Below are 54,971 nucleotides of genomic sequence, written 5' to 3'. Positions count from 1 at the left end.
AGGGAACATTGGCCGTGCCAGGGTCTGTCGCCAGTCATCGGAGCACGCTGTGATCGAGCACGGTTTAACTCTTTAGCAACACTCACGGATGGAGCAGTTGCCGTTTGGCAGGCTTATGGTCATGAGCTTGGTCGATTTTCCTTCTCGCGACACTGTTCCGGTGCTCACCCGCAGGCTTGATGCTGTTGGGGTTGAGGCTTGTATGGAATTGCCTCTCACTGCTGAAGAACGCACCCGTTTGCGGGGGCTGCGATGCACGGCTTGTGGTCAGTCCGTCTTATTGCAATTGCCGCGGCAGGGCCCATTGCAGCCTGGAGAAAGTCTGGCTGCGGCGGAAGGCCCTGTTTTGGTGAGGGTGGTCGCTGCTCCTGAGAAACTGTTGGTGGTTAGGGCTCCTTCAGAACTGGCTCTGCTTGAGGCGGCTTATCACTTGGGTAATCGTCACGTGGCACTAGAGCTACGCACGAAGCAGTTGCGGTTGCTAGATGATCCTGTCTTAGCCGATCTGCTGCGGGTGCGTGGCTTGGCTCTGGAGTCTCTGATGGAGTCATTTTATCCGGAGCCTGGGGCCTATCAAGGCGTCCATAGCCATGATCAACAGCCCATTGATGGGCAGCAACAACGTCATCACTGATGAGCAGTCTCGCTTTGCTTCAGCTTGTTAGCCCGGCTTTGCCGGTGGGTGCGTTCAGTTATTCGGAGGGTTTGGAACTGCTGGTGCAGCGTGAGCAGCTTCAGGATCGAGCAACTTTGGCAAGTTGGTTGGAGGCGGAGCTCAGTCGCGGGCAGGTCATGATCGAAGCTGCTGCTTTGCGTCCGCTGCGTCATTCCCTCAGCCAATGGAAGGTGAGTGCTGAGCAGGACAAAGTTGACCATGGCACTGCTGTGCGGGATTGGGCTCAATGGTTGATTGCACTGCGAGATGCGGCTGAAGTAAGAGCGCAGCAGCAGCAGATGGGTCGCTCTCTTTTGCAGTTATTAGCTGACCTGGGTCATCCTCTCCCTGATGGAGGAGTGGATTTTGGTTGGCCAGTGGCTTGGGCTTGGGCTGGTTTGTCTTGGGAGATAACGCCTTTGGAGGTTGTTCAGGGTTACCTGTTTGGCTGGGTGGCTAATCAGCTCAGTGCGGCCGTGCGTCTTGTTCCGCTGGGGCCAACTGAGGCACAACGGTTGCAACGTCAGCTTCAGCCGCTGATTGAAATGCAGGCGATTAGCTTGCTTGATGTGGATCCACAGCAGCTGTGGTGCGGAGGAGTGGGTTCTGCTATTGCGCAGCTCTCCCATGCTGAGCTGTATTCCCGATTATTCCGGAGCTGATGAGTAGCAAACTGCGCTTAGGTGTGGCTGGCCCGGTGGGTTCGGGTAAGACAGCACTAGTGGAGGCAATGTGTCGCCGTCTACGAGATCAGTTGCAATTGGCAGTTGTCACCAATGACATCTATACCCAGGAAGATGCAGAGTTCTTGACGCGTGTTGGAGCTCTCGAGCCAGAGCGTATTCGCGGAGTGGAAACAGGCGGTTGTCCTCATACTGCTATTCGTGAGGATTGTTCGATTAATCGCGCGGCCGTAGAAGATCTGGAGCGAAATTTTCCAGATCTTGATGTTGTGCTTGTTGAGAGTGGTGGCGATAATCTTGCCGCCAGCTTCAGTCCAGAATTGGTGGACCTTTGCATCTATGTGATTGATGTGGCGGCTGGCGACAAGATCCCTCGCAAGGGTGGCCCTGGGATTACACGCTCGGATTTATTGGTGATCAACAAGATTGATCTCGCTGTCCATGTCGGGGCCGATTTGGAAGTGATGAAGCGCGATACGACGCGGATGCGGGGAGAGCGCCCTTGGTGCTTCACCAACTTGCGGAGCGGCGATGGCTTGGAGAGCGTGCTGCAATTTTTGTTGCAACAGCTACCAAATCGCCCTTAGCAATGATCAGCGCAAAGGGCTTTGTATCATTCACTACAGAATCATGCCTGGCTGATCTTTACGTTCCCCAGGCCGCCCGAATAGGCGTGCTCCATATTCTGCCTATCTACGGTTTCAATGAACGTTTCATTCTCAAAGCGCCTTGTGGCTGGCTTCGCCGCAACCGCCGTTGGTGTCAGCATTACGGCTTGCGGTGGTGGTAGTGATAAAACCGCTAATACCGATTTCGACGACACGGTCACGGTTGGTATCCTCCATTCCTTAAGTGGCACCATGGCCATCTCGGAGTCCACCCTTGTGGACACCGAGAAAATGGCGATTGAAGAGATCAACGCTGCCGGTGGTGTTGAAGTTGATGGCAAGAAATACAAGATCGACTACATCGTTGAAGATGGCGCTTCTGATTGGCCAACCTTCGCTGAGAAGTCCAAGAAGTTGATCGATCAAGATAGTGTTCCTGTTGTCTTTGGTGGTTGGACTTCCGCAAGCCGTAAGGCGATGCTGCCGGTTTACGAATCGAAGAATGCATTCCTCTATTACCCGATTCAGTACGAGGGCCAGGAGTGTTCCAATAACATCTTCTACACAGGTGCGACTCCGAATCAGCAGTCGGAGCCTGCAACCAAGTTCATGTTCGAGAAGTCGCCCGCTGCTGGCAAGCCCTTCTTCCTTGTAGGTTCTGATTACGTTTTCCCTCGCACCTCCAATACCATCACTAAGGAGCAGGTCAAAGCTCTTGGTGGGAAAGTGGTTGGAGAGGATTATTTGCCCCTCGGCAACACTGAAGTGGCGCCGATCATTGCCAAGATCAAGAAGGCATTGCCTGATGGTGGTGTGATCATCAACACCCTCAATGGTGACCAGAACGTCGCTTTCTTTAAGCAGATTCAGGATGCCGGACTTACTCCTGAAAATGGCTACTACGTGATGAGCTATTCCATCGCGGAAGAAGAGATCAGCACGATCGGGCCTGAGTTCCTTGAGGGACACTATGGGGCTTGGAATTACATGATGTCGATTGATACGCCTGCTTCGAAGAAGTTTGCATCTGACTTCAAGGCCAAATATGGCAATGATCGTCAGGTTGCTGACCCTCAGGAGTCGGCTTACAACATGGTGTATCTGTGGAAAGCTGCGGTCGAGAAGGCCAATAGCTTTGATGACGACAAGGTACGTGAAGCTTTGATCGGAATTGAGTTTGATGCGCCTCAGGGTCCTGTGAAAGTGATGCCAAACCATCACCTGTCCCAGACCGTACGTATCGGCAAGATCACCAAAGATGGTCAGTTCGAGATTCTCGAAGAGACCGATGGCCCTGTGGCTCCACAGGCTTGGAACCAGTTCGAGCCCAGTTCTAAGGGCTATGCTTGCGACTGGACTGATGCCAACAAAGGCGAGAAGTACAAGCTTTGATTGCCTCGCCAAGGCGTTTTTCCGCTTTGGCATTGTTTGGGAGGAGTCCGGAAACGGGCTCCTCCTTTCGTCGTTTTTCCGGTCTCTGATCTTCGCCCGTGCAACTGCTTCTTGAAAGTCTTTTCAATGGTGTGGCCATCGGCTCGGTGCTGCTGGTTGCTGCCCTCGGACTGGCGATAGTCTTCGGCCTGATGGGTGTCATTAACCTCGCCCATGGCGAGTTGATCATGCTCGGGGCCTACACCACTTATGTGGTACAGCTGATCTTCAAGCTGCCTGCTCTGCAGCCTTTCTACAACGCTTATGTGTTGGTGGCGATTCCTCTGGCCTTCATCGTTAGTGGTGTGGTTGGTATCTTGCTAGAACGCACCGTGATTCGTCGTCTCTACGGCAACCCGTTGGAGACATTGTTGGCGACATGGGGCGTTAGCCTGATTCTGCAGCAGTTTGTGCGCAGTTTTCCATTGGCTTATGCGGCTGGCTTGGTGCTGGCGTTAGTGTTTGGCTTCAGTCTGCCGATCATTCTTCCTGACAAGCTTTTGCAGGGGCCGCGGGCCCGCCTGGTGCGTGCTGGAAGCTGGCTTGTGTCGGCTCTGGCTGGGGTGTTACTGGCGGGTGGTTTGGCCTCTCAGATCAGTCGTATCTCTCGTGCGACCTCTCGCAATGTCGATGTCACGGCACCTAAGTGGATGCGTGGGGGGATTGAACTGTCGGGCATGACCTTCCCTGTACCACGTTTGGTGATCATTGTGATCACGATCCTCGCTGTACTCGGTATCACCTGGTTCTTGAATCGCAGTGTGTGGGGGATGCGCATCAGGGCAGTGACTCAGAATCGTTCCATGAGTGATTGCCTTGGCATCTCAACCGATACTGTGGATGTGCTTACCTTTGGCATCGGCTCCGGTTTGGCTGGCATCGCGGGGGTAGCGGTGTCTTTGTTGGGATCCGTGGGACCCAACGTCGGCACGTCTTATATCGTTGGTTGCTTCATGGTGGTAGTGCTTGGAGGTGTGGGAAATCTGTTCGGCACCGTGTTGGCCTCCTTTGCTATTGGGGTGCTAACAGACCTGATCGGTGCTGGCCGTTTGCTCAGTATCTGGCCTTCGATGCCTGCTCCTTTGGCGAGCGTGGTTGATTTTTTTGCTACCACGAGCATGGCCCAGGTGATGGTGTTTGCGCTGATTGTGGTGTTCCTTCAATTCCGTCCTGCTGGTCTGTTTCCCCAGAGGGGACGCATGGTGGAGGCTTAAATCGATGTTGCAAGCGTTTCAACAACGCCGTTGGCCCCTGGTGATTGTCTGGGTCTTGATCATTGCTGCGATTGTGGCGGCGCCTGCAGTGGTGTCGGTATTTGGGCTCAACCTGCTCGGTCGTTTTCTCTCTCTCTCGATCGTGGCCCTCGGCATCGATTTGATTTGGGGTTTTACAGGCTTATTGAGCCTGGGTCAGGGCATCTTCTTTGCGCTCGGTGGTTACGCAGCCGCAATGTACCTTCAGCTCAATAGCTCGAGCGAACAACCCAACGGGATTCCAGAGTTCTTCGGCCTTTATGGGGTGGATCAACTTCCTGGATTTTGGCAGCCGTTTCATTCGCCTTGGTTCACGCTGATTGCCATCTGGTTGATCCCTGCACTGCTTGCCGCGCTGTTAGGCAACTTGGTGTTCCGCAACCGGATCAAGGGAGTTTATTTTTCGATTCTTACCCAGGCCGCCTTGCTGGTTTTCTTTAATTTCTTCAACGGACAGCAGAAACTGATCAATGGCACCAACGGTCTTAAGACCGATGTCACAGAGCTTTTTGGACAGCAGGTGGGCTCTGCATTCATGCAGCGAGGCTTCTTCTGGTTAACGGCCGTGATGGTGATCCTGGCCTGGTTGGCTGTGCGCTGGGTGGTGCGTGGCCGTTTTGGTGAAGTGTTGATCGCCATTCGCGATGATGAGCCGCGTTTGCGTTTTGCTGGTTACAACCCCACCTTGTTTAAAACCATCGTGTTTGCGATGGCTGGTGGCTTGGCTGGCATCGGCGGTGCTCTTTACACCGTGCAGTCCGGCATCGTCTCGCCTCAATACATGACTGTTCCCTTCTCAATCGACATGGTGATTTGGGTGGCAGTGGGCGGACGCGGAACTTTGATTGGTGCCATTCTTGGCGCTCTAGTCATTAATTTGGCGAGGAGCCAAATCAGCACGGTTTGGCCAGAAGGCTGGCTATTTATCCTGGGAGGCTTGTTTATTCTCGTCGTTACGGCACTACCAGAAGGTGTTGTGGGCTGGTGGCAGGCGGGTGGGCCACGAAACCTGCTTACTCGCTTGGGTGTCGCGCGCAGGATCGGCACCTATCCACGCTTGGAAATGGATGGCAAGGAGGAGGTGAAGTCATGACAACTGCTTTGCTTGAGCTGCGTCAAATCAGTGTCAGCTTTGATGGCTTTATGGCACTGCGTGATCTCAATCTCAGCCTGCAGCCAGGAGAATTGCGTGCCGTGATTGGTCCCAACGGTGCAGGCAAGACCACCTTCCTGGATGTGATTACTGGCAAGCTTCGACCAACGGCAGGTGATGTTTTGTTTAAGGGCCAATCTCTTTTAAACAAGCCGGAACACAGGATTGCGCGGCTTGGGATTGGTAGGAAGTTTCAGAGCCCGAGAGTCTTCGAAAACCTCACTGTTGAGGAAAACCTCGCCTTGGCGGTCAGTCATCCAAAGCGCCCTTGGCCACTTTTAAGCGCAGGTCTTAATGCTGTTGAGCGCGATCGCATTGCCCATTTGATGGGTATCGTTTCGCTGCAGACACGTGCGCATCAAGTTGCTGGATCGTTGTCTCATGGGCAGAAGCAGTGGTTGGAGATCGCCATGCTTGTGGGTCAGTCACCTGACCTGTTATTGGTTGATGAGCCAGTTGCTGGTTTGACGGATGAGGAAACAGATCTCACTGCGGATCTGCTCAAGTCTCTCGTTGGTGATCACACTGTTTTGGTGATTGACCATGACATGGAGTTCATCCGGCGCCTGGAGAGTCAGGTTTCTGTTCTTCACCAGGGGCATGTTTTGTGCGAGGGCTCGATGGATCAGATTCAGTGTGATCCACGCGTGATCGAGGTGTATCTAGGTCGTAATGAGGAGGTTGCCTGATGCAGCGCTTTCTACCTATGCAGTTCATGATTCTCTGCAGCCGATGACCATTCTTGAGATCCGTGGTCTAAACACCTACTACGGTGAGAGCCATATCCTTAGGGATGTCGACCTCACTGTGAAAGCAGGTGAGATGGTCTGCTTGATTGGCCGCAACGGTGTGGGCAAGACCACCTTGTTGAAATCATTGATCGGTCTGTTGCGTCCTCGTAGTGGAGAGATTCTGTTTAGCGGCGAAGGCTTGGATCGCCATCCTCCGCATCAGCGGGCCCGTGCGGGTATTGGTTATGTGCCTCAGGGGCGAGAAATTATTCCCCATCTGACGGTGGAGGAGAACCTGATGTTAGGGATGGAGGCATTGCCCGGCGGCTTGGCGCGAAACCACAGCATTGACTCGCTTGTTTATGAGTTGTTCCCGATCTTGCAGGAGTTTTTGCCGCGTAAAGGCGGAGACCTCAGCGGTGGGCAACAGCAGCAGCTAGCGATTGCTCGGGCTTTGCTTGGTAAGCCGAAATTGCTCCTGCTAGATGAACCGACGGAGGGTATTCAGCCCAATATCGTTCAAGACATTGAAAGGGCTGTTCGACGCATCATTGCCGAGACAGGGATTGGCGTTCTTTTGGTAGAGCAGCATCTGCACTTTGTTCGTCAAGCTGATCGCTACTACGCCATGCAACGAGGTGGCATTGTGGCCAGTGGTCCGACCAGCGACCTTAGTCAGGCAGTGGTGGATCAATTCCTAAGTGTATGAGTGCGTATGGAGATGTTTAGGGCTGGGGCATTAATCTGTATGTCTGGGAGCAGTGTCAGTGTTGTTGGCTTTTAAGAGGGAGTTCCAAAGGCCTTCAGGATTCGACCATGCTCTGAGCAGATGATCATCGAGCTTCACGATGGGTTGGCAGCTGAGGCTATTAATCAGTAGCCATTGATCATCTTTTTCTGGTGTGGCTTCTAGTTGAGTTTCTTGCAGCCATCCTTGTTCGAGGCCCTGTTGTCGCATGACACCTGGTAGACAGCCACTAGCAATCCGAGGTGTGAGCCAATGATTGTTTCGTCGCACGATGAGGTTGGCGGTACTGCCACAACAAAGTTCACCGCTTGTGCTGAGCAGGATGGCCTCATCGCAATTCGCTTTCTGTGCTTCGTGGCGGGCCTGTATCGCTTGACCGTAGGCGAAGGTTTTGCAACGACTCAAGCGACTATTGGCGTTGCGACGCTCATGGCAACTGATGATCGTCGTAAGTGGAGTAAAGCAGGGCTCCACTGCATTCAGCTCTAGCCAGAAGCGATGGGTTGTTGAACTCGGGTTGCTCTGGGGCAGACTGATGCCTCGGCTTGACCTATCGCCACGGCTCCAGTTTAGGCGCAGGGCCCCATTGCCATTGTCCAAGTTGCATTGTTTCAGGCCCTCTTTGATCAGAGGTGTCAACCATTTCGCTGTAGGCGGGGGGGCCATCTCTAGCAGGCATGCGCTGGTCTGCCAGCGGCTGAGATGAGCATTGAGGAGTTGTGGATGTCCATCAAGGATCAGAATTGTCTCAAAGATGCCATCGGCAAGCTGCAGGCCTCGATCTCCTAGCGGAAGAGCGAGCTCCGCAGTGCTACCCCAGCTGCCATCGATCCAGGCAATCTGGTTTTTCATTGCAGTGCCTCCAGTAGTGGCAGCAGTTTCCAGTTCAGCTCATCAGCTTCGCAATAGGGGTCGGAACCGGTCACGATGCCGCAGCCGGCATGGGCTCGTAAGGTGTTGCCCTCGAGCAACATCGAGCGAATCAGAATGCTGCTGTCGAGCTGCCCATCCCAGTTGAGATGCAACAACGAGCCGCAATAGGGCCCGCGTGCTGTTGGTTCCAGTTCGTTCAGCCGCTGACAGGCGCGCAGCTTGGGGGCACCGCTGATGGAGCCTCCCGGCCAACAGGCTTGTAGTAGGTCTACCCAAGATTGGTCTGATCGAAGCCGTCCTTGCACTACTGAGGTGAGGTGATGCACATGGGGATAGCTCTCAAGGCTTACCAATTTAGGCACTGTGATGGAGCCGGATTGACAGACTCGCCCTAGATCGTTGCGCAATAGATCGACGATCATCACGTTTTCAGCTCGGTCTTTGCTGCTGCAAACAAGATCAGCTGCCAGATCAGCGTCTTGGCTTTGATTGGGGTGGCGTGGTCGGGTCCCTTTGATTGGTCGCGTTTCAACTTCTCCTGTGGGGAATGCTTTTAGGAAACGCTCTGGAGAGGCGGAGATCACGGCTTCACCTTTTGCAAGGCCTGCAGCTATCACTAGGCCGGCAAAGGGAGCTGGGTTGTGGTGGCGAAGTTTTAGGAAAAGGTCTACGGCGAAGCTTTCTGAAGGGATCGTGGTGGTACAGCAAGCGCTGAGATTGGCCTGGAAAATATCGCCGCTGGCAATCCAATGTCTGATCTGCTGCACATCACGTGCATAGTCAGCTCTAGTGGTGAGCCATTGCCATGCATTGACGGGAATGTTGAGGTCTGTTGTTGCAAGTAACGACTCATCTTTGCTGCTTTTAGGTGCATCTTCAGGTGGGTTGGCTTCTAGCCAGTTAGCTAGTTCTTGCAGTCGTTTGGGATCACACCCTTCGATCCATAGCTGATGCTTTTGAAGGTCGAATCGCAGTACAGGATCATGTTGCGCCATCCACAGAGTCGCCATGGAATCTGCTTTCCAGGGATTTTTGGGTTCTATCCAGGCTGCTGCTTCGTAGCTGAGCCAGCCTGTCCAGTGTCCTGGTTCTAGATCACGTAGGGCTTCGAATGGGTTGCTGGCGTCTTTTTCGCCAGGGATGCCTCGGCAACAAATCTGATGAATGGGATCGACTGCCAGAGTCGCCCAACGACCTAGACCACTGCCGTCTCCATCCAGCCAGACAAGCCCAGCTTCTCCCCAAGTTTTGGCGAGTTGTTTTGCCAACTTCGCTGGTTCTTGCCAGCGGCAAAGTCGCCGCTCCAGAGAAGTCATGGTGTTGGCTTGCTGCAGAGATCTGATCTGCCAGCCTCGCTCAAAGCTGCATCGCGGATGCGGCAGCTGTCGCATATGCCGCAGGCATGATCACCTCCGCTATAGCAACTCCAGGTTTTATCGATTGGTACCCCTAGCCTCAGCGCCTCTTGCACAATTCGTTTCTTGTGCAAATGCATGAGTGGAGCCCAGAGTTTGATCCCATGTCCTTCACGGCCAGCTTTATTGGCCAGATCAGCCAAGCTCTGATAGGCCTTGAGATAGTCAGGTCTGCAGTCTGGGTAGCCGGAGTAGTCCATTGCATTGACCCCTAATACCAGCTGATTGGCATTGCGGGCTTCGGCAAGACTGAGGCCAATGGCAATGAAGACCGTGTTGCGCCCAGGTACGTAAGTGTTGGGGATCACTCCGTCCACGACTCCTTCACTGGGTACTGTTTGCGTTAGATCGGTGAGGGAGGAGCCTCCCCAACTGCCAAGGTTGACACTGATTACATGGTGTTCGGTTAGACCCATGTGGGCCGCTAGCGCGTCAGCGGCTTGCAGTTCTTTGCGATGTCGTTGCCCGTAATCGAACGAAAGTCCGATGACCTTTTGACCTGCTTCCACTGCCAAGGCAGCGGCAGTGGCGGAATCAAGACCTCCTGATAGCAGGGCAATGGTTGTTGAGTGGATCATGCTGGCCATTCTCTAGCGCTTGTTGGTATGCAGGCATCAATTCAGAACAGAATCTTTTTCGGGCTGGTTGTTTTGTGGTCGACGACAGTGTTGGAACCCCTGCGGGCAATACCTCGAATGGATTTGAATGATTACCCGCAGCCGATTGCTGGACAGCAACGCTGGGTGATTCAGCTCCCAGGGTTGCTAGCAAAAGTTCTGATCCTGGCCTGTCCACTAATGCTGTGGATTGGCGGGTCCAGTTGATTGTGGGTCGAACGATCCAATTGGACTGCAATCAGTATCACTTGGCTGGTCAAGGGCTGAGGATGGAGCGGCTTCAAGGAGCTGAGCAGCGGATGCTCTATAGCGTTGCAGGTGCAGTCAAGGTGATGTCCACCCGCATGGTTTGTCCTCCTGATGAGCCGATGCGTGAGAGCTTTCTGGTTTTTGGCAGTAAGCCCTATTTGGTTCCCTATAACGCCTCCTTCCCGATCGTCGTTGATGTACCTGGTGGCTTAGAGGTGCGTTGGCGGTTGTGGAAGGCTGAGATCACTCAGCGGGAGGCAACCAAGCTTTGAGGTTCAACGTATACCAAGCCACTTGTGGGTTTGCATGCTGAGTCTCCAGGTGGGATGACTTCGTACGTGCTCGAAAGCTAGTTGTTGACCTGTTGTTGTCTCCCAGCCAGGTTGAAGGAAAAGGAGTGGTTCCTTTGATGTGTTGCTGAGGTGTGATTGTGAGGTGTTGTCGTTCTTTCTCGCTTCTAAGGCAGCTTTGGCCATGTCTTCGGCGAAGTTCAGATCGTCTGTTTCATGAACTACAACTTTAAGCTCATGACACGCTGCTAATAAGTCTGTGCGAGGTGGCGCATGGCGTTTTGGCGAGAGAGTGATCCATGTGGGAACACCGCTGAGCTGATTCACTCCGCTGGTTTCTAGATGGATTGGCAATGGCCCGCCGTGGTTTGGTGCTGTGGCAATGCGTAGTGCCTCACATAGGGGCGCGATGTTGTGTTGCAATGGCTCACCCCCGGTCAACACCACAAAGGCCGCGCCATCTTTTGCTGCTGTTGCTGTTTCCTCTGCTAGTTGTTCAAGCGTGATTTGCGGATGGTTTCTCGAGTTCCAAGAGTGCTTGGTGTCGCACCATGAACAGCCGACATCACAGCCGGCGAGCCTGATGAAGAAGGCGCTGCGACCGACATGGGCTCCTTCTCCTTGTAGGGAATGGAAGGTTTCTACTACCGGCAGATTGCCGGTCATCCAATCCGGCTGGGTTGCTCCTGAGCGGAGATGTTGGTCTGGCTTTGTCGGCGTAGGGCTTCGTCAGGTGAGGCTGGTAGCCGTAGTTGAGCTGCCTCAATCAATCCCCGGAAGAGGGGATGGGGTTTTCCGGGTCGGGAGAGAAATTCAGGGTGGTATTGGCAGGCTGTGAAGAAGGGATGACCTTTCAGCTCGATCAGTTCTACGAGGCGTCCATCGGGTGAGCTACCGCTGATGGTGTAGCCGGATTCAATAAATAGGTTGCGGTAGGAGTTGTTGAATTCATAGCGATGGCGGTGGCGCTCGTAGACAACCTGTTCGCCATAAAGCTTCTGTGCCAACGTGTCTGGTGCGATGCGGCATGGATAGACTCCAAGCCTCATTGTGCCGCCTAGATCGACTACGTCTTGTTGCTCTGGCAGGAGGTGGATAACAGGATGGCTGGTGTTGGGCTCCAGCTCGGAACTGCTGGCTCCAGTGAGTCCTGCCTGGTTGCGTGCCCACTCGATCACAGCGCATTGCATGCCTAGACAAAGCCCTAGGAATGGCACTCGTTGTTCTCTCGCCCAGCGAATGGCAGCAACTTTGCCATCGACGCCGCGGTTACCGAAGCCTCCAGGAACTACAACAGCATCCATTCCTTTGAGTAGGCTTTCAGGACCATGCGTTTCGATCTGCTCGGCGCAGACCCAAGACAGCTCGAGGGAGGCATCTTGGGTGAGGCAGGCATGGCGCAGGGCTTCTACTACTGAAAGGTAGGCGTCGTTGAGTTGCACATATTTTCCGACTAGGGCCACCTTCACAGCGGGACCTGGGTTGCGCAGCTTATGAACCAGCTGAACCCAGCTTTTCATGTCGCTGTCATGGTCAGTCAGGTTGAGTACATCCAGCATTTCTAGACAGAGGCCCTCTTCCTCTAGTGAGATGGGTACGGCATAAATGCTGTCGGCATCAAGGGCAGTGATGACAGCCCGGTTTGGTACCCCGCAGAAGCCTCCAATTTTGCTCTTTAGGTCTTCATTGATTGGGCGGTCGCTGCGGCAAACCAGTACATCTGGTTGTATGCCGATTGCGCGCAGTTCTTTGACGGAGTGCTGTGTGGGCTTGGTTTTGAGTTCACCGGATGTGCCGATGAACGGGAGTAGGGTTACATGGATGTAGGCAAGGTCGTTGCGTCCTACGTCACCACGGAATTCACGGATTGCTTCGAGGAAGGGCAGAGATTCGATGTCTCCGACAGTGCCGCCGATTTCTGTGATCACGACATCTGCGCCACTATTGGCTGCTACTCGGTGGATGCGTTCGCGAATCTCACCAGTGATGTGGGGGATCACTTGCACAGTGCCGCCGTTGTAGTCGCCGCGCCGTTCCTTATTGATGACTGCTTGATATATCGAGCCAGTGGTTACGCTATTGAGGCGTGACATTGCTGTGTCAGTAAAGCGCTCGTAGTGGCCAAGATCCAAGTCGGTTTCGGCGCCGTCTTCGGTGACGAACACTTCACCATGTTGAAATGGACTCATGGTGCCTGGGTCCACATTGAGGTAGGGATCCAGCTTCAGGATCGAGACGCTGTAGCCACGCGACTTGAGTAGGCGACCAAGGCTCGCGGCCACAATTCCCTTGCCGATGCTTGATACGACTCCACCGGTAACAAAGACGAACTTGGCCATGAATTTCAGGCTGATTCTTTAAGTTAGCTCGGCTTTCTCATGCTTCCAGCAGGCTGCGCAGCATCCAGGCGGTTTTTTCGTGAATCTCAAGCCGCTGGGTTAAGAGATCGGCGCTGGGCTGGTCATTGGCGGCTTCAGCCAGTTTGAAAATTTCCCGAGCGGTGCGTGCCACTTCTTCATGACCATCGACCAGCTCGCGCACCATCTCGAGGGTGGCGGGATGGTGCTCCGCTTCCTTGATCGAAGCGAGTTGTCCGAGGGTATTGCCGCCGAAGGGTGCCAGAAAACCAAGGGCACGAATGCGTTCGGCGATCACATCGAGGGCATTCCAGAGCTCGGTGTATTGCTCCATAAACATCAGGTGGAGCGTGTTGAACATCGGGCTGGTTACGTTGCAGTGGAATCCGTGGGTTTTGCCGTAGAGCATATAGGTATCGGCGAGAACCCTTCCAAGGCCGTCAGAGATTGCCTGTCGTTTGTCTGCTGGGATGCCGATTTCAAGGAAGGAGGTCTGAGGTATTGAAATTCAGTGCGTTTGTGAAGTGTTAATCAGGAATCGAGATTTTGAATGTAGTCCCGTACCTTGCAGCGACGTTGCGGTTGACGCAATTTCAAGAGGGCATGGGTTTCAATCTGACGCACTCGTTCTCGCGATAGATGCATTGCCTCGCCAATTTGCGTCAGGGTTTGCGGAGTGTCGTCTTCAAGTCCAAAACGTCGTCTGATGACTGTCGCTTCGCGGTTGCTTAGTTCATCCAGCAAGATTTCAAGGTCGTTGTGCAATTGATCGCGGGTGAGTTTCTCCTCTGGGGTCGCGTTGCTGTCTTCCAGCAGATCGCCGAGTTGGCTGTCTTGTTCTTGGCCTATTCGAGTGTCCAGGGAGATAGAACGTGGAACCCTCATTAGGGTTAGGCGCACTGTTTCTTCACTAAGGCCAAGAGCCTTGGCGAGCTCGGCAATCGAAGCTAATCGTCCTTGGTTGCTAGCAATCTCCTGTTGAACCCGTTTGATGCGGTTGAGTTTTTCGGTGATGTGCATCGGCAGTCGGATCGTCCGACTTTGCGTCGCAATGGCCCTGGTGATGCCCTGACGGATCCACCAGTAGGCGTAGGTGCTGAAGCGGAAACCTCTAGTGGGGTCGAACTTCTCTACTGCGCGTTCCAAGCCCAGGGTGCCTTCTTGCACCAGATCCAGCAGCTCTATGCCCCGTTGTTGATATTTCTTGGCTACAGCCACCACAAGTCGAAGATTGGCCTGGATCATCTGATCCTTGGCACGCCGACCAGCTCGCAAACTTCGCTTGAGTTCCAAGGGATCAAGACCAGTCAGGGCTCCCCAGGTTTTGTAACCAGTCTCGATTTTCTCTTGCAGCTCGGCCAGGCTGAGCCCAGCAGCCATCGCCCATTCCTGTTTGGTGGGCCAGTGGCATGAATGGTTCGCTTCTCGTTGCTGCAGCTCCTCCAGTCTTTGTAATTCTTTGATCGCTTCTTGGTTGGAGGCCAGTTTCCTTTCCTGTTTGAGTAGGGCTTCCCTGCGCTGCACAAGTCTCGCCAGGGTCACTTCCTCTTCATTGGTTAGTAGCTCTACGCGTCCAATGTCCTGCAAGTAGAGACGCACAGGATCTGTGCTGCCGCTTCTGCGGACTCGGGAAGTCTTGGTTTGCTGGGGGCTGCTCTTCAAGTGTTGCCCGCGAAGATATGCCTTCAGGGTTAATGAAGACGCCCCTTGTTGTCTGGAATGCGCTGAATCTATTCGGGATCGACCCAGGTGCTTTCTACATGCAGTTCCTCTAATTGATGGTTGGAGACACCTGCGGGGGCTTGGGTCATCAGGCAGCGAGCTTGTTGGGTTTTTGGGAAGGCAATCGTGTCGCGGATCGAGTCTTCTCCTGTGAGCAGCATGACGATCCGATCCATCCCGAATGCCAAGCCGCCATGAGGTGGGGCTCCCATCTCAAGGGCATCGATGAGGAAGCCGAATTGTTGATTTGCTTCTTCTAGGGGCAGACCGATGGTTTGCAGCACTTGTCGTTGCAGTTCGGCATTGTGGATGCGCATTGATCCGCCGCCAAGCTCCAGCCCATTCAAGACAAGGTCATAGGCCTGAGCACGGGCTTGAGGTAGGCGCTCCATCCAGGCGTCGGGATCGTCGCCTAGATCGTCTTTATTTGGTGCACAGAAGGGGTGATGGAGAGCCTCAAGGCGGTTTTCTTCTGCGTTCAACTCGAACATCGGGAAGTCCACGACCCAGAGGAACTGCCATAGCTTGTTGTCTTGGTCTGTGGGGATCAGGCCCAGCTCGCGGCCCAGGAATTGCCGCACCCGGTCAAGGGCGCTGTTGACGGTGGCGGTCTTGCCCGCTCCGAACAAAATCAGGTCACCCGCTTTGGCTCCAGTCTGTTTCAGCAGGGCTGCCTTTTGTTTGCTGTTGAGGTTGTCTTTGATCGCACCGATGCTGTCGATCTCATCGGAATCGCGTACACGGATGAAAGCCAGGCCACCGGCCCCAGCTTTTTGGGCTTCGTTGAAAATGTCTCCGCCGGGTTTGATGCGCACGTTGCTGATCAGGTCGTTCCCGTTTGGCACAGTGATGCACTTCACGGAGCCTCCAGCGGCTATGGCCCCGGAGAAGACTTTGAAGCCCATGTCTTTGAGGATGTCGCTGACATCATTGAGCTCCATTCCATAGCGGGTATCGGGCCGGTCGGTGCCGTATCGGTCCATGGCCTCATGCCAGGTCAATCTTGGGAAGGGAAGTGGTAGGTCGATGCCTTTCACTGCTTTCCAGATGGTGGCGATCAGTCGTTCATTGAGCTTGAGGATCTGTTCTTGATCCATGAAACTCATTTCGATGTCCAGCTGGGTGAATTCCGGCTGCCTGTCGGCGCGTAGGTCTTCATCGCGGAAGCAGCGAGCGACTTGGTAGTAGCGCTCCAAGCCGCCCACCATGAGTAATTGTTTGAACAGCTGGGGGGATTGAGGCAGAGCAAACCATTCACCGCTGCATACCCTTGAAGGCACTAGGTAGTCGCGGGCTCCTTCGGGCGTGGAGCGTGTGAGAACAGGAGTTTCCACTTCGATGAATCCCTCGTCTTCTAAAAAACGACGAGCCGTTTTAATGGTTGTGTGGCGTAGCTGGAGATTGCGGCTCATTCGCTCCCGGCGCAGATCCAGGTGGCGGTGACGCAGACGTAGCTCTTCTTTGACGGGTTCTTCGTCGTGAATCGAGACCGTAAAGGGCAGGTTGCCTGTGACGGGGTTGAGTACCTCGAGACCATTGGCTAGTACCTCAATCTCGCCGGTGCTGAGTTTGCTGTTGATTGCATCGGCCGGCCTGGGTCTGACCAGACCCGTGATCTGCAGGACGGTTTCATTACGCAGGCTCTCTGCGCTTGCGAAGAGCTCAGCACCTTGATCGGGATCCACGGTGATTTGTATGGTTCCACTGCGGTCTCGCAGATCGATGAAGATCACTCCGCCATGGTCTCGACAGCGGTCAACCCAGCCACACAGTTTCACGTTGGAGGCGATGTGCTTACTGCGCAGTTCGCCGCAACCGTTGCTGCGCATGGGGAAGGCTTCAGGATGAAAAGCGAGTTTCCCACAGGGGCTTGTTGCCGCTTATTAGAACGACCCGTTTTGGCGATGGCCTTCAGCTAAGGGAAGGACGGCGATAAAAGGGGCGCTTCACCACCGTTGCCCGGTGGTGCTTGCCGCGGATCTCTACCTCCACTTCGTTACCGATGCGGGCTAGAGCTGTGGGTAGATAGCCCAGGGCTATCGCTTCTCCCAGACTGGGCGACCAGGTGCCGCTTGTGATTTCTCCCACTTTGTTGTTGTTGTGAAGCAGTGGGTATCCATGACGGGCTATGGCTCGTCCAGACAGCTTTAGACCGACCAAGCGGCGAATGGGGCCTTGCTCTGCTTGTTGCTCTAAGGCAGTTCGACCCATGAATGGAGCAGGCATTTCCAGGTGTACCAACCAGCTGAGACCAGCCTCGAAGGGTGTTGTATTGATGTCCATGTCCTGTCCATAGAGGTGCATTGCTGCCTCTAGACGCAGGGTGTCACGGGAACCGAGTCCGCATGGGATGACTCCTTCGGCGAGCAATTTGAGCCAGAGGGCTCGGCCGGCTTCTGCCTCCAGGAGCAGTTCAAAGCCGTCTTCGCCGGTGTAGCCAGTTCGTGCAACGAAGACTGAAGAGGGATCTTCCGCTCCCAGGCCGTAAAACTGGACTTGGCGATGGCCGAAGCGGGGAAGGCTCGCTAGTGATTCGCCACTTAAGCGTTCCAACACCTTGGTCGCTTGGGGTCCTTGTAGTGCCAGTAAGACGCCATTGTTCTTGGCATCCGAGAGTGCGATGCCTGCGTGCTGCAAATGTTGCTTTAACCAGATGGTGTCGGTTTCGCTGCAGGCTGCATTAATCACAATCAGCAGGCTTTGGCTGTCTTGCTTATTGGTGCCAAGGTCGTAAACGACTAGGTCATCGAGAATTCCGCCTGTTTCGTTGAGCAGCACCGTGTAGCAAGCCTCACCTGGACCGATGCGATTGAGGTCGGTTGGCACTAGTGCCTGCAAGGTGTCTTTGGGGTTGGTTCCTTCGAGACGCAGCACTCCCATATGAGAGATATCGAACATTCCCACCTTCTGACGCACTGCCTGATGTTCTTGGAGCAGGCCAGAGAACTGCACTGGCATGTCCCAGCCGGCAAAGGGCACCATCCGGCCTCCTGCATCTCGGCAGAGGTCATGGAGGGGGGTGTGTTGCAGATTCACGGGCTGGACGTTGCAGTGCCGAAATCCTATGGAGGGTGCTATCTGGTTTGCAGAAGCGGAAGGAAAGTCGCAGATTTGACGATTTCAGTAGTCCAATCCGTCAACAGTCCTTACCCTGAGCGTCATTCGGGGATTGAAAAATGTCCACGAGAGCCAGCTGCAAAACCTGTGAACACTGTGGTACCAGTCAGTTGGCGGCTGCAGGTTGGTGTCGTCTTAGACAAATCAGCGTGCATCCTGAGTTGGCGCACGTTGCTCTGTGTCATCACTGGACAGAACAAGCCCCATCACTGCCATTGTTGAAGGAGAAAGTGACTGAAACTCAGATGGACCGGCAGCTTGAGCTTGGTCGTACTTTGGTTGGTTGTCTTAGTGAGGATCTTTGATCAGGGGATTCAGGAGCTGTTCTTACTCTTGTTGGATGTTTTCCGAGCTGCTTTGAGTGTTCGAAGATTCTGCTCGAAATTCTGCTGAAGCAATGCAGTCAGGGTGCTCGCTTTTGCTCAGTTGCTGCAGACAGGCTGAGCAGCATGAGCAGGCTGCGGGTCACCTTGGCGCCAAGCACACTACTCATCCCTGAAGGATCGAGTTGGGGGGCGAGTTCCACCACGTCGGCGCCGACAAGCTGATGTTGTCGTAGTACATCCACGACGGCGGCAAAATCGCGCCATAGAAAGCCGCCTGGTTCAGGTGTGCCCGTCCCTGGCAGGACGGATGGGTCGAACCAATCCAAATCCACGGTGAGATAGATGGGTTTGCCTTGATGGGGTGCAAGGGCATTAGCGAGCTCAGTGGCCGCTTGGCCGGGGTTGTGGTTCACCAGCCGTTGTTGGTCGTGTAGCTCTTGAAATTCTGCGCGAGTGCCACTGCGGATTGCTAACTGCAGCAGCTGAGTGCTGGGCAGTACCTCGAGGCAACGGCGCATGGCACAGGCATGGCTGTGTTGCGCCCCTAGATACTCTTGGCGGAGATCTGCATGGGCATCGAGTTGCAACAGCACGAGATCTGAATGCAATTCAGTGATTGCAGCCACTGCGCCGGAGCTGATCGAGTGCTCGCCGCCTAGCATCAGCGGCCTGAGACCCATCTTCAGCACGTTTTGGGTGGCTTTTTTGACTGCTTCTACAACGGGCTTAGGGTCGCCACAGGGAATGTCAAGGGCGCCAAGATCGGTGAAGGCAATCTCTTCTAGATCCAGATCAAGCTGTGGGCAGTAGGTCTCTAGGCCATTGCTGACGTCGCGGATGGCTACCGGACCGAAGCGGCTGCCTGGGCGGAATGAAGAGGTGCCGTCGTAAGGCACGCCAAACAGTCCGACGTTGCATCCGACAGGGTCGCGACTGGCAGCCATGAAGATCGCACCTTCGCTGTCGAATCTTGCTGCAGTGGTTGTTGTGTTTTGGGGCATCAAGTCAGCTCCCGTTCAATGAAAGCTGGGATGGCTTGAAAGGCACCCTGTTGCCAGCGGGGGCTCCAGATTTCACAGCCTGCGGAGATGGCGGCTGCTCTTGCTGGGAGTGGGTTGCGATAACGAGGTCCATCGATGGCGGCGAAGGTCCAGCTCCACCAGCCGCTTGGATACATCGGCACCCAGCCGTAAAGGGGGTCGGCATGGCCGAAAATTTGACGGATCAGACGCACAGTGTCGATGTGAACCTGACGGAATGCTTCTGGTGATTCGCTTTGAGTAGCAAAAACTCCTCCGGGCCGCAGGATGCGTCGGCAATGCTCAAAGAAGGTTTGATTGAAGAGACCTTCTGCGGGTCCAGTCGGGTCTGAGCTGTCCACGAGAATCACGTTGTAAGAGGCCTCTGCTGCATTGGCCGTCCAGGCAATGCCGTCTTCCAGGTTGAGCTGTAAGCGGGGATCGCTCCAAGCATGGCCTCCAAGGCTGGGCAGATGCTTTTGGCTCAGTTCCACGACTCGGCCATCAATTTCCACCATATCGAGGTGTTTGACGTCTTGGTAGCGCAGGCACTCCCTTGCTGTGCCGCCATCGCCTCCCCCAATCACCAACACCTTTTCAAGTTGGGCAGCGCTACACAGAGCTGGGTGAACTAAGGATTCGTGATAGTGGCGTTCCTGGTGTTCAGCGGTCATCCAGCAGCCGTCGAGCAACAGCCCTTTCCCGTAGCGGCTGCTGTCGATCACCGTGATGCGCTGGTATGGGCTTTTTTCATCAACCAATACACGGCCTTGAAGGCCATAGCGAACACCCCGGTGGTGTTCATCGATCCAGCCACTTGCTGTTATCGAAGGGCTGTCCATGGCAAGGAGGCCTAAAACTCTCTTCCAGCTAAGTCCCCCGTAGGGCTTGGATGCCAGCGTGGGTCCATGGTGCAAGACCTTCTGATCACGAATCGCTTGTTGATTCCCACTGCTGAACTGCAGTGGTGTTTTCAAGGGCTTCTGGGCCTGGAGGGCAGGCGAGCAAAGGAATTGACTTAATTCAATGTTTTGAGTCCTTTTTGGTTGTTCTGTCCGAAGGACATTGTTTTGTACTTAGAAGTGCATCTTTGCATAAATAATTAACGCAATTCATGCTGGCTGAATGCTAATTAGGCATCGAGTGAAGGTTTGGATTGTCGGGTACGTTTTAATTCGCCGCGCAGTTTTTTGGCTTGAAGACGACGTTTCTTTGCTGCTTGACTGGGTTTGGTTGGTTTGCGTGTCTTGGGAACTGCTTCTAAGCCCATTCGTAAAAAATAAGCCAGTCTCGAAAGGGCTAACTGACGGTTTTGATATTGCGAACGTTCTTCCGCTGCAACCACACGTATACAACCAGCCACCAAGCGATGTTGAAGTTGATTTAATAAGCGTTTTTTTCGAAAAGGTCCTAGTGCAGAGGTTGCGTTGAGATCAAAGATCAGTTCAACTCGACTATTGGTCTTATTGACGTTTTGCCCACCAGGACCTGAAGCTTTGGAGAATCGCCATTGTAATTCAGCTGATGGGATGACTAATTGTGAATTAACTCTTAGATCGTCCATTGACTTTAGTAGCAGATCTTGGAAGTATTTTTTAGGAGTGTGACTCTATTGAATTGGGCTTAGTGGCATGGCGCATGTTAATGATTAAAACACATGATTGTTGCAGGTCAAGATTTGGCTAGGCCAGATTTAACTGGCCATGGCATTGGTGCTAACCCTTCTTTTTTGAAGGTTGAGATTGTTCATACTTCTGCTTATGGAAACTTCGTAAGACAAACTTAGAATCTTCTCTTAAGCTAATGACTGGGTTTTGAGGTCGCATCGCTTTTTGGATGCTTTCAAAGCCAAATACTCCCAATGATCCATTCAATGAATAATTGACGTCCAAGGGCTAAATTAATAAGCAGGTGATCATTCTTCTTTTTTTTGATTATTACGATTTCGGAATGCCCTCTCGCCTGTCCAAAATGCGATTGCAATTAATACGGCTGTAATCGTTAGGGGAAAATCGGTAATTGATACAGCGAACATTGGATAAATCATCTCTGGCTTTACCTGAAGTAAATGGCTTGAGTTTGAGGTTGTAAATTTAGGCTATAGAACTTGTTCTCATAAGCCTTCAATGTGTGTTAATTCGATATCTTTTTGTCGTCAGCCTCTTCTCGAATTGCTGCTTTGGCTTCTTGCCAAAGTTGTTCTAGTGCCGTCAGTGCTTGGCCGCTTAGCTGGCCCTCGAGTGCTGCTTCAACGCGAGAAAAGCGATCAAGAAAGCGTTGGTTTGTACCTGCAAGGCCTTCTTCTGGGTTTAGGCCGCACCAGCGAGCAACATTCACAAGAGTGAACAGCACATCACCAAGTTCTGTTTGTGCATGGGCTTGGTCTTCATGCTCTACCGCCTCTTTGAGTTCCTCGAACTCTTCTTGCACTTTTCCCCATACTCCATCGATGGTGTTCCATTCGAAGCCAACGTTCGCGACCTTTTTTGAGATGGCCATCGCTCCAGCCAGAGCTGGCTGACCTCTGACCTTGCTACGTAGACGATCGCTTAGCGGACTTTTAGAGGCTGAGCTGGGTTGCTCGCTCGCTTTAATCGATTCCCAACTTTGCCGAACTGCTTCGCTGTCGATTGCGACTGCCTCTGCGAACACATGTGGGTGTCGGCGAATCAGCTTTGCGCTGATGCCTCGGGCGATGTCTTCAAGATTGAAGCGTCCTTCTTCGTTAGCGATCTGAGCATGTAGAACGACCTGCAGAAGAAGATCCCCTAGTTCTTCGCTGAGGTGGTTGTCATCGCCGTTGCGGATGGCGTCGGCCACTTCGTGGGCTTCTTCCAACAGGCATTGAATCAAGGAGGTATGGGTCTGCTCTAGATCCCATGGGCAACCTCCCTTTGGATCCCTGAGCTGGGCCACGATGTTGACCAGCTCCGCGATGGCTTCTGTGGGAGCCAGATGCTGTTCGGCGTCCATGGCCATTGGTTTGTATTGGCCTACCTTCTCATCGATGACGCCAGCGATGCCATTCGGCGGGCAGGGGATCGCCATCGAGAATGAGGTGTAGCCAAACACTGGCTTCCAGCCCGAGCAGCAGTGACAGGATTGGTTGAGGATTAAGCCGTAGCTGCTCATTCAATGCTTTGGCAAGGCTGAGCGGTGCAGGACAACCCAGCGGCTGCAAGAGCATCAGTAGTAGGCCAGTCCAACTCATCAGGTAGGCGAGCCTTAGACCGGTACCGATCAGTGGGCCGTGGGAGAAGAGGGAGCGATGGGGAATCAGTTTGCGGTAGGGCCACCAAAGTCCTTGCAAGACCCCCCAGCGCTTCAATGGTTTTGAGTCAGTGTCGAGGTCTGGGGAAAGCCACAGTCCGCCGACTACAAAGGCGAGCCCACCCATCAGACCACTAGGCAAGCCCATCACAAAGCTCAGAGCGAAGCCAAATGGCAGGCTCCAGAAGCAGGTGGCTTTGTCGTGGTCTTCGCCTGAGGCCATGTCTCTTCTATGGTGATCAAGTCCACCCTGACCTCTTGGGGCACAATTGTCTCTAGGGGCGATTAGCTCAGCGGTAGAGCGCCTGCCTTACAAGCAGGATGTCGCTGGTTCGAACCCAGCATCGCCCATTCATTGGCCTCAATGAATTTTTGGTTTGCCTAAAACTCATAAAAAGCTGTTCACTCAATTCAATGAGCCTTAAATGCGATTGCTAACTGATGGGATTGGCAAGCCAATAAGCTGAATTCTGCACCTTGCATTGTGTCAAGACATGCACCTGAAAAATGTTTCATTGCATCTTTAATTATGAATGCCTTTGAATCTGACTTTTGAGGCCATGAGTTAAGCTTTTGCGAACTGAAATCTGTTGTTGGGCATGCTTTTAATGTGCTAATTGGCTTACGGTCTTTACAAATCACATTGCTTGATGATGAGTCGTGATTAGGGCAACAAAGTCATGCTTCAAGTTTGCCTGAGCTAGGTCGAGAGGAGTTGCTGGTAGGCCGTCTATGTTTCAATTGAGTAGCAATATAAATATTGCCCCAGTTCAGCCATTCTCTCAAATCAATCTGCTTGCACTGTTTAGAGCTCTCTGCCTGCTCTGCCGATTTAGGCAGGGTTTCATCATGATCCTCATCAATTCAGCATGAGGCGAGCTTCTGATCACAACTCCCTTTAGACCCATGAAGGCTGACCCGCATGATCAAGCCAGGATTCCCAAGTCCTAGGCCTGAAAGGGACCACTGCAGAGCTAGATTTCTTGAGAATGAAGAATGTCGCTAGGGATGCAATAGTGATTCATCGTTAATTCTTCGAGATGGAAAATGGTCCGCGCCTAGGGATTACGCCAACCGCCGCAGCTGAGTTGGTTCGACAGGCTGCTTTGGCCGGCAAGCCAGGCTTGATGCACCTTGATTTGATTAAGGCCACCTACGATGAGGGTTGGCTGTACATACGACTCCAGCCTGGTGAATGTGGTGGTGTGCCTGTCGCTAGAGCAGATGGCATCACTCTTTTTGCACCGGTTGGCCAGTTCCATTTACTTTCGGGTCTCACCCTCAATTATTATGGAGATTTGAGTGGTGGCGGCTTCTTGATTAGTTTGCCTGAGGGAGCTGAAGCATCTGCTTGTGGTGGAGGTTTTCGTTTTATAGAAAAAGAACAGTAGTTATTTGTAGCAAGTGCTCTGGCCTATTTAACATGCCATGTGAATCTTGGCATGGCTAAATTGTTCAACTGTGATTTGATTTGCTGGTGATACTTTTTTTGTTGATCATTTTTATTGCTTTGATGTATGAGCTTTGCAGGAGGTTGGGCCGCTGCCTAAGCGTTTCTTCAGTGAGATTTCAGGTCAGGGTTTGATCCTTTTGGCAGCTCTCACAGTGACCAAAGAACTCAAGTGTGTGGAAGATCAGCTGAAAATTATGACTTTGTTCTTGCGGGATGTTGAGGTTGTGCAAAGGGCAATGCTCGATCGGCAGCGTTTTGCCGCAGTCCACGCATGTGAGGTGATGAATGTCTCTTTCCACTGGCGCATAGAGGGCTTCACCTGTAGGTAGATGTCGGCATCTCACCAGTCCTCGTTGTTGAAGCTGGCGCAAGTTTCTGTATACGGTCGCAAGTCCCATGGCATAGGGGCTGTCCTGCAAGGCGCGATACAGCTGCTGACCGCTCATTTCATCGCAACAGCCACGTAGTTCTTTCAAAAGTTGCTTCTGTCGCAGTGTGGGCTGGCGCTGATCTAGAGGCATGGATGAGCTCGTTCACTTGATCTTTTAGCTCAGAGGAGCTGGCAAGAGGATTGCTTTTGACAAATTTTTTGTATCAATGATTCTAGAGAATCAACGAGCAAGACCATTGCAAGAATTCAATTTTATGCAAAAAAGCAGATGTTTAAGCAGATCTCAAGAGAATATAGAATCTTTGATTGATAAACTCTTTACCTCATTTTGAAATGACATTCGTCAGAGCTTTGGTTTGTGATTCAGTTTCGGCAATTGACTCACTGATGTGTCATTAATCGCGATGATTCGCAATCAATGACTAAGTTTTATATTTTTTGCTGAAAACTAAGCCAGCCCTGCAAGATATTTAAGGTCGTTATTCTCAAGTGGTAGTAAATCCAGTGACCCTTACGTCGATCGCTAATCAAGTTAGCATCCTGCAAGGGCTGGAGGTGAAAACAAACGCGTGATTGTTCAAACTGTCACTGATTAATCAGAACATACAATATTTATCAGACCAGGGAAGTTCTTTTATTTTTTGCATGACAATAGGATCTGGAAGCGTCTTGATTAGAGTTCTCGCACTTGCTTTTGCAGCGCTCTCATGAGAGTCAAGTGGAAGAATATCCGCCAAGCTTTTGCACTCACAAGGGCAATTAGCTTAGTCTGATTCTCAACGCGAGTCAGCCACTGCTGTGGGTTATAAGTAGTTTTTAAGGTTGTTTTGGGTGCTCATGTCATTACATGATGAGCAGCGATCACTGGGCACAAGTGTTCAATCTGATCCATCCAATATCATGAAAAATTCTGCAAAAGAATTCCATTGCTGCAGAATTAGCCACATGCACAGTTGAGCTAGATGGATAGGCTCGCCACAGCCTGGGCGATATTTCAGGGCCTTCTGCTTGAAGCGATTCCCTTCCTGTTGCTGGGTGTCACCATTGCTGGCCTGGCCCGCTGGCTGGTACCCCAGGGTGCCTGGATCGGACGTCTCCCCCGGCATCCACTGCTAGCGCCGATCACGGGTGCCTTAATGGGTTTTGCCCTACCTGCTTGTGAATGTGGCAATGTTCCTGTCGCCCGCCGCTTGCTGGCCAGCGGTGCTCCTTTGGGCACAGCCTTCGGCTTTTTGTTTGCAGCGCCAGTCCTGAATCCGATTGTTCTCGCCAGCACCTGGGCCGCTTTCCCTGATCAGTCTTGGTTGCTGATTGCTAGACCACTGGGAGCCTTTCTCATCGCTTTGTTACTCAGTGCTCTTTTGGTGCAGCTACCAGAAGCGCAATTGATTGAATCGTCCCTACTGGCAGAACGGAGTCTTAGCCAGCCCTTGAGCAGCATCGGCCTATTAGAAAGAGGCGCTGGGCTGATCGGAGCCGCGCTACCCGATCCACAACCAACGAGAATTGAGCGACCTCAACTCAGTGAGGTGCTGGAACAAAGCAGCCGGGAATTTCTTGACCTGCTTGCTCTACTCGTACTCGGTTGTGTGATCGCGGCCCTTGTGCAGAGCTGGCTGCCACGCAGTTGGCTATTGGCGGTAGGCAGCGCGCCGACACTCTCGATTGTGGCGTTAATGCTGCTGGCGATTGTGGTCTCGGTGTGCTCAAGCGTGGATGCTTTTCTGGCCCTTGGCTTTGCTGCCCAGGTGACACCAGGAGCCCTGCTGGCGTTCCTGTTATTGGGTCCGGTTGTGGATCTGAAACTTGCAGGTTTGTTCACGGTGTTGCTCAGGCCAAAAGCGATTGGCATCACGGCAATCGTGGCCTGTTTAGGCGTGCTGCTCATCGGCCAGTGGGTCAATTTATGGCAACTTTGAACAGGAGAAAACGATGATGCGTGCCCTGCTTCTGCAGCTGTGGGGATTGATGGTGGTCTGGAGTGTTCATTCAGGTCGTCTCGACCTCCTTCTCGCTGGTGGCTTCCACAAACTTGTCAGCGCTTCAGGAGTGGCGCTGCTGATTGCGGGTGTGATGGTGGGACTTAAAAGCCGCAAGCGGAAAGAATCAGTCTCATGGCCCTGGCTGGCCAGTGCTGGGATGGCAGTCCTTGTGTTAGCAGTGCCTCCGCAACCTTCCTTCAGCGACCTGGCAGCCTCGCGCCCGCAAGGCCTACTTGAACCGCCGGATCTTGCTTTCGTGCTGCCGCCTCAACAGCGCACGCTTACGGACTGGGTAAGGCTATTGCGCAGCCAGCCTGACCCGGATCTGGTGGATGGCAATCCTGTCAACATCAGTGGATTTGTGCTCAATAGAGGCGACCAGCCAGCCCAGATCGCACGCCTTACTGTGCGCTGCTGTCTGGCGGATGCCACCCCTGCAGGTCTACCGGTGTCCTGGCCAGTGGACGCTAAACCCAAGGTCAATCAGTGGCTCAAGATTGAAGGGCATATGAAGGTGGAAACACGTCAGGGCCAGAGAGTCGCCGTTGTGGTTCCCGAGACAATCACCCCGATTCAAAGGCCGGAACGACCGCTGGAACCATGAAGCAAAAGATGTGGGTGCTGCTAACAAGTTTCGCGGCTCTGGTACTGGTGCAACAGCAACTGCTGCTGAGCCGTCCACCCCGATTGCTGTCACGCACACCGCAGCCCCTTCAGTCAGGTAGTGCTGCCCTTGACCTTCGCTTCAGTCGGCCTATGCAACTGGGGAGCGTGGCGGCAGATAGTCAACTACAACCGGACCTACTTCACCGTTGGCAGGGGGAGAACAATCTTCTGCGTTTGTTGATTGATGCCAATCAGAGAATCAAGGCTTCAATTCAGCTGACGGTTGCTGGACAGGATCATCGAGCCCAGGCTCTACCTCCCCAACACTGGTGGTGGGATCCGAGACCCTGGCTGTTAGTGAATCGCCAGGTGGATGGCGGAGACCAACTGCAAGTCCAGAGCCGCGATGGGCGTTGGATACCCCTGGGCCCCACGCTGAATCAGATTCAGAGAGTTGTTCCCCTTGGCAATGGCAAGGGAGCCGCCTTGATCGAAAGGGATAAGGACTGGAAGCAACGACTCTTTTTGCTGCCTTTGTTGCCACGCAATATCACGGCTCATCGCGATCAGCTCGCTGCTCCAAAGGCAGGGAAATTGATGCCATTGGTGCCAGGGCAATATCTTTTTGCTGATCTCAGCAGCAACCTGAACGGTGATCTGCTTGCGCAAACAGGAGGATTCTCTCCAGGAAGTGGACGCACTGAACTGATCAAAGCGGATGGCCAGAGAAGAACCCTTGAGATCAAAGCCTCCGGTCCGATCCAGCTGCTTCCGGCCGGTGGTGGAGTGGTTGTGCCCACCTTCAACGGGCTGACACTGCGTCCATTGATTGAAAACTACAAGACCCCCCAACTCCTCCCCGGGGCAAGGGATCTCGGAGATTTCTGCCAAGCCACGGGCAGGGCAGTGCTCATCCGCCATTGGCCGGACTATCGCCGTTCCATCGAGTTGGTGATTCCAGGATTGCCCCCTAAGCAGCTCTGGCTTGGCGAAGAGTCAGTGCTGGCCTTGAGTTGTGATAACAGGGGCGAGCGTGTTTGGGCGGTTCTTGGTCGCAGGCAGGATCGCCGCATGCAACATGAGCTTGTTCTACTGGATGGCGACGGCTTGGTACTGGGCCGCCGCCAACTAGCACCATGGACTTTTAAGCCACGTTCAATGCTGCAGTTTGACCCTGTGGGCGAACAGTTGTTGATGACCGTCACCAAGCCAGAATGGGATGCAGGTCGAGCGGCTCTGATGGATGCCACCACGCTTGAATGGCTCAAGGTATTGCCAATACGAATTAAGGAGGCACTTTGGTTGTCCGCAGGGTGATCTATCGCTGTTGGCTTAGAAGCTGAATGTGACGCCGGTGCCGACGTGGTGCTGCCAGCCTTCACCCCAGCCTGAGCCTCCTTCTGAACTGTAGGTGGGCTGCCAGTGGGCGAACAGAACAGTGTTGTTGCCGATTGGATATGCAACTTCCAGTTCGCCTGCGAAATCGGTGCGCTGTTCTAGTCCGGAGTAGCTGCCTGGTACGTAGAAGCGTGGTCCAGCGTTGAGGCTGATGTTCAACAGGTCGACATTGAAACCGACTCCAAGACGGGGATCGGTGTAGTTGCCCATCCATGTGCCATCCGATTCCCATCCCTGCCGATGCTCGATAGAGAGATAAACGCCATCGATTAGATCTTCGAGGCGATCGCCGAGAGCAAAATTGACATCTCCATCACCCAGTGCCCAAACCACTTTCGCGCCTAGTTCATTCTTCAGACCCTTAATGTCTTCGCCTTGATCCTTGGTGACGTAGTAGGGATTCCAGGAGACCGAGAGGCTCAGCCGATCGTTAGGGGAATAGCGCGCCTGTAGGAAACCGCGGACATCGGAGCGTTTGTAGTCGGTGTCATGGGCCCCATGGCCAGCATGATCATCGTCGTCCTCATGCTCGTCATGCTCGTCGTCCTCATGCTCGTCATGCTCGTCGTCATCATGCTCGTCATGGTCGTCGTCATCATGCTCATCGTCGCTATGGCTATCCGTCTCTTCGTCATGCTCATCGACATGAACCTTGCCGTAAAAGTGTTCCGCTTCACCCCACACCAGGGCTGGACCAATGGCGGCTTCAATCGCGAAGCTACCGTTATTGCCAAGACCCCACTCCATCACTACGCCAAACAAACCATCGATGGCGTAGTGCTCAGGGCTGCCCTCGAGGTTGGTTTCGAACCCTCCATGGCCTTCGATGGTGAGAACGGGGGATGTACGAAATTCACCTGCCTCTAGCGCTTCTGCGCCACCGCCGCCATGGTTGCCACCTGCAACGCCGGGGCGGCAGAGGGTGGCATCAAGCGTTGTTGGAGCAAGTAGGAGCGCTAGAAGTAAAAGCTTGGGCCGATTGAAGAGACGATGAGACATTGGTTTGTGTAGGAATGAATTGAAAGGGATTCAACAAAGGTGAAATTGATTGTTCAACGAATTGCGGACCAACGCACCATCAGTTCATCGGCAGCAGCCTGATCACACTGGCCTCCTTGGCCTTGGACCACAGTGCAAATGTTTAGCGTTGCCGTGCCCACTGTGGAGCGATCGGGAGCGAGGCCATCGGCGAAAAGAGGTGAGCTATAAACGGGCAGACCAGTGCTGCGGCTGATACGGCGCAGGGTCTTGCTGACAGGCAGAGATTCAGGGAAAAGGGTTTGGGCGCCGGAGCCTTGCACTTCAGCTGTGATCGTTCGAAGGCTAGAGGGGCGCAAAACGCCTCCGGTTGTGAAGGAATCGAGCATGGTGATTTGTCTCAGCCCATAGCGATTCGTAAGGTAGCTATAAGCTTTGTGTTCACTCACGAGAACGCGCTGATTCTCAGGAATCGTCGCGAACTGGTTACCGCCCCAATCACCAACTGCATTGAGCACGTTAATCGCTTCTGCCGCCCGAGCAGCCAATGCAGCCTGTTGCGTTGCAGGCAGGACAGGAGCGAGACGCTCAGCAATAACGGTCACCATCGCGGCCGAGTTGGCGGGATCGTGCCAGACATGGGGGTCTGACTCGTCGTGGTCATGAGCACCATGCTCCGCATGGCCGTTGTCGTGGTTTGCGTGGACCGTCGTGGGTATTGCTTTCTCCGCTACGGCAACCACCTTGGCTGAACCGCTGATTTTGTTTGCACTCGGGGTGAGGTTGTAGCCGTTGTGCAACACCAAACTCGCACTGCTCAGAGCTTGTCGATCACTGGGTTTGAGCCGGTAGTTGTGGGGATCGCTACCCGGTTGAATCAGGCAAACTACCTTGGCATCTGAGGCCACAAGGGTGCGAGTGAGATCACAGAGCACACCATCAATGGCGACCACGGTTGGCTGACTTGTCTGTGCAGAAACTGGAGTAGCAGAGACTGTGGCTAGAACAAGCAGAGCGTTTATTGCTGAAGGTGTGATACGGCGAGCTGCAGCCAAAATGTTCTAAAATGAGAATGATTCCCATTTTTATGGCCAGGCGGGGTTCTGTGCGTTCTCTTGTTTCAGTTCCAAGACAGGACCAAGGTCTTTATCAGTTGGGTGTTGGCATTGCCTCAGCGATGCCGAGCCTCAGCGTGCAAGGAGTCTCCTATGACTACGACAACTGCCCTGCCATTAAGAGTGTTGATCTCGACCTTCACCCTGGGACGCTTACAGCCCTCGTCGGTCCTAATGGTGCTGGTAAGTCCACCCTGCTTCATTTGATTCAGGGTTGCCTTAGAGCGAATCAGGGCACGATTGAAAGCAACGGCAGTATTGCTTTGATGCCACAACGGGCGTCGATCGACTGGTCGTTTCCGATCACGGTGACGCAGATGGTGGAGTTGGGAAGATTGCGTACGCGCAATCGAGGGCAGCAGCTTTCTGCGCAGCAGCTACTCAATCAGGTTGGGCTGAATGGTCTCGGTGCTCGACGGCTCGACCGGCTGTCAGGAGGCCAGCAGCAGCGGGTGCTGCTGGCACGGGCACTGATGCAGCAGACCAGCATCTTGTTGCTCGATGAACCTTGCAGCGCCATCGACCCGCCGACGCGTGAACACCTACTCACAGTGATGCGCCAGCAAGCAGAATCGGGACAAACCCTACTCGTGAGTAGCCATGATTGGGGCAGTGCCCTCGACAGTTATGACCGAGTGGTGGTGCTCGACGGTACGGTGCTTGCCTGTGGCACACCCGAGGAAGTTCGCCAGAACCTCACCGACATGACTTGCATGATGGGCAGTCACTGCTGTGGATGACTTTGGCGTTTGGTGGCTAACGCCACTGATCTTGGCTCTGATGGTTGGGCTGATCTGCCCGACGACTGGTGCTCTGCTGATTACTCAGCGACGCATCCTTTTAGCCAATCTGATGGCCCATTCGGTCTTGCCAGGGCTGGTGCTTGCGCTGGCATTCGAGCTGGATCCCCTAATCGGTGGTTTGCTGAGCGGTCTGCTTGGTGCGTTGCTGGCAGAACAGCTCAACCATCGCTTCAAAGGCCGGGAGGAGGGCGCAATGAACACCGTGCTGGCGGGTTTCACTGCCCTGGGGGTGCTGCTGGTGCCCCTGCTGCAAGCGCGAATCGATCTGGAAGCCCTTCTTTTTGGAGACATGCTTGCTGGCAACGGTAGCGATGTGATCCGGACGCTGATCGCTGCCGTTGCCTTGCTGCTGCTGTTGCTCAGTCGTTATCAGGATCTTGTGTTTCTCGGTGTGGATCAGGAGGGAGCGATCGCGGCGCGACGACCGGTCATGCAGATCCGTTTCATCACGATTCTGATCACCGCTTTGGTCGTGATCAGTGCAATCACTGCCGTTGGTGTTGTGCTTGTGATTGCCCTGCTTTGCGCTCCTGTGCTGGTGAATCTTGATTGCAGCGAGAGTCTGCGCGTCTTGATGCTGCGCTCTGCTGGCACTGGTGTGCTGCTGAGCAGTGGCGGATTAATGCTGGCGATTTTGTTGGATCTGCCGCCGGGGCCTTTGATTGGGGTGCTTTGTCTGGTGTTGTTGTGTTTTTGGCGCCGTTGACCAAGGTTCAGATTGACATCGCTACTGACGGCAAAAGTTGTTCTGAGCTGCCATCCCCTCGCTAATCGGGATTCTCCTTTCTAGATGTGCACGACCCAACGGCTAGCCAGCGCCAAGACCAACAATGCTCCGCTAGCTGTTAGCCAGGGTTGTCGCTGGCGGCTGATTAGACGCCGAAGTAACACCACACAACCAAGCCAACCAACCGCAATTGCCAAGCTTTGGCAGAAGCCAATCACCTTGGGATCGGCGCTCCATTGAGGCCAACCAATCGGCAACACAGTGCCGGCCTCTGCCATGCCAATCGGTAGATGACGCGCCAAGAGCACGCTCCACAACAGTGGCAAGGCGGTATACAGCCAGCGACGCTCCACCCACAGACCTGCAGCTGCTGGCAGGCTTAGCGCTAGTGCAGCAAACACCAGTCGCGCTAAAAGGGGCCCCTCCTGGAGAGACTCTGGAGCCAGGGGCAACCAGCCCAGTAGTCGTTGCCAATGATGCAGGGTGATTCCACCTGCCAACACCAAGATCAATCCCTTCTCGCCTTTTGGACCATGCATGCTGCGTTGCAGATCTGCGGCTGGAGGCCGCAGTCGCAATTGCACGGAGTGGTGCGGGCATGCTTGGGCGCAGGTCAGACAAAGGACACAGTTGCGGTTGTCGCTGAGATGGGCTGGATGGGTGCCCAGGGGGCAACCTTCGCTCGCCATCCCTTCGCCTTCAGCAGGACCTCCTTTGAAACAGGCGTAGGACGTGCAACTCCCTGAGCAAGTGCCCGATTGCGCACGTAATTCGAGGATCGAAAGCTTTGCGAATAGGCCATTCATGCCGCCAACTGGGCAGAGATAGCGGCACCAGAATCGCTTTTCGAAGACCAGTGAACACAGCACAGCTCCTGAGGTAATCAGTAGCAAGAGACAACTGCTGAGTCGAGCGGTGTCTTCTAGGTTCCAGACCTCTTCCCAGATCAGGATCGCTGCGAACCCTATCGCCAAAACTGGTGCGCCCCAACTGTCGTGATCGCCATGGGGCCAGAGTCTTGGTTGCAACCAACCGGCAGGTAAACCCAAGGTTGAGATCAATTTTGCGAGAGCCTTTTTGCTGTTCTGAGCAATTTCGCCCCAGACCATGAATGGACAGACTGCACACCAAAGTCGCCCAACTAGCGGGTAAGTCAGCAGGATCAGAGGCCACCACCAGGCCCAGAAAAATTTGAGCATGCTGTTATGTGCCCTGTCTTGTGGGCCAAACCACAGCCACAGGTTCACGAGCACGAAGACCCAGCTCACCAGCCCAAAAAGCAAGCCGTTCCAGAGTTGGGGTGAGCGCATCAACTGACGTAGTTGAGGCTTCCAGCGCCAGATCTCAAAGCGCAGGTTGGGTTCCCGGCTGTTCACCCAGAACACGTCTTCCGGCAAAGCTGCGGGTAGGACCATGGTGATTGCAGCGCTTGCTTGCTCAGCCGCGGCCTGGCTGCGGGCTTGTTGCAGGGCCCGTTCCACCACGCTGTCCAATTCGCGGATGTTGTTCGGGAAATCGTGGCTTTGCAGTCGCCTGACAATTGCTTCGGGCAACTCGGGAGGGCGACTCCAGCCCAGACTGGCGCTGCGCTGGCGCAGGCTGTAACGGAGCCAATCGCCCAGATCGGATCGTCGCACTCTTAAGGGTGGCACTCTGATCTGAGTTGCTACCCCCTCTAGCTCTTTGAGGCTTGATTCGGCAGTCAACAAGATCCGCCCCGAGAAGGCAGGGTGGCCTTCAGTGGCAAGGGCAATCAGACGTGCTTGCAGTTGAGGCTCTGCAAGATCAATGCAGTCGATCAGCAGATTGCCATTCCCTAGGCAATCGAGCAGAGACAGTTCATGAGAGCCTTCTCTGCCAAAAAGTTCAACGCCTTGGCCTCGTATGTTGCTGGCATCGAAGCGCATCAAAAGAAGGCGTCGATCGGCAGAGCCGAAATGCACCAGTCTGGCGATGTTGTCTTTTTCTAAGCCTGGTTCACCACTGATTAAGACTGGCTTGCGCTCTGGATCATTGGCTGCTTGGCGAATGGATTCCCGTAACTTGCAGGCATAACGGCTGCCGCCCACGACGCCGCGGCGTGGGCGACCGATTAGGTAGGGAGCCATCCGCATCATGTATTGATGGCTGGGGGTGGTGGACTCCATACCGATCAGACACGACGGACATCCAACTCATCCAAGCTGACAGCAAGCCATTGCGGCTCAAGCTCATCTTGATCAATTAATTCATGGGGCTAAGCGCTCGATGCGCCAGGTTTGCGCATGGTTGCTGTCTTGTTGGGGTCGGTAGCGAAATCGATCGTTTAGCCGGTTCTCGCGTCCCTGCCAGAATTCGAATTCAGTCGGAGCCACCCGAAAGCCACCCCAGAACTCAGGGAGGGGTACTTCACCATTGGCGAAGCGACGATTCATTTCTTGCCATTTCATTTCCAGGATCTGGCGCGAGCTGATCACTTGGCTTTGCTGCGATACCCACACCCCAAGGCGACTCCCGAAGGGCCTTGAGCTGAAATAGGCCTGAGATTCAGCTCTGCTGATGCGCTCAGCAGGGCCCATGATTGCGACTTGCCGCTCAAGGTCATACCAGGGAAAGAGCAGGCTCACATTCGGATGCGCAGAAATGTCTTGGGCTTTTCGGCTGCCGTAATTGGTGAAGAACACAAATCCGCGCTTGTCAAAGGCTTTGAGCAGCACTGTGCGGCTACTGGGGCGCTTGCCATCAAAGGTGCTGAGCACCATGGCTGTGGACTCTTGCAGATCAGCTGCGATGGCTTGCTGAAGCCAGCGACGGAATTGCTCCACTGGATCGGCATCTAGGTCGACACTGCGCAGGCTTGCTCGTTGGTAATTCCGCCTAATCGCTGCAATGTCTTGATCAGGGGAGGGTGCACCCATGGGAGCGATGGGGTTAAGAGGATTCTGAGCCAATGCCGCTTGGGCCCGCCGCTTGATGTTCTATCTGTTTAGCAGGGTGTATTACTGCTGAGGATTAATCCTTTCAGTAGCGGTTTTGAAAGATCTGCATTGGCAGGCCTAATGAAGATCAGCATCAGCGCCTTGCCATGGGCTTAGCAATGGATTGATTGGTTTTGAGTTTTAAGGTTTTAGGCCTTTGGGTAGCAGGGCTCCCTCAAGGCGGGCGCCCTCCAGCTGGGCTCCTTCTAGCTTGCTGTTTCTCAGAGCGCATCCACGTAGGTCCGCTTCGCGTAGATCGGCCTCGCTAAAGGATGTGCCCTAGAGGCAGCAGCCAAACAGGTTGGCTCCGTGCAGATTGGCTCTCTGTAGCAGGGCATAACCAAGGTCTGCGTTGTTGAAATCTGCTTTGCCTAGGTCAGTGAGTTGATCGAGTCCTGAACGGAAATTTGCCTCGACTAGCCGGGTGTGATGCCATCTGCTGCTGGCAGCAATCACGCCTCTTAAGCAGCAGCGATGCATGACAGCCTCGCTGAAGTCTGCTTTTTGCATACGGGATCCGGAGAGGTCAGCTTCGTGCCAAAACGATTGCTGAGCTTGAAGATTGGAAAGATCTGCCCCCCATAGCAAGGCTTCTTGAAAACAGCAGCCCTGGACGTTGGCATTGCTTAGCTGGGCATGACCAAAGCGGGCTTCCTTGAAACAGCTGTCGGTGAGTTCGCAGCTTGAGAGATTGAGATCAAGACCATCGACTTGAATGAGCTGAAGCCCTGGAAAAGAACGCTTGCCATCAGCAAGGGCTTGTCGTAATTGGTCGTGCTTTCGTGGGTCCAGAGAAGGAAGCTCCTCGATCAGATGATGGAGGAGAGTTCGTCGAGCTGTTGGCGGCGGGCGGTCATGATCAGTTTTTGCGCCTGGCTAATCAGTTTGAACACAGCCTTGTCCATCACCTCGTAGTACACGAGGGATCCTTCAGGGCGGCGATGCACCACTCCAGCGATGGTCAGCAGCTTCAGGTGTTTCGATACCAGGGCCTGGCTTAGGTCAGTTTTTTCAACAACGGCAGTTACATTGAGCGGTCCGCTCCTGAGTGCCTCAAGAACTGCCAGGCGATTGGGCTCTGAGAACACTTTGAAGTACTCGGCGAGGAGCTCCATATCAATAACTTGTATAAAACAGAATAAACTTAGCGTGACCTGCTGAGACTTGATGAGGTATATTAACGCAATAGCGTTATATTAGCTTTAGCGTCCTTGCTGGATTGCTGTCTGGGCTGAAGCCCCTGCAGGCTTGTAGTTACAGGATTGCTGATCAGCCTTGAGGCCTCTAGATCTTGCGGGTTCTTGGGCGCGATTGGCTGTATCGAGGCTGCTTGTGTTCCTGTGTTGTGATTTGGATACTCGGTGTATTTTGCGATTGCCTAAGGGAAAGGGCGATTTTTAAAGCAAAGGCCTTATGATCACTTGCCAGTTAGAGCAAGGTGATGACGGCCACTACTGCTACTGCCCCTACCATGAGAGGAGGAGGGAGGAATGAGCTTCCGCCACACCTTGATGACAACCTCCTGACTCCGCGTTTTTACACCACAGAATTCGATAAGGCAGCCAAAACTGATCTTGACATCGCCCGCAAAGATTTTGAGGCGATGTTTAAAGAGATGGAAGCAGACTACAACCTGAAACATTTTGATCGCAAGGCTTCTCTAGAGCGCCTTTCTGAACTCTCTCCTGAAGACAAGGCTATTTATGAGAGCTATTTGGTTCGCTCTGTTGTCTCAGAGTTTTCTGGATTTTTACTCTTTAAGGAGATCTCAAATAGATTCAAGAAAGCAGGTCGTCAGGAATTAGGGCAGTTTTTTACATTTTTAGCAAGGGATGAAGCTCGTCATGCAGGTTTTCTTGGTAGGGCATTAAAGGCAGAAGGAATTAATGTTGATTTGCCAAACTTAGGCAACAAAAGAGCGGCCACATTTTTTCCGCTCAGCTGGGTGCTCTACTCCTTATATCTTTCTGAGAAGATTGGCTATTGGCGTTATATCTTGATTAACCGTCATCTGAATGACAACCCTGAGAAGGTATGTGCGCCTTTATTTGACTTTTTTGAGCCATGGTGTCAGGACGAAAATCGTCATGGTGATTGCATCAATCTGATGATGCGTTGCTGGCCAGGAATGACCAAAGGCTTCCGAGGCAAACTGCTAAGCCGCTTTTTCCTTTGGAGTGTTTTTCTTACTCACACACTCACTGTTTGCGAGCGGGGTGATTTCTATGGGCTTTTGGGTATCGACCCTGTCCTTTTTGATGAGGAGGTGATCATTCAAACCAATAACACTTCTCGCAATGCATTCCCTTGGGTTTACAACTTCGATGATGGCAAATTTCTGGAGATGCGTATGCAGATCTTGAAGGCATTTCGTAATTGGAGGGAAAGCTCTGGCTTGGCTAAGCCGGTAGCTCTTAGTAAGTTTGTTTCATTGATTCTTAGGCAGTTCGCCTTGCCAATGCAGAAAACAAATGCAGTTCGCTATGGATAAATTCTTCTGCTGAAGAAGACTTGACGAAATCCTGAGAGTTTTCTTCAGCGTACAGCACAAGTTATATTTCCGTAGCCTTTGTTGCTTGAGTTTGTTTATAGATCAAAAGGGCTGCCTGCTTTAGATTTAATGTTGCCCAAATCTTTGCCGAACTGCATTTCGTAGACCTCATCCTCATCCTGAGTCTCAACTTCTAGATCTCCAGTTGCTCTTGCCACGCAAAGCAGCCCATATCCTTTGTCGCGCATTTCTTTTGAAAGGCCAATACCAGCTGTTTGATCCATCTCGCCAGATAAAATTCTTACGGCGCATGTTGTGCAACAGCCATTTCTGCATGAAAAAGGCAGCTGCTCTCCACGTGACTCGAAAGAGCGCAGAATATATTCCCCATCTGGCACATCAACAGTAATTGTGCGGCCTGCTTGGCGGTGGTGGATTGTGATCTTGTGAAGGGATGTCATATGAGTAGCAAGAATGTGAAAGTGTTTTTTCGATGTAGTAAGGATAGGTATTTTTTTATTGCTTCGCTAGCAGATGAGTTTGTAGTGTTGGCTTGGTGTTGATTGATCACCCGTATCAACTGCCAGTGCAATTATTTATTGAATACTAAGATCCCTATTTGTTGGTGCCGGTGGTAATGAACTTGCATGTTCATGTAATTGATCCACATCTAGTTGAATGCTGCAACTCTCACCACCAAAGCGCATTTTCAGCCAATTGATTGCTGTGAGTTCGTTGGCAACCACTGCTTCCACTCCTGTGCCAGGCAGATTGAATTTCTGAACCAGTTCAGGAGAAAGATACCAAAAAGCTACATCGTCGCCATTGCGCTTCCGACGTTCGCGAATTGTTTCTCGTAATTGCCCATTGCCGGTCAGTTGGCCGGTAGGGGCCAATAGTACGTAGAGAGCTTGGGTCTCTGACATGGTGAAAAGTGCTTAGAGAAATCCTTTAAATCAATCTTATACGCCAAGTTGTTTTGTCTTTGCAGGATGGAGCTCAGCCTTTAGTGGCAATGGTAGGGCGGTGCTTTGATTGTTTTATAGGTTTTCGCCTTTGCCTTCTTCAGTTTGGTTGTGTGCTCTACGTGGCTGATTGTTCAAGATGATTGCACTGATATTGCGTTTGAACGGAATCTGAAGCCATCAATCACACTATTTTCAGCTTGTTAGTCGATCCCGTTAGCTCTACTGGCTAAGAGCAGCACCGCCAGGCAATGTCTTCACGCTGCCTACTTTTTCGCGCCAAATATTGAGGATTGATGCGGTTTGTTGTTGGGCCATTGTTCCTTTTTGCAAGAGTTGTCTTAGTTCTTGCCTAAACGTGGGTGATTGTGGCGGGTTTGCCAATCTTGGAAATCGCTCTGAGTTTTGTAGATGAGCGGTGATCACTGAGGGAACACCTACCAACGATCCTTGCGAGCAGGCCGTTGTATCAGTCTTGATTTGTCCTGATTCGTTGCTGGCCACTATTCCTAGAGCTCAAGTTTTGAGATCTGGCTTTTGAAAAGCTTCTCCTGAGATGCCACCTTTGCTCTCAAGCGACTGCGTCCAGTGTGTTCAACCAGCCGATGCTGCCATACCTGCATGGTCCTGATCGAATGTGCTGACCTTGCCAGCTTCGTTGCCTTAACTTTGCCCATCTCATCATCTGCTCTATGGAGGTGCCAGCAAGTGCCATGTCTGCTTGGGGGATCTGCCATCCAGCGCAACCATGCCTCATCGATCAGTGAAGAAGATCTAACGAATGCTTCCTAGGCAGCTCATGAGCAGCTCAGGGGATCAGCGATCAAGTTCAGTCTTCTGGGAAAAGCAGGTTGGCGAGTTCTTCTGCATCAACGTCATAGACGCGCGCCAGGCTGGTTTCAATGGCGCTGGTCACGTCTCCTGGAAGAAAGCGCATCGCATTGAGAGCATCTTCCGAGATCTCATCAGTGAGCAGCTGATCCTCAGATTCGAGCTTTTCATCATTGATCACGGCCAATACCCACGTGATGTAGGCATCCACCAAATTCGAAAATTCGAGTTCGGGATCGTTCAGATCCAGGGTCATGGGCCCTGCCGGATTAGACACCTCATCAGTCTGCCTGCTGGAGGAGAGGATGTCTGCCATGGACGATTCCCAAGCAATTCTGTTTCAGGGCAAATTGGTTGATTTTGCTTTGGCTGAGCTGGTGCGGCAGCACCGGGATAGCTTTCAGCCCCTCTGGACGGTGGATAGTTGGGCCAAGTTGCTGATCTGGATGGCCCTCAACTGTGGTTTGTCGGGAGAGCGCGAGAGTCTTGAGTTATTTGCCGAGGCTCTGGGGCCGAGGTTGACGGGTCGCTTGCGCGGGTTGTTTTACGAACGAACCTTGGAGGATCTCGAATTGCAGCTGATGGCTGATCCAGCTGAGCCCCAGGTGCTGGTGATGCCTATAGCCCCTGGGGCCGTAGTGACACCTCAGCAGGCTTCCAGGGCCTTGGATCAGGTGGGGTTGCTGGAAAGGGTTGAGTCCGACCGCAGTCGCTGGCAACAGCTGGAGGCAGTGGTGGCGATTCCTTGGAAAGTTTCTCAGTGATGTGGGTGATGGTTTCGAGCCGTCATGGATGCGCCGCGGCCTTTTGCGAGCATGGTTCGCATGCCGTCCACTTCCATCGTGACTGAGCTGAGCGCCGCAGACCCAGCCTTTGTTCAGGCGGCTGATGCCCTTGCTAAGACCTACGACCCAGCTGGTACGGAGAGTCGCTGGCAGTGCGCATGGGAGGAGAGTGGTGCTTTTCACCCTGACCCACAGGCTGCCGGCGAGCCTTTTTCGGTGGTGATCCCCCCCCCAAACGTGACTGGCAGTTTGCATATGGGGCATGCCTTCAATACGGCTCTGATCGACACAATCGTGCGTTTTCAGCGCTTGCAAGGGAAAAATGTGCTCTGTCTGCCTGGGACCGATCACGCATCGATTGCTGTGCAGACAATTCTTGAAAAGCAGCTCAAGGCTGAAGCGATCACTCGTTATGACTTAGGCCGGGAGGCCTTTCTTGAACGTGCCTGGGCCTGGAAGGAGGAAAGCGGTGGGCGGATTGTTGATCAGCTTCGCCGCTTGGGTTACTCGGTTGACTGGCAGCGTCAGCGCTTCACTTTGGATGAAGGTCTCAGTGCGGCTGTTCGTGAAGCTTTTGTTCGCTTACATGAGCAGGGCTTGATCTATCGAGGTGAGTACCTCGTGAATTGGTGCCCGGCTTCCGGATCGGCAGTGAGCGATTTGGAGGTTGAGATGAAGGAAGTCGATGGTCATTTGTGGCACTTGCGCTATCCCCTAACGGGTGGCCCAGCCGCTGATGGCACTACTCATCTTGAAGTGGCCACAACTCGCCCTGAAACCATGCTTGGCGATGTGGCTGTTGCGGTGAATCCGGCCGACGAGCGTTATCGCCATTTGGTGGGTCAAACCCTCACATTGCCCCTGCTGGGGCGAGAGATTCCCGTGATTGCTGATGATCATGTGGATCAGGATTTTGGGACTGGTTGCGTCAAGGTGACACCCGCCCATGACCCCAACGATTTTGCGATTGGACGGCGGCACGACTTGCCTCAGATCACGGTGATGAACAAAAACGGAAGCATGAATGGTCATGCCGGTCGTTTTGAGGGGCTGGATCGCTTTGAGGCCCGCAAGGCAGTGGTGGCGGCCTTGCAGGAGGAGGGCCTATTGGTGAAAGTGGAGCCCCATCGCCATAGCGTTCCTTATTCCGACCGGGGCAAGGTGCCGGTGGAGCCTTTGCTTTCCACTCAGTGGTTCGTGCGTATGGAACCTCTAGCGGCCCGTTGCCATGAGTGTTTGGATCATGGAGCACCCCGCTTCGTACCCAATCGTTGGCAAAAGGTCTATCGCGATTGGCTAACTGAGATTCGTGATTGGTGCATCAGCCGGCAGCTGTGGTGGGGCCATCGCATTCCTGCCTGGTTTGTTGTCAGTGAGACTGACGATCAGTTGACCGATGCCACTCCTTATCTGGTGGCTCGCTCGGAGGAGGAGGCATGGCAGCAGGCTCGTGATCAGTTTGGAGAGGCTGTGGTCATCCAGCAGGATGAAGATGTTCTTGATACCTGGTTTTCCAGTGGTCTTTGGCCTTTCTCCACCATGGGCTGGCCTGATCAAGAGAGTGCAGACCTTGAATGTTGGTATCCCACCAGCACTTTGGTCACAGGGTTCGACATCATCTTTTTCTGGGTGGCGAGGATGACGATGATGGCTGGTGCCTTCACCGGTCACATGCCGTTCGCAGATGTCTATATCCATGGCTTGGTGCGGGATGAGCAGAATCGCAAGATGAGCAAAAGCGCCGGCAATGGTATTGATCCGTTGTTGCTAATCGAGCGTTATGGCACCGATGCTTTGCGCTTTGCTCTGGTGCGTGAAGTTGCCGGAGCTGGTCAAGACATCCGCTTGGATTACGACCGTAAGAGCGACACCTCAGCGACAGTGGAGGCGGCCCGGAACTTCGCTAATAAGCTCTGGAATGCCACTCGTTTTGCCCTGATGAATCTGGGTGGAGAGACGCCGGCGTCGCTTGGTGAGCCTGATCCTGCGAGCTTGCAGCTCGCGGATCGTTGGATTCTTTCTCGCCTAGCTCGCATGAATCGCGATGTTGCTGAGCGCTACGACAGTTATCGCCTTGGTGAGGCGGCTAAATGCCTTTATGAGTTCGCTTGGAACGATATTTGCGACTGGTATTTAGAGCTGAGTAAACGACGGCTACATCCGGGTGAAGATGCCAGTGGTGAAGTTCTGGCGGATCAGTGCACAGCTCGTCAGGTGTTGGCCAAGGTGCTTGCTGATCTATTGGTGATGCTTCACCCATTAATGCCTCACTTGAGCGAGGAACTTTGGCATGGGTTAACTGGTGCGCCCAAAGATACTTTTCTGGCTTTGCAAAGCTGGCCAGCAAGCAATAAATCATCTCTTGATGATGCTCTTGAGCTGTCGTTTACTGAGCTGATTGAGGCCATCCGGGTGGTGCGTAACTTGCGTGCAGTTGCTGGTCTGAAGCCAGCTCAAACAGTGCCGGTTCAATTCATTACAGGCCGCCCTGAGCTGGCGGCTTTGTTAGAGCAGGCAACTGCGGATATCACAGCTCTCACGCGTGCTGAGAGCGTGGTGGTGGCGACCAGTGCTCATCTGAAGCAGCGCTGCTTAGCCGGTGTTAGTGGGGAGTTGCAAGTGCTGCTGCCCATCGATGGATTGGTGGATCTGGATGCTCTTAGGGGGCGCTTGGAGAAGGATTTAGCTAAGGCAGAGAAAGAGATTGCTGGTCTGGCGGGTCGCTTGGCCAATCCGAATTTCGCAATCAAAGCTCCGCCGAACGTCGTTGAGGAATGCCAATCCAACCTTTTTGAGGCTGAGGCTCAGGCTGAGCTTGCGCGTCAGCGGTTGTCCGATTTGGGCTGATGTGGTGATTGAGGTAGAGCAGCTCAGTAAGACCTATCAAGTCGCGGATAAGAGTCCTGGTTTTGTTGGCACGCTCAACCATTTTTTTCGCCGCAAGACTCATGATGTTCAAGCGGTTCGTCATGTGAGCTTCAGCATCCGGCCAGGGGAAATGGTGGGCTTCCTTGGTGCCAACGGTGCGGGAAAAACCACCACCTTGAAAATGCTTTGCGGCTTAATTCATCCCAGCGCAGGAAGGGTGTATGTCGCTGGTTATGTGCCTCAGCGACGTCAGGCTGCTTTTCTCAAGCAGATCACTTTGGTGATGGGTCAGAAGCAGCAGCTGATCTGGGACTTGCCGCCACTCGATTCGCTCTCGGTCAATGCTGCGGTCTATGGCATTGGAGAGAAGGAGGCCCGATACCGCATTAATGAGTTGGCGGAGATGTTGGAGATCGCAGAAGAGCTCACCCGCCCGGTGCGTAAATTGTCCCTTGGACAGCGCATGAAGGCTGAGTTATTAGCGGCCCTATTGCATCGTCCCTCGGTGCTTTTTCTTGATGAACCGACCCTTGGCTTGGATGTGAATGCTCAGGCGAGGGTGCGTAGTTTCCTGGCCGAGTACAACCGTCAAACGGGCGCAACGGTGTTGCTGACAAGTCACTACATGGCTGACATCACTGCTTTGTGTTCGAGGGTGTTATTGATTCATCAAGGAGAGCTCATTCACGATGGTGGCCTTGATGCATTAGCCACGAGCCTGTCTCCCTTCCGTCAGGTTCGTCTTGAGCTCAATCGGTCAGCTTGCCCGGAAGACTTCGTCGGTTATGGCGAGTTGGAAGCACTGGATGATCGAGCCGTGCGTCTTCTGGTTTCACGCAGTGAGCTCACTGAGGTTGTGGCACGTCTGCTGGCCAATTTTGATGTTTTGGATCTTGAAGTTAATGATCCACCGATCGATGAATTGATTGGCAGCCTGTTCCGTAAGGGGAGGGTTGTATGAAGATTGCTGGCCTGTCTTGGCCGGTGGTGAGGGCCTTGTTGGCTTCTCAGCACGCCAACATGGTTCAGTATCGCGCTGAGATTGCCCTTTGGGCTCTCTCGGGTGTACTGCCATTCATCATGTTGAGCCTTTGGAGTCAAAGTGACGCTGGAGCGTCATTTGGCTTCAAGGGGGTGGGCTTGGCCCGTTATTACCTCAGCGTCTTCATGGTGCGTCAGTTTTCAGTGGTTTGGGTGGTTTTTGCCTTTGAGGAGGATGCCTTGCTCGGGCGTTTATCTCCCTTTTTGCTCCAGCCTCTGCATCCACTTTGGCGTTATGTGGCTGCTCATGTGGCTGAACGAGTCACTCGTTTTCCTTTTTCTATTGGCATTGCAGGCATTTTTTTCTTGCTTTATCCAACGTCTTTTTGGTTACCGTCGCTTGGCCAGTTTTTGTTGGCTTGTCTGGCCATCTTGCTGGCTTTTAGTATTAATTTTTTGCTACAGAGTTTGATTGCCGCACTCTGTTTTTGGAGTGAGAAGGCTAGTGCTTTAGAGCGCTTGCTGCTGATTCCATATCTCTATTGCTCTGGTTGGTTGGTCCCTATTGCTGCCTTCCCAGATGCGGCGCGAACGGTTTGTTTCTGGACCCCGTTTCCCTATCTGATTGATTTCCCGGCACGGGTTCTGGCGGGTTTGCCTGTTGATTTTGTTGCTGGCTTTGCGGCTCAGTTGTTTTGGTTGATGCTGTTGCTGCCGTTGGTGGTAATTGCTTGGCGCGCTGGGGTGCGTCGCTATACAGCGATGGGTGCTTGAGATGGGGCGCTACTTGCTCAGCTTGAAGCGTTTTTGGGGCACGGCATTGGCTGGGCAGTTGGAGTATCAGGCCAACATGCTGATCGATTTGCTGGCCATGGTCGGCAGTTTGGCTGGCAGCATCTTTGTGCTGTCTGTGTTCTTTGGACAGGGGCGAGATCTGGGTGGTTGGAGTTGGGAAGCTGCCCTTGTGGTTCAGGGTATTTACACCTTTTTGGATGGAGTTTCAAGCACTTGGCTACGACCAAACCTCGGTGCGATTGTCACCCACGTGCGTGAGGGCACTTTGGATTTTGTGCTTTTGAAGCCGATCGACAGCCAGTTTTGGGTCTCGCTACGCATCATGGCGCCTGCGGGCCTTCCGGAAATGGGGTTGGGGTTGGTTTTGATCGTCTGGGCTGCATCTCGGGCAGGCGCATCTTTCAGCCTTGGCACAGTATTGGTCGCTGTTTTGATGCTTTGTGTAGGCGGTGTGATTCTCTATGCCCTGTGGTTTGTGATTGCTGCTACGAGCATCTGGTTCGTGAAGACCTGGAATGCCACTGAAGTGCTACGTGCCGTACTGGCTTCCGGTCGGTTCCCAGTGAGTGCCTATCCGCCGACTCTGCGCTTGGTGTTCACTTTGGTGTTACCGGTTGCTTTTTTGACCACGGTTCCAGCAGAGGTCATCCTTGGTCGTGCGGCCATGCCGATGTTGGCTTTGGGATTGTTTTTGGCTGTGATTTTTTTTGTTGGAAGCCGAGCTTTTTGGCTGTTCGCTTTGCGTTATTACACATCAGCTTCGAGTTGATGTGTCTTGTCGGTGGGCATTGGTTTGAGGCTTGAATTTAGGTGTAGCTGCCGACGCCATGGTGTACTCGGAAAAGATTGGTTGGGTCGTAACGTCGCTTGATACTCAGAAGGCGCTCGTAGTTCGGGCCCCAGAACTCCTGCTTCCAGTTTGGTTCGAAGACATGACCTTCGTTCACGTAGTTACTGATGTCAGGTGTGGCTGTGCGAATTAGGGCGATGGCACGATTCACATCCTGTTGTTGCTTGTAGTTTTGCCCAAGTAAGTGTGGCTCTGATTAGACGTGTGCCGAGGCATCGGCGAAGTTTGTTGATGACTGCTGTTGTGTTCGTAGCTTTCGCTTGTCGCCAAAGCGTTGGTAGGCCTATGGCGGAGAGAGTGGCCAATCAGGCTTGCTGCAGAGTTTGCGCCGACGCATCGCCAACTTTGCATGAATCTTGAGTATGAGATGTATTGGTGTTGAATGCAGATCGCTTGTGTTGATCGACCCGGGGACTTGGTTGGAGTCTTGGCTGCCTTTCTTGCAGACACCTATTGGTGCCGTTCTGTTTGTGCCTCTCTATGCACTTTGGGTCACCTTGTTGCTGCCAGGTGTATGGGCCTCGATGCTTGCAGGTGCGCTCTTCGGGACTGGGTTAGGCAGTTTGCTGGTGTTTGTCGGGGCCTGCTTGGGTGCAGAGGCATCCTTTCTGCTTGGACGTTACTGGCTAAGGAATTGGGCTCGACGTCGCTTGGCAGTTGTGCCAAAACTGCAGGCTGTTGAGAAGGCCGTGAGTCGTGAGGGCCTCAAGTTGGTGCTCTTAACCCGCCTGTCTCCGGCGTTCCCTTTTAGTGTGCTCAACCTTGCATATGGCCTCAGTGAGGTGAGCCTGCGGGATTATTCGATCGGTTTGATCGGCATTCTTCCTGGCACTGTTTTGTTTTGTGGTTTTGGTGCACTGGCTGGAGATGTGGCGCGATTTGGCGATGCTCTCTCTGGCCAGGCTGACCCGGCCACCTGGACTCTCAGGATTGTTGGGGTGTTGGCCACGGTTGTGGTGGTATGGCTGGTAGGCCTTGCAGCTAAGCGAGCTCTTCAGGATTCCGAGCCATCCAGTTGATCTGGGTTGTCTAGCTGCCAGTCTTTGAGGGCGGCAAAGAACACGAACCAGCTCAGCCGGAGGCGTGCAAGCACCCCAGTGCGTTGAGCCAGATCTGCATATTTGGCACGTCCGCAGGCTGTTTTGATCCAGGTGTTGATGTTGGCTTGGCTCATGCTCTTATGCAGTGATTAAAAGCCTAGGGATGGAGAACTTCAGCTGGCCAAAAGTTTGAGCAGCTCCTCCTCCTTCGACTGAGAGGAACTCGGCTCGATCGAGTATTTGCAATTTTGTTATGAATTAATGATGGGCGTCGTTTTGGCGTCTGATCTCTCAGGCTGAGTCGATGAATGTTTCTGATTCTGACTACTTGTTTTGCCGAGATCACGTGTATTCATCATGTTGTTTGAAAATCAATTTTAATGAATGAATTTAATAAGCGTGACTTTCTGGATATCGCTGCTGGCTTTATTCATTGTCAGGTTTCATCAACCTAGGCGAGCTCGAACATGATGGACATGGTGGTGATGCCTCAGGACATCGTCATGAAAGTCTTGAAGCTGAATCAAACATGTCGCAAGTTGCGCTTACCCACACCACTTCAAAGCCTCTGGTGCAATGGTGCTGCTTCTGCTGATGATTTTTCCATCAAGCTCACTGATGTAATTCACATTGAGATGTCGATTGGAGGAGTTGATGGTCATTACACGTTCGATCACGAGGCCGCTGCTACCCACTTCAAGAGATGCATCTTTAATGGGGTAATTCGCTAATGGATTAGCGTGCTGACAATGGCTCAACTCAAATCGCATCGGAATGTCCTGATCTGTTGCCAAGCCAGTGCAGGAAGTTCCCTCGATGCATTTCCAACGATCAGACTGATTTCGAAGCATATTGAGATCTTCGCTGATCTTTGCCTGGATAGCATTACGTTGACCGCTATGTTCTATGGTTCGGAATGAGTTCATCTGAGATTCCACGACTGCCATAATCACAATCATCAGAATCAAGGTTGAGATTAGAACCTCGGCTAGGCTGAAACCTTGACGAATTAATAATCTGTGCTTTGAAATGTGGGATTTACGATGACTCATTAATCTGAAATCCTCACTAACTTATCCTTGAAAATCAATTGTTCAACGTTGCTTAATTTGGCAGTTGCTCCCTCACCAGATAATCGTACTTTGATATCGCATTCACTGGTGTTGCAATTTATGGTGGAATAATTTGACTGATTCTCCTGCATGTAAACACGATCGAATCCTTCTCCTCCATCAACCTCAACGACATCGGTTTCTGTTGAATTTGCGGAAAAAGGAATAATACTGTCATCTCCTTCGAGTCCCTCAAGGACATCACTGCCACCACGACCGACCAGAGCATCATGCTCTGGTCCTCCCCTTATCTTGTCATTGAGTGAGGTGCCAAGTAAGACATTCCGACCTTCTCCTCCTGCAAGGTCAATACCGTTATCATTATTTTGACGACCAGGTGTTGGTGAACCATCCATCACGTAGTTGCCGACAATATAATTATTTTGATTATTAAATCCACGTATTCTATCCAGCGCTCTTAGTTCTCTGTTTGTGCAGTAGGTTTTTGTCCCAAATAAACTTTCCTGTACGATGACATCTCTGGGATCATAGGCAGTGATTGTGGTGACGATTCCCAGGCATGCGGTACCCATTTCTTTACAGACTTTCTCGCATACCGATTTCTCGCCTGGGATTGGTGGAACTTCATTAATCCGGGAGAGACCACTGCTTCCTAATCGAATTGTCCTGTTTGCTTCAGATTTGATTTTTTGAAGCCCTCCTTTGAGTGCCAACTCGAAATTAATGAGTTTATTGTTGTTATCATCTTTGGATATTGTTAGGCCATGATTGACTGACATATCCAGATCATCTGCCATTACAGACTGTTGATAAGGCCCCCCTTGATTGTAGGAGGTACTGCCATCTGAATTGATCAACAATTCAGGTCCGCACCGGATCAATACGCCGGCATCAGGCCAACCAATCCACTGGTTCCTCTGGCCGGGATATTCGTCTTCGAGGCTTGCAATGGATCTGATGCCATAGATGACATCAGGAAGTGTCCCTGGCAGATGCATCTGCAGTTTGAGGACAGCGTCGTTGCTGTTAAGCCACTCGCACCCATCTGCCTTGAGACGGATCGGTTCATCGTCGTTCTCGCTGAGAACTGACTGGCTCATGGCTATTTCGTCCTGAAGCAGATTTGTGGCACGGTTCCAGTCTTCGAGAAGTCGTCTTCTGCTTTCGGCTGTTGCATTGCTCTCTGCATTTTGAATCAGAATCGTTACTGTTAAAATTGAGATAAAACCGCCAATAGCAAGCGCTGCCATTAATTCAACAAGGGTGAATCCGTGGTTATGTGGAGAGATGCAGCGCTTCATTGAAGTATGCTCAATATGAGGATTGATATTTGCAGTCCGAAGCGTTGTCAGTCGCAGAACCATCTCTGATCATTCCGATCGGGGAGATAATGCGGATGCAACGCTCAGTTGAGATTCCTTCAAGCCTGAGCCTCAATTCGACTGTACCGTTGGATGTTAGTTGATGATTCTGACTTAGTCCGCGGAAGGAAAAATGTATACCTCCCGGCTCTGTGGATGAATCTACGCTTGGAGACGACGTTATAGATAAACGTTCGTGCTTGTTACCGAATGACTTTCGAAGATCAAAAACATCTCCTGAGTTGCTGATGAGCTTTTTGTTTGCAGTGTCAAATGTAATTGTATAAGTTAAGCTATTTTTTATCGCATTCCGTCTTTGTGCATTCAGCCAATTTTCCAAACCTCGTGTTGTGGATAGCAGTCTTTGATCCATCCAGCTGCGTGAATAATTGACTAAAGCAACACCGCTCAGGATCCCGACGATGGAAACTGTAACTAATAGTTCGATGAGTGTAAAACCCTTCGTTCTGGATAACCTGCGGTGGATTTTCATGGCATCACCGGTCCATCTGAACATAATCCCACCGGTTTGTTCCAACTGCTACATACTCCAAGTCTTCATTTGAACTGTCTGAATTCGTGGAACAAAGACCGTAATTATCACAAAGGGTTTTGCCCGCATCTGTAGGGACTCTGATCTGTGCGCAGTCTCCAGTGGCCTCATAACGATCGACGATGGCAGCACCTCGTAATACTAGTGGTTCAATGAGAGGGTTACATATCCCACCTGAGAGAGAGACTTTGGTCTTTGGCATATAAAGGAATGCATTGATTTCACCTCCGCCAGAGAAATTCAGACTCGATGTTGAATTACTTCCAAAAATCGCAAATTGGCCGAATTTTGTTCCTTCTGGAACAAAAAATTGTCGACCGGAAAGGTTAATTGCTGCACCCTCGATGTAAAAACGAATCTCCCCATCAACCCCAGGCTTAATTGTGAATTTGCTGTAATCAGATGTGACAATTGAATTGATTCGACAGTGCGTGATTGGTTTGCCATTTTTGATCTCTGTGTAACAGCTCTTACCTGGATGAGGTCCTACATAGTCGAGGTGTTCAAAGGTCTCATTTTTGTTGACAAATGTCATGGGTTGCATTTGCCCGCCTTCTTTAGTTCTCCAGTTTGTATTCCAGCGAGGAGCCTCAGGAATCTCGATATTATTCCTGGAGCGCTCACCAGAAACGAATCCTGCAGAATCTTCTGCAATATCAATTTTATTGGTTAAGCCACGGCAAAGGGATTGCTTGGATAAAGAGATCGTCTGACCTGTTGCACCCCACGGCGTACAAACGTTTTCAGGTGGATTCGTCGTGCAACTACTGCAATTGATATTGGCTCCACTGACAGCGACGTTTGGATTTTCATCAATCACATCTCCAGTTTGTAGTGCTACTGAATTTGCTGTTAAACCATATTTCCACCCTTCAGAAACACTGCATGTTTCAAAAGGAGCTAAATCACAGCATTTTGGAACTATTGTTACTTCTTTTTCAAGAATTGCTGATGAGACTATTCGTTGATTATTGGAGGAACCATGACGCAATTGCCCCTGGACTTGAATGACTGCGGTACCACCCTGAATCTGATCTCCGAAGAACTCGTAACTTCGCAGCCTGTAAAAACCTTTGCCTCCAGGAGTGGCTTGGTAGACAACGTTCATAATGTTTTGTGGGTTTTGTGAACGTTGACTGCAAGCGCTCAAAGGATTTTCGTCATTCAGGAGATAAGAGCTCCATCCCTCATCACATTCCGGAACTTGCATTTGTTGTGCGGCTGAATTATTTGTGACATCGCAATTGATGACGAGCAAGTAAGGGTAGTTTTGATTTAATTCCTGGATGATAATATTTGCTCCGCTTTCAGCAATTTCTTCAGCTTGTTTGGCTTGGTTCTGGCGGATTGAACCCGTGAGACTACTGAAGCTTCTTGCCGACAGGATGATGGCGCCAATCATTAAAATTAAACCGCCAACAATCACCATTGGCAGAGCAAATCCCATTGACAACTGAGTCTGTGTTTTTGATATTCTCAGTAAGCTAAGTCTGTGATGAGCGAACACCCTTTTTCTTGATCTGATTGACCTGCTTTTGGGCAGCATAGTCAGCAGAGCAACTTTAGTAACAACTATACAGGCTGCAGCATTGATTGCAATGTTGATAGAGTGCCAAATTCAGTGTCCTTATCGTTCTGTCTTAATTCCCATCTGTCTTGTTTTGATGTGAGGTGTTTGATAAAGGCATTTGCCAGAATACATGCTCTTTGAATTACTGGCTTTGAATGTATTCTCCTGATGTGTCTTCCGTCAACATCTTCATCCACTCAGAGCTCAATATCACTGATGTGGTGTTCACTCTCAGTGGTTTTGTTTGTCGAGAGTTGTTCAGGTTCCTATAGTATTCAGCGGCTGGTTTGTATTGATTAGAATACCTCGCGTCTTCGCCAGGAATGCTGAGTGAGGTTGTCGGCAACCCTTCGGACAGAAAATAAAGGGTGTTCGTTTCTGTGTCATCGAAAGAGCGTTTTAAACCCTCCCAGGGATTTTCCCCACCTCAAGTATTTCCTGCCGCCTCATCTGGAGAACTGACAAAAGCAAGTGCCGAATCTTGATCACCTAATGTCACGAGGCCGTTTTTAGATTTCTGCCACTGACGGTTATTGTAAGGCCCGGGTGTACTGAATACCTAAAGGCTGTTATCGGTTTCGAATCGAAATGCAGGTTCAAGATATTTGCGAATTGGCATGGTGTTGTTATTGACAGCGTAGCGGTATTCGTTGCCGTGCCCTTCAGTGAGGTACTGAAGAACCTCTATCGCATTGATTTCATTGACGTTCTTGTTGGGAAATAGTCTGTTTTCATCAATACATTCTCGATCACTGTTGTAATCAAGACAGGGCATCATGATGATGCCATCGATGACCGATGCTACGAATGCATCTTTGTCATTGTCGTAGCGTCAATCCAGCCCCAGTGGTGTGTCACATCGCTTGATGGCAAAGGTTTTGTTGCTGCCAGGTGTATGGGCCTCGATGCTTGCAGGTGCGCTCTTCGGGACTGGGTTAGGCAGTTTGCTGGTGTTTGTCGGGGCCTGCTTGGGTGCAGAGGCATCCTTTCTGCTTGGACGTTACTGGCTAAGGAATTGGGCTCGACGTCGCTTGGCAGTTGTGCCAAAACTGCAGGCTGTTGAGAAGGCCGTGAGTCGTGAGGGCCTCAAGTTGGTGCTCTTAACCCGCCTGTCTCCGGCGTTCCCTTTTAGTGTGCTCAACCTTGCATATGGCCTCAGTGAGGTGAGCCTGCGGGATTATTCGATCGGTTTGATCGGCATTCTTCCTGGCACTGTTTTGTTTTGTGGTTTTGGTGCACTGGCTGGAGATGTGGCGCGATTTGGCGATGCTCTCTCTGGCCAGGCTGACCCGGCCACCTGGACTCTCAGGATTGTTGGGGTGTTGGCCACGGTTGTGGTGGTATGGCTGGTAGGCCTTGCAGCTAAGCGAGCTCTTCAGGATTCCGAGCCATCCAGTTGATCTGGGTTGTCTAGCTGCCAGTCTTTGAGGGCGGCAAAGAACACGAACCAGCTCAGCCGGAGGCGTGCAAGCACCCCAGTGCGTTGAGCCAGATCTGCATATTTGGCACGTCCGCAGGCTGTTTTGATCCAGGTGTTGATGTTGGCTTGGCTCATGCTCTTATGCAGTGATTAAAAGCCTAGGGATGGAGAACTTCAGCTGGCCAAAAGTTTGAGCAGCTCCTCCTGGTTAAGGACCGTGACTTCAAGTTTCTCGGCCTTGTTCAGCTTGCTGCCCGCTTCAACTCCAGCCACCACATAACTGGTGTTTTTGCTGACAGAGCTATTGACTTTGCCACCGGCGGCTTCGATCAGGGCTTGGGCTTCGCTGCGGCTCAGGGTTGGCAGAGTGCCGGTTAATACAAAGGTTTGGCCCTCCAAGCTAACCGTTCTTTGGTTTTGATCTGTGTCGTGAGCGAGCTCGTCTTCATTGGCTTCCAGGGAGATGCCTAGCTGTTTCAACTTGGCCAGAAGCTGTTGATTGGCGGGGGTGGCAAACCATTGTTGTAGTGACTGCGCAATTTCGTTGCCGACTCCGAACACTGACGTGATTTGTTCGGGTGCCTTGCAGGCGGCGTTGGCCAGTGTGGCGGCGCTGGGGAACTTTTTAGCTAGGGCTTTAGCGTTGACTTCACCGACGTGGTGGATGCCTAGGCCGTAGAGCTGCTTATGCCAGGGCTTGCTTTTGGAGGCTTGCAGGGCGGTTATCAGGTTTGCTGTTGATTTACTGCCCATACGATCCATGCTTGCCAGAAGGCTTGCCTCGAGGGCATAGAGGTCAGCAATCGATTGCACTAGACCTCGGTTTACCAGCTGTTCGATCAGCTTGCTGCCGAGGCCATCTACATCCAGAGCTCTTTTACTGACCCAGTGACGTAGTGTTCCGCGCAGGATCGCTGGGCAGCTACTGTTGACACAGCGTGTTGCTGCTTCGTCTTCTTCCCGCACTAGGTCTGATCGGCATTCCGGACAGATATGAGGCAGCTTGAGTGTCTGTGCTCCTGCAGGTCGTAGTTCTCTCAACACACCTATCACTTCCGGGATGATTTCGCCGGCCTTGCGCACCACGATGGTGTCGCCGCTATGGAGATCGAGCTCGCTGACCCGATTGGCGTTGTGCAGTGTGGCGCGGCTCACACTTGTACCCGCTAGTGGTATCGCTTCGAATTCAGCCACAGGTGTTACGGCGCCTGTGCGTCCCACCTGGCAGGTGAGTCTTAGCAATTTGCTTGGGGCTTCTTCAGCGGCGTATTTGAGTGCAATCGCCCAACGTGGGGCCTTTTGAGTAAAGCCTGCGGTTTCTTGTAGTTGTAAGTCATTGAGCTTTACGACTACTCCGTCGGTGGCGTATGGAAGTTGATGGCGATCCTTATCCCAGAGCTTGAAGAAGTTTTCTACCGCAGTTAAATCCGCAAGCAACGCGGTGTTTGGATTCACTTTGAAGCCGATGGCCTGGAGCCATTGCAATGCTGCCCATTGGTTCATGGGTCTGGCTGGATCATGAGCTTTCGCTTGCCAGTTGTCTGTTAGATGCAGGGTGTAGGCAAAGAAGTCCAGCTGACGTGAGGCCACCACCTTGGGATCCAGTTGACGCAACGTGCCGGCACAGGCATTACGGGGATTTGCAAAGGCTACCTCGCCCCGTTTCCCTCGGGCAGTGTTGATGTCTGCAAAGGTGCTATTCGGGATAAACGCTTCTCCTCGCACTTCCAGCAAGGCTGGAGGATGCTCAAGTTGTAATCGCAGCGGAATGGAGGCAATGGTGCGGACGTTGGCTGTGATCTCCTCTCCATTAGCCCCATCACCGCGGGTGGCTGCGCGTATGAGTACGCCGTGTTCGTAGCTGAGGGCTAGCGCGTTGCCATCGATCTTCAGTTCGCCCACCATCGATAGATCAGGTTGAGGCGTTTTAGGGTTGGTTTGATGACCAAGCAGCTTGGCGAGTCGGACGTACCAGCCCGTTAGTTCGTCAATATTGAAAGCATTGTCGAGGCTGAGTAATTGGATGCGATGCTGAACACTTGCAAAGCCTTGAGCAGGGGCTCCACCAATCCTTTGGGTGGGGCTGTCTGGGGTGAGTAGCGATGAATCTTGAGCTTCTAGGTCCAGTAGCTCGCGATAGAGGCGGTCGTAGACGGCATCCTCCATCGTTGGTGTATCAAGTACGTAGTAAGAGTGGGCGGCCTGATTGAGTAGTTTGCGTAGCTCGGCTGCCCGCTCTGGGGGTGTTATCGACGTCGGGGTCACCGCAGCTGTCTTAAGAACGATCGGTCATGAATTGAGGGGCACAATGCGATCGACTCGCCATGAATCGTCAATCTTGCTGAATGTGAAATCCATTTTTAATTCATCTTTGCCATCAGATTTGAGTTTGATGGTGAGGATGACCTGGCCTTCTTGGAGCCTAGGTCGACCGGATTTGAGGTTGCGATATCGGTTGAGT

The 54,971-nt window shown here is 52.5% G+C and carries 62 protein-coding genes, 1 tRNA gene and 1 pseudogene (2 of these 64 running past the window's edge); 26 read left to right on the top strand and 38 right to left on the bottom strand.

Going from position 1 to position 54,971, the window contains the following annotated elements; translation table 11 throughout:
* Positions 1-38, bottom strand: the start of a protein-coding gene (locus tag SIB66_RS03250) for an urease accessory protein UreD (protein WP_063407723.1). 922 nt of this gene lie to the left of the window's left edge; the window shows 38 of its 960 coding nt (coding positions 1-38); its start codon is at positions 36-38; its stop codon lies off the left edge, out of view.
* 83 nt (positions 39-121) lie between these two features.
* Here SIB66_RS03250 and ureE point away from each other — a divergent pair, with 83 nt between their 5' ends.
* The 8 genes from ureE (at position 122) to urtE (ending at position 7,223) form a co-directional block, all read left to right on the top strand.
* A complete protein-coding gene (gene ureE / locus SIB66_RS03245; RefSeq protein ID WP_063407722.1) occupies positions 122-634 on the top strand; it encodes an urease accessory protein UreE in 513 nt (170 codons plus the stop codon).
* Positions 634-1,317 (top strand): urease accessory protein UreF, encoded by a 684-nt coding sequence (locus SIB66_RS03240; protein ID WP_063407602.1) that lies wholly within the window; start codon positions 634-636, stop codon positions 1,315-1,317. Before ureE ends, SIB66_RS03240 begins: the two co-directional genes overlap by 1 nt.
* Entirely contained in the window at positions 1,317-1,925 is a 609-nt protein-coding gene (gene ureG, locus SIB66_RS03235) for an urease accessory protein UreG (RefSeq protein WP_063398605.1), read from the top strand. Before SIB66_RS03240 ends, ureG begins: the two co-directional genes overlap by 1 nt.
* 117 nt (positions 1,926-2,042) lie before the next feature.
* Positions 2,043-3,338 carry an urea ABC transporter substrate-binding protein gene (gene urtA / locus SIB66_RS03230; RefSeq protein WP_011131593.1) on the top strand — a complete coding sequence of 432 codons (1,296 nt, stop codon included), beginning with the start codon at positions 2,043-2,045 and terminating at the stop codon, positions 3,336-3,338.
* A 98-nt stretch (positions 3,339-3,436) separates the two neighbouring features.
* A complete protein-coding gene (locus SIB66_RS03225) occupies positions 3,437-4,591 on the top strand; it encodes an ABC transporter permease subunit (protein WP_063407601.1) in 1,155 nt (384 codons plus the stop codon).
* Between the two features lie 4 nt (positions 4,592-4,595).
* The gene (gene urtC / locus SIB66_RS03220) at positions 4,596-5,723 is read left to right on the top strand and encodes an urea ABC transporter permease subunit UrtC (protein ID WP_011131591.1); all 1,128 of its coding nucleotides are present in this window, start codon (positions 4,596-4,598) and stop codon (positions 5,721-5,723) included.
* Positions 5,720-6,472 (top strand): urea ABC transporter ATP-binding protein UrtD, encoded by a 753-nt coding sequence (gene urtD, locus SIB66_RS03215; RefSeq protein WP_063407600.1) that lies wholly within the window; start codon positions 5,720-5,722, stop codon positions 6,470-6,472. The genes urtC and urtD overlap by 4 nt, the downstream gene beginning before the upstream one ends.
* Positions 6,473-6,515: 43 nt before the next feature.
* Positions 6,516-7,223 carry an urea ABC transporter ATP-binding subunit UrtE gene (urtE, locus tag SIB66_RS03210; RefSeq protein WP_063407721.1) on the top strand — a complete coding sequence of 236 codons (708 nt, stop codon included), beginning with the start codon at positions 6,516-6,518 and terminating at the stop codon, positions 7,221-7,223.
* Positions 7,224-7,253: 30 nt separating this feature from the next.
* Here urtE and SIB66_RS03205 read toward each other — a convergent pair whose 3' ends face one another.
* Genes SIB66_RS03205 through queC form a run of 3 tightly spaced genes read right to left on the bottom strand, consistent with a single transcriptional unit; the run spans position 7,254 to position 10,128 of the window.
* Positions 7,254-8,114 carry an aminotransferase class IV gene (locus tag SIB66_RS03205; RefSeq protein WP_063407599.1) on the bottom strand — a complete coding sequence of 287 codons (861 nt, stop codon included), beginning with the start codon at positions 8,112-8,114 and terminating at the stop codon, positions 7,254-7,256.
* The gene (locus SIB66_RS03200) at positions 8,111-9,451 is read right to left on the bottom strand and encodes an anthranilate synthase component I family protein (protein WP_063421797.1); all 1,341 of its coding nucleotides are present in this window, start codon (positions 9,449-9,451) and stop codon (positions 8,111-8,113) included. Before SIB66_RS03200 ends, SIB66_RS03205 begins: the two co-directional genes overlap by 4 nt.
* Complete coding sequence (gene queC, locus SIB66_RS03195; protein ID WP_063407720.1) at positions 9,448-10,128, bottom strand: 7-cyano-7-deazaguanine synthase QueC; 681 nt, start codon at positions 10,126-10,128, stop codon at positions 9,448-9,450. Before queC ends, SIB66_RS03200 begins: the two co-directional genes overlap by 4 nt.
* Before the next feature lie 27 nt (positions 10,129-10,155).
* Between queC and SIB66_RS03190 the strand changes: the two genes are divergently transcribed.
* Positions 10,156-10,374, top strand: a complete 219-nt coding sequence (locus SIB66_RS03190) for an ecotin family protein (RefSeq protein WP_236070421.1) — start codon at positions 10,156-10,158, stop codon at positions 10,372-10,374.
* The gene (locus SIB66_RS03185; RefSeq protein WP_236070420.1) at positions 10,353-10,688 is read left to right on the top strand and encodes an ecotin family protein; all 336 of its coding nucleotides are present in this window, start codon (positions 10,353-10,355) and stop codon (positions 10,686-10,688) included. Before SIB66_RS03190 ends, SIB66_RS03185 begins: the two co-directional genes overlap by 22 nt.
* A 3-nt stretch (positions 10,689-10,691) precedes the next feature.
* Here the strand turns inward: SIB66_RS03185 and SIB66_RS03180 are convergent, their stop codons facing one another.
* From SIB66_RS03180 to gcvT, 6 genes are all read right to left on the bottom strand, one after another.
* The gene (locus SIB66_RS03180) at positions 10,692-11,372 is read right to left on the bottom strand and encodes a 7-carboxy-7-deazaguanine synthase QueE (protein WP_063407597.1); all 681 of its coding nucleotides are present in this window, start codon (positions 11,370-11,372) and stop codon (positions 10,692-10,694) included.
* Positions 11,369-13,045: a CTP synthase gene (locus SIB66_RS03175; RefSeq protein WP_063407596.1), complete on the bottom strand. Its 1,677-nt coding sequence runs from the start codon at positions 13,043-13,045 to the stop codon at positions 11,369-11,371. Before SIB66_RS03175 ends, SIB66_RS03180 begins: the two co-directional genes overlap by 4 nt.
* 37 nt (positions 13,046-13,082) lie before the next feature.
* Positions 13,083-13,472, bottom strand: a complete 390-nt coding sequence (locus tag SIB66_RS03170) for a Dps family protein (RefSeq protein WP_236070419.1) — start codon at positions 13,470-13,472, stop codon at positions 13,083-13,085.
* A gap of 122 nt (positions 13,473-13,594) precedes the next feature.
* Positions 13,595-14,725: an RNA polymerase sigma factor, RpoD/SigA family gene (locus SIB66_RS03165; protein ID WP_063407594.1), complete on the bottom strand. Its 1,131-nt coding sequence runs from the start codon at positions 14,723-14,725 to the stop codon at positions 13,595-13,597.
* 68 nt (positions 14,726-14,793) lie between these two features.
* Positions 14,794-16,614: an aspartate--tRNA ligase gene (aspS, locus tag SIB66_RS03160; protein WP_063407593.1), complete on the bottom strand. Its 1,821-nt coding sequence runs from the start codon at positions 16,612-16,614 to the stop codon at positions 14,794-14,796.
* A gap of 82 nt (positions 16,615-16,696) precedes the next feature.
* The gene (gene gcvT / locus SIB66_RS03155) at positions 16,697-17,821 is read right to left on the bottom strand and encodes a glycine cleavage system aminomethyltransferase GcvT (RefSeq protein ID WP_063407592.1); all 1,125 of its coding nucleotides are present in this window, start codon (positions 17,819-17,821) and stop codon (positions 16,697-16,699) included.
* A gap of 140 nt (positions 17,822-17,961) precedes the next feature.
* Here gcvT and SIB66_RS03150 point away from each other — a divergent pair, with 140 nt between their 5' ends.
* Positions 17,962-18,207, top strand: a complete 246-nt coding sequence (locus tag SIB66_RS03150; protein ID WP_063407591.1) for a hypothetical protein — start codon at positions 17,962-17,964, stop codon at positions 18,205-18,207.
* A 98-nt stretch (positions 18,208-18,305) separates the two neighbouring features.
* On the opposite strand, the gene speB is transcribed toward SIB66_RS03150, so the two are convergent.
* From speB to SIB66_RS03125, 5 genes are all read right to left on the bottom strand, one after another.
* Positions 18,306-19,229 (bottom strand): agmatinase, encoded by a 924-nt coding sequence (gene speB, locus SIB66_RS03145; RefSeq protein ID WP_063407590.1) that lies wholly within the window; start codon positions 19,227-19,229, stop codon positions 18,306-18,308.
* The gene (gene speE / locus SIB66_RS03140; protein ID WP_063407719.1) at positions 19,229-20,089 is read right to left on the bottom strand and encodes a polyamine aminopropyltransferase; all 861 of its coding nucleotides are present in this window, start codon (positions 20,087-20,089) and stop codon (positions 19,229-19,231) included. Before speE ends, speB begins: the two co-directional genes overlap by 1 nt.
* A 290-nt stretch (positions 20,090-20,379) precedes the next feature.
* Positions 20,380-20,811, bottom strand: coding sequence for an alternative ribosome rescue aminoacyl-tRNA hydrolase ArfB (gene arfB / locus SIB66_RS03135; RefSeq protein ID WP_063404465.1), 432 nt, complete (start codon positions 20,809-20,811; stop codon positions 20,380-20,382).
* A gap of 569 nt (positions 20,812-21,380) precedes the next feature.
* Positions 21,381-22,295, bottom strand: coding sequence for a nucleoside triphosphate pyrophosphohydrolase (mazG, locus tag SIB66_RS03130; protein ID WP_236070418.1), 915 nt, complete (start codon positions 22,293-22,295; stop codon positions 21,381-21,383).
* Positions 22,249-22,740, bottom strand: a complete 492-nt coding sequence (locus SIB66_RS03125; protein WP_063407588.1) for a metal-binding protein — start codon at positions 22,738-22,740, stop codon at positions 22,249-22,251. The genes mazG and SIB66_RS03125 overlap by 47 nt, the downstream gene beginning before the upstream one ends.
* A gap of 56 nt (positions 22,741-22,796) precedes the next feature.
* On the opposite strand from SIB66_RS03125, the gene SIB66_RS03120 reads away from it, so the two are divergent.
* Together SIB66_RS03120 and SIB66_RS03115 are read left to right on the top strand one after the other, a co-directional pair.
* Positions 22,797-22,868 (top strand) — tRNA-Val (locus SIB66_RS03120).
* Positions 22,869-23,557: 689 nt separating this feature from the next.
* Complete coding sequence (locus SIB66_RS03115; RefSeq protein ID WP_011131573.1) at positions 23,558-23,908, top strand: hypothetical protein; 351 nt, start codon at positions 23,558-23,560, stop codon at positions 23,906-23,908.
* 178 nt (positions 23,909-24,086) lie between these two features.
* Here the strand turns inward: SIB66_RS03115 and SIB66_RS03110 are convergent, their stop codons facing one another.
* On the bottom strand, positions 24,087-24,491 hold the full coding sequence (locus tag SIB66_RS03110) for a Fur family transcriptional regulator (RefSeq protein WP_063407587.1): 405 nt from the start codon (positions 24,489-24,491) through the stop codon (positions 24,087-24,089).
* A gap of 832 nt (positions 24,492-25,323) precedes the next feature.
* Here SIB66_RS03110 and SIB66_RS03105 point away from each other — a divergent pair.
* The 3 genes from SIB66_RS03105 to SIB66_RS03095 are packed head-to-tail and all read left to right on the top strand — an operon-like array spanning position 25,324 to position 28,266.
* Positions 25,324-26,280, top strand: coding sequence for a permease (locus SIB66_RS03105; protein WP_063407586.1), 957 nt, complete (start codon positions 25,324-25,326; stop codon positions 26,278-26,280).
* A gap of 13 nt (positions 26,281-26,293) precedes the next feature.
* Positions 26,294-26,947, top strand: a complete 654-nt coding sequence (locus SIB66_RS03100; RefSeq protein WP_063421799.1) for a TIGR03943 family putative permease subunit — start codon at positions 26,294-26,296, stop codon at positions 26,945-26,947.
* Positions 26,944-28,266: a hypothetical protein gene (locus SIB66_RS03095; RefSeq protein ID WP_063407584.1), complete on the top strand. Its 1,323-nt coding sequence runs from the start codon at positions 26,944-26,946 to the stop codon at positions 28,264-28,266. Before SIB66_RS03100 ends, SIB66_RS03095 begins: the two co-directional genes overlap by 4 nt.
* Positions 28,267-28,281: 15 nt before the next feature.
* On the opposite strand, the gene SIB66_RS03090 is transcribed toward SIB66_RS03095, so the two are convergent.
* Positions 28,282-29,346, bottom strand: a complete 1,065-nt coding sequence (locus SIB66_RS03090; RefSeq protein WP_063421801.1) for a hypothetical protein — start codon at positions 29,344-29,346, stop codon at positions 28,282-28,284.
* 53 nt (positions 29,347-29,399) lie between these two features.
* Positions 29,400-30,380: a metal ABC transporter substrate-binding protein gene (locus tag SIB66_RS03085; protein WP_063407582.1), complete on the bottom strand. Its 981-nt coding sequence runs from the start codon at positions 30,378-30,380 to the stop codon at positions 29,400-29,402.
* A gap of 122 nt (positions 30,381-30,502) precedes the next feature.
* Between SIB66_RS03085 and SIB66_RS03080 the strand changes: the two genes are divergently transcribed.
* Complete coding sequence (locus SIB66_RS03080; RefSeq protein WP_063407718.1) at positions 30,503-31,180, top strand: metal ABC transporter ATP-binding protein; 678 nt, start codon at positions 30,503-30,505, stop codon at positions 31,178-31,180.
* Entirely contained in the window at positions 31,173-31,949 is a 777-nt protein-coding gene (locus SIB66_RS03075; protein ID WP_063407581.1) for a metal ABC transporter permease, read from the top strand. Before SIB66_RS03080 ends, SIB66_RS03075 begins: the two co-directional genes overlap by 8 nt.
* Before the next feature lie 80 nt (positions 31,950-32,029).
* Here the strand turns inward: SIB66_RS03075 and SIB66_RS03070 are convergent, their stop codons facing one another.
* The 6 genes and pseudogenes from SIB66_RS03070 to SIB66_RS03045 form a co-directional block, all read right to left on the bottom strand.
* On the bottom strand, positions 32,030-34,117 hold the full coding sequence (locus SIB66_RS03070; RefSeq protein WP_063407580.1) for a 4Fe-4S binding protein: 2,088 nt from the start codon (positions 34,115-34,117) through the stop codon (positions 32,030-32,032).
* A gap of 81 nt (positions 34,118-34,198) precedes the next feature.
* Positions 34,199-34,867 carry a pyridoxamine 5'-phosphate oxidase gene (gene pdxH / locus SIB66_RS03065; RefSeq protein WP_063400047.1) on the bottom strand — a complete coding sequence of 223 codons (669 nt, stop codon included), beginning with the start codon at positions 34,865-34,867 and terminating at the stop codon, positions 34,199-34,201.
* A 201-nt stretch (positions 34,868-35,068) separates the two neighbouring features.
* Complete coding sequence (locus tag SIB66_RS03060; RefSeq protein WP_236070438.1) at positions 35,069-35,152, bottom strand: hypothetical protein; 84 nt, start codon at positions 35,150-35,152, stop codon at positions 35,069-35,071.
* A 54-nt stretch (positions 35,153-35,206) separates the two neighbouring features.
* Positions 35,207-35,407: a pentapeptide repeat-containing protein gene (locus SIB66_RS03055; RefSeq protein WP_236070417.1), complete on the bottom strand. Its 201-nt coding sequence runs from the start codon at positions 35,405-35,407 to the stop codon at positions 35,207-35,209.
* Positions 35,408-35,440: 33 nt separating this feature from the next.
* A pseudogene (locus tag SIB66_RS03050) lies at positions 35,441-35,644 on the bottom strand (pentapeptide repeat-containing protein); the annotation flags it as partial.
* A gap of 92 nt (positions 35,645-35,736) precedes the next feature.
* Positions 35,737-36,042, bottom strand: a complete 306-nt coding sequence (locus tag SIB66_RS03045; RefSeq protein ID WP_011131561.1) for an ArsR/SmtB family transcription factor — start codon at positions 36,040-36,042, stop codon at positions 35,737-35,739.
* A 326-nt stretch (positions 36,043-36,368) separates the two neighbouring features.
* Here SIB66_RS03045 and acsF point away from each other — a divergent pair, with 326 nt between their 5' ends.
* Positions 36,369-37,418 (top strand): magnesium-protoporphyrin IX monomethyl ester (oxidative) cyclase, encoded by a 1,050-nt coding sequence (gene acsF, locus SIB66_RS03040; protein WP_063407579.1) that lies wholly within the window; start codon positions 36,369-36,371, stop codon positions 37,416-37,418.
* 95 nt (positions 37,419-37,513) lie between these two features.
* Here acsF and SIB66_RS03035 read toward each other — a convergent pair whose 3' ends face one another.
* The 4 genes from SIB66_RS03035 to SIB66_RS03020 all read right to left on the bottom strand — a co-directional run bounded on the left by SIB66_RS03035 (position 37,514) and on the right by SIB66_RS03020 (position 39,470).
* Positions 37,514-37,879, bottom strand: a complete 366-nt coding sequence (locus SIB66_RS03035; protein WP_063407578.1) for a 2Fe-2S iron-sulfur cluster-binding protein — start codon at positions 37,877-37,879, stop codon at positions 37,514-37,516.
* Positions 37,880-38,014: 135 nt separating this feature from the next.
* A complete protein-coding gene (locus tag SIB66_RS03030; RefSeq protein WP_063407577.1) occupies positions 38,015-38,344 on the bottom strand; it encodes a hypothetical protein in 330 nt (109 codons plus the stop codon).
* A gap of 261 nt (positions 38,345-38,605) precedes the next feature.
* Entirely contained in the window at positions 38,606-38,887 is a 282-nt protein-coding gene (locus SIB66_RS03025; RefSeq protein WP_063407576.1) for a hypothetical protein, read from the bottom strand.
* Positions 38,888-39,212: 325 nt separating this feature from the next.
* Entirely contained in the window at positions 39,213-39,470 is a 258-nt protein-coding gene (locus SIB66_RS03020; protein ID WP_063398958.1) for a hypothetical protein, read from the bottom strand.
* Between the two features lie 58 nt (positions 39,471-39,528).
* Between SIB66_RS03020 and SIB66_RS03015 the strand changes: the two genes are divergently transcribed.
* The 5 genes from SIB66_RS03015 to SIB66_RS02995 are packed head-to-tail and all read left to right on the top strand — an operon-like array spanning position 39,529 to position 45,412.
* Positions 39,529-39,978: a hypothetical protein gene (locus tag SIB66_RS03015; RefSeq protein WP_041375284.1), complete on the top strand. Its 450-nt coding sequence runs from the start codon at positions 39,529-39,531 to the stop codon at positions 39,976-39,978.
* 60 nt (positions 39,979-40,038) lie between these two features.
* Complete coding sequence (locus tag SIB66_RS03010; RefSeq protein WP_413681379.1) at positions 40,039-42,846, top strand: valine--tRNA ligase; 2,808 nt, start codon at positions 40,039-40,041, stop codon at positions 42,844-42,846.
* Between the two features lie 4 nt (positions 42,847-42,850).
* Positions 42,851-43,828: an ATP-binding cassette domain-containing protein gene (locus SIB66_RS03005; protein WP_063407716.1), complete on the top strand. Its 978-nt coding sequence runs from the start codon at positions 42,851-42,853 to the stop codon at positions 43,826-43,828.
* On the top strand, positions 43,825-44,622 hold the full coding sequence (locus tag SIB66_RS03000; protein ID WP_063407575.1) for an ABC transporter permease: 798 nt from the start codon (positions 43,825-43,827) through the stop codon (positions 44,620-44,622). Before SIB66_RS03005 ends, SIB66_RS03000 begins: the two co-directional genes overlap by 4 nt.
* 1 nt (position 44,623) lies before the next feature.
* Entirely contained in the window at positions 44,624-45,412 is a 789-nt protein-coding gene (locus tag SIB66_RS02995; RefSeq protein WP_063407574.1) for an ABC transporter permease, read from the top strand.
* A gap of 37 nt (positions 45,413-45,449) precedes the next feature.
* On the opposite strand, the gene SIB66_RS02990 is transcribed toward SIB66_RS02995, so the two are convergent.
* The gene (locus tag SIB66_RS02990) at positions 45,450-45,644 is read right to left on the bottom strand and encodes a BBE domain-containing protein (protein WP_074160875.1); all 195 of its coding nucleotides are present in this window, start codon (positions 45,642-45,644) and stop codon (positions 45,450-45,452) included.
* Positions 45,645-45,855: 211 nt separating this feature from the next.
* On the opposite strand from SIB66_RS02990, the gene SIB66_RS02985 reads away from it, so the two are divergent.
* Entirely contained in the window at positions 45,856-46,512 is a 657-nt protein-coding gene (locus SIB66_RS02985) for a TVP38/TMEM64 family protein (RefSeq protein WP_236070437.1), read from the top strand.
* Here the strand turns inward: SIB66_RS02985 and SIB66_RS02980 are convergent.
* From SIB66_RS02980 to SIB66_RS02955, 6 genes are all read right to left on the bottom strand, one after another.
* Positions 46,488-46,667 carry a hypothetical protein gene (locus tag SIB66_RS02980; RefSeq protein WP_011131549.1) on the bottom strand — a complete coding sequence of 60 codons (180 nt, stop codon included), beginning with the start codon at positions 46,665-46,667 and terminating at the stop codon, positions 46,488-46,490. The two genes, SIB66_RS02985 and SIB66_RS02980, sit on opposite strands and share 25 nt — an antisense overlap.
* Before the next feature lie 411 nt (positions 46,668-47,078).
* Positions 47,079-47,327 (bottom strand): hypothetical protein, encoded by a 249-nt coding sequence (locus SIB66_RS02975; protein WP_236070415.1) that lies wholly within the window; start codon positions 47,325-47,327, stop codon positions 47,079-47,081.
* A 257-nt stretch (positions 47,328-47,584) separates the two neighbouring features.
* Positions 47,585-48,907, bottom strand: coding sequence for a prepilin-type N-terminal cleavage/methylation domain-containing protein (locus SIB66_RS02970; protein WP_063407570.1), 1,323 nt, complete (start codon positions 48,905-48,907; stop codon positions 47,585-47,587).
* 10 nt (positions 48,908-48,917) lie between these two features.
* On the bottom strand, positions 48,918-49,460 hold the full coding sequence (locus SIB66_RS02965; protein WP_413410249.1) for a Tfp pilus assembly protein FimT/FimU: 543 nt from the start codon (positions 49,458-49,460) through the stop codon (positions 48,918-48,920).
* A 4-nt stretch (positions 49,461-49,464) separates the two neighbouring features.
* Positions 49,465-50,967: a hypothetical protein gene (locus SIB66_RS02960; RefSeq protein WP_063407569.1), complete on the bottom strand. Its 1,503-nt coding sequence runs from the start codon at positions 50,965-50,967 to the stop codon at positions 49,465-49,467.
* 682 nt (positions 50,968-51,649) lie between these two features.
* Positions 51,650-51,868 carry a hypothetical protein gene (locus tag SIB66_RS02955; protein ID WP_063421807.1) on the bottom strand — a complete coding sequence of 73 codons (219 nt, stop codon included), beginning with the start codon at positions 51,866-51,868 and terminating at the stop codon, positions 51,650-51,652.
* 88 nt (positions 51,869-51,956) lie between these two features.
* On the opposite strand from SIB66_RS02955, the gene SIB66_RS02950 reads away from it, so the two are divergent.
* Positions 51,957-52,490, top strand: coding sequence for a TVP38/TMEM64 family protein (locus SIB66_RS02950; RefSeq protein WP_236070413.1), 534 nt, complete (start codon positions 51,957-51,959; stop codon positions 52,488-52,490).
* Here the strand turns inward: SIB66_RS02950 and SIB66_RS02945 are convergent.
* The 3 genes in view from SIB66_RS02945 to SIB66_RS02935 are tightly spaced (at most 39 nt apart) and all read right to left on the bottom strand, a layout consistent with a single transcriptional unit that may run on beyond the window.
* Entirely contained in the window at positions 52,466-52,645 is a 180-nt protein-coding gene (locus tag SIB66_RS02945) for a hypothetical protein (RefSeq protein WP_011131549.1), read from the bottom strand. The two genes, SIB66_RS02950 and SIB66_RS02945, sit on opposite strands and share 25 nt — an antisense overlap.
* 39 nt (positions 52,646-52,684) lie before the next feature.
* The gene (ligA, locus tag SIB66_RS02940; RefSeq protein WP_063407566.1) at positions 52,685-54,775 is read right to left on the bottom strand and encodes an NAD-dependent DNA ligase LigA; all 2,091 of its coding nucleotides are present in this window, start codon (positions 54,773-54,775) and stop codon (positions 52,685-52,687) included.
* A 24-nt stretch (positions 54,776-54,799) separates the two neighbouring features.
* On the bottom strand, positions 54,800-54,971 hold the final stretch of the coding sequence (locus SIB66_RS02935; protein WP_063396619.1) for a hypothetical protein. The gene runs 248 nt beyond the window's last position; only the last 172 of its 420 coding nucleotides appear in the window; the start codon falls outside the window, past its right edge; it ends in the stop codon at positions 54,800-54,802.

Source organism: Prochlorococcus sp. MIT 1318, assembly GCF_047304505.1.
GTDB classification, from domain to species: domain Bacteria; phylum Cyanobacteriota; class Cyanobacteriia; order PCC-6307; family Cyanobiaceae; genus Prochlorococcus; species Prochlorococcus marinus_D.
Note: the sequence above shows the minus strand (reverse complement) of the source record. Positions and strands in the feature narration are given on the sequence as shown.

Coding starts and splice junctions, on each gene's coding strand:
- ureE (WP_063407722.1), top strand. CDS start 122: ATGAGCTTGGTCGATTTTCCTTCTCGCGACACTGTTCCGGTGCTCACC.
- SIB66_RS03240 (WP_063407602.1), top strand. CDS start 634: ATGAGCAGTCTCGCTTTGCTTCAGCTTGTTAGCCCGGCTTTGCCGGTG.
- ureG (WP_063398605.1), top strand. CDS start 1,317: ATGAGTAGCAAACTGCGCTTAGGTGTGGCTGGCCCGGTGGGTTCGGGT.
- urtA (WP_011131593.1), top strand. CDS start 2,043: ATGAACGTTTCATTCTCAAAGCGCCTTGTGGCTGGCTTCGCCGCAACC.
- urtC (WP_011131591.1), top strand. CDS start 4,596: ATGTTGCAAGCGTTTCAACAACGCCGTTGGCCCCTGGTGATTGTCTGG.
- urtD (WP_063407600.1), top strand. CDS start 5,720: ATGACAACTGCTTTGCTTGAGCTGCGTCAAATCAGTGTCAGCTTTGAT.
- urtE (WP_063407721.1), top strand. CDS start 6,516: ATGACCATTCTTGAGATCCGTGGTCTAAACACCTACTACGGTGAGAGC.
- SIB66_RS03205 (WP_063407599.1), bottom strand. CDS start 8,114: ATGAAAAACCAGATTGCCTGGATCGATGGCAGCTGGGGTAGCACTGCG.
- SIB66_RS03200 (WP_063421797.1), bottom strand. CDS start 9,451: ATGACTTCTCTGGAGCGGCGACTTTGCCGCTGGCAAGAACCAGCGAAG.
- queC (WP_063407720.1), bottom strand. CDS start 10,128: ATGATCCACTCAACAACCATTGCCCTGCTATCAGGAGGTCTTGATTCC.
- SIB66_RS03190 (WP_236070421.1), top strand. CDS start 10,156: ATGCAGGCATCAATTCAGAACAGAATCTTTTTCGGGCTGGTTGTTTTG.
- SIB66_RS03180 (WP_063407597.1), bottom strand. CDS start 11,372: ATGACCGGCAATCTGCCGGTAGTAGAAACCTTCCATTCCCTACAAGGA.
- SIB66_RS03175 (WP_063407596.1), bottom strand. CDS start 13,045: ATGGCCAAGTTCGTCTTTGTTACCGGTGGAGTCGTATCAAGCATCGGC.
- SIB66_RS03170 (WP_236070419.1), bottom strand. CDS start 13,472: ATGCTCTACGGCAAAACCCACGGATTCCACTGCAACGTAACCAGCCCG.
- aspS (WP_063407593.1), bottom strand. CDS start 16,614: ATGCGCAGCAACGGTTGCGGCGAACTGCGCAGTAAGCACATCGCCTCC.
- SIB66_RS03150 (WP_063407591.1), top strand. CDS start 17,962: ATGTCCACGAGAGCCAGCTGCAAAACCTGTGAACACTGTGGTACCAGT.
- speB (WP_063407590.1), bottom strand. CDS start 19,229: ATGCCCCAAAACACAACAACCACTGCAGCAAGATTCGACAGCGAAGGT.
- speE (WP_063407719.1), bottom strand. CDS start 20,089: ATGGACAGCCCTTCGATAACAGCAAGTGGCTGGATCGATGAACACCAC.
- arfB (WP_063404465.1), bottom strand. CDS start 20,811: ATGGACGATCTAAGAGTTAATTCACAATTAGTCATCCCATCAGCTGAA.
- mazG (WP_236070418.1), bottom strand. CDS start 22,295: ATGGCGATCCCCTGCCCGCCGAATGGCATCGCTGGCGTCATCGATGAG.
- SIB66_RS03125 (WP_063407588.1), bottom strand. CDS start 22,740: ATGGCCTCAGGCGAAGACCACGACAAAGCCACCTGCTTCTGGAGCCTG.
- SIB66_RS03115 (WP_011131573.1), top strand. CDS start 23,558: ATGGAAAATGGTCCGCGCCTAGGGATTACGCCAACCGCCGCAGCTGAG.
- SIB66_RS03110 (WP_063407587.1), bottom strand. CDS start 24,491: ATGCCTCTAGATCAGCGCCAGCCCACACTGCGACAGAAGCAACTTTTG.
- SIB66_RS03105 (WP_063407586.1), top strand. CDS start 25,324: ATGGATAGGCTCGCCACAGCCTGGGCGATATTTCAGGGCCTTCTGCTT.
- SIB66_RS03100 (WP_063421799.1), top strand. CDS start 26,294: ATGATGCGTGCCCTGCTTCTGCAGCTGTGGGGATTGATGGTGGTCTGG.
- SIB66_RS03095 (WP_063407584.1), top strand. CDS start 26,944: ATGAAGCAAAAGATGTGGGTGCTGCTAACAAGTTTCGCGGCTCTGGTA.
- SIB66_RS03090 (WP_063421801.1), bottom strand. CDS start 29,346: ATGTCTCATCGTCTCTTCAATCGGCCCAAGCTTTTACTTCTAGCGCTC.
- SIB66_RS03080 (WP_063407718.1), top strand. CDS start 30,503: ATGCCGAGCCTCAGCGTGCAAGGAGTCTCCTATGACTACGACAACTGC.
- SIB66_RS03070 (WP_063407580.1), bottom strand. CDS start 34,117: ATGGAGTCCACCACCCCCAGCCATCAATACATGATGCGGATGGCTCCC.
- pdxH (WP_063400047.1), bottom strand. CDS start 34,867: ATGGGTGCACCCTCCCCTGATCAAGACATTGCAGCGATTAGGCGGAAT.
- SIB66_RS03055 (WP_236070417.1), bottom strand. CDS start 35,407: ATGCATCGCTGCTGCTTAAGAGGCGTGATTGCTGCCAGCAGCAGATGG.
- SIB66_RS03045 (WP_011131561.1), bottom strand. CDS start 36,042: ATGGAGCTCCTCGCCGAGTACTTCAAAGTGTTCTCAGAGCCCAATCGC.
- acsF (WP_063407579.1), top strand. CDS start 36,369: ATGACGGCCACTACTGCTACTGCCCCTACCATGAGAGGAGGAGGGAGG.
- SIB66_RS03035 (WP_063407578.1), bottom strand. CDS start 37,879: ATGACATCCCTTCACAAGATCACAATCCACCACCGCCAAGCAGGCCGC.
- SIB66_RS03030 (WP_063407577.1), bottom strand. CDS start 38,344: ATGTCAGAGACCCAAGCTCTCTACGTACTATTGGCCCCTACCGGCCAA.
- SIB66_RS03020 (WP_063398958.1), bottom strand. CDS start 39,470: ATGACCCTGGATCTGAACGATCCCGAACTCGAATTTTCGAATTTGGTG.
- SIB66_RS03015 (WP_041375284.1), top strand. CDS start 39,529: ATGGACGATTCCCAAGCAATTCTGTTTCAGGGCAAATTGGTTGATTTT.
- SIB66_RS03010 (WP_413681379.1), top strand. CDS start 40,039: ATGCCGTCCACTTCCATCGTGACTGAGCTGAGCGCCGCAGACCCAGCC.
- SIB66_RS03000 (WP_063407575.1), top strand. CDS start 43,825: ATGAAGATTGCTGGCCTGTCTTGGCCGGTGGTGAGGGCCTTGTTGGCT.
- SIB66_RS02995 (WP_063407574.1), top strand. CDS start 44,624: ATGGGGCGCTACTTGCTCAGCTTGAAGCGTTTTTGGGGCACGGCATTG.
- SIB66_RS02985 (WP_236070437.1), top strand. CDS start 45,856: ATGAGATGTATTGGTGTTGAATGCAGATCGCTTGTGTTGATCGACCCG.
- SIB66_RS02980 (WP_011131549.1), bottom strand. CDS start 46,667: ATGAGCCAAGCCAACATCAACACCTGGATCAAAACAGCCTGCGGACGT.
- SIB66_RS02970 (WP_063407570.1), bottom strand. CDS start 48,907: ATGAAGCGCTGCATCTCTCCACATAACCACGGATTCACCCTTGTTGAA.
- SIB66_RS02965 (WP_413410249.1), bottom strand. CDS start 49,460: ATGAAAATCCACCGCAGGTTATCCAGAACGAAGGGTTTTACACTCATC.
- SIB66_RS02960 (WP_063407569.1), bottom strand. CDS start 50,967: ATGGGATTTGCTCTGCCAATGGTGATTGTTGGCGGTTTAATTTTAATG.
- SIB66_RS02955 (WP_063421807.1), bottom strand. CDS start 51,868: ATGATGCCCTGTCTTGATTACAACAGTGATCGAGAATGTATTGATGAA.
- SIB66_RS02950 (WP_236070413.1), top strand. CDS start 51,957: ATGGCAAAGGTTTTGTTGCTGCCAGGTGTATGGGCCTCGATGCTTGCA.
- SIB66_RS02945 (WP_011131549.1), bottom strand. CDS start 52,645: ATGAGCCAAGCCAACATCAACACCTGGATCAAAACAGCCTGCGGACGT.